Raw genomic sequence first — 57671 nt, forward strand, 5'->3', positions numbered from 1 at the left:
CCGGCATCCACCGGGCCATGAAACGCCGGTCCTGACAGATGGAATTGCCGCACATGGGCGACTTGCCCGGCGGGACATACTGGCCAAGGAATTCGCGGATTTGCCGCGCGGCTTCGGCTTCATCAACCGTTGACGCCCGCACGCGCTCCGTCAACCCCGACCGGCCGTGCGTGTTGCGGTTCCACTCGTCCATCTTGTCCAGCGCCGTTTCGTCCTGGTGGATCGCCAGAACCGGTCCTTCCACGAGTTTGTCGAGCGTCGAATTCGTCACCACCACCGCAATCTCGATAATGCGGTCAGTATCGGGTTCGAGACCCGTCATCTCCATGTCGAGCCATACGAGGTTCATGTCGCTGCGAACGAGGTCGGAGGAGCTGGCGGAAGCAGCGGGATCGAGCGAGGAATCGGCCATATGAGGGCAACCTGAGAGGGGTTAGACGCCTTGCCAGGCGCGGTTTCGGAATACAAACACAGACCGCGCGCGGCGACGGCCAAGAACCTATAATTCTCGCATAATTCAATCGCGCTTATTTCAATCGGGTTTCCGCTGATGTCCAATTTCAATCTCGCCTTCTCGGTCGTGTTCGTCGTGGCACTGGTCGGCATGGTCGGCACCAAGCTGTGGCTGGCATCGCGCCAGATCCGGCACGTCGCCGCGCATCGCAAGGATGTGCCGCCGCAGTTCCTGCAGACCATTCCGCTCGCCGCCCACCAGCGCGCCGCCGATTACACGGTCGAGCGCACGCGCCTGACCATGATCGAGGTCGTGGTGAGCGCTGCGCTCCTGATCGCGTTGACGCTGCTGGGCGGCGTCCAGCAAATCGAGCTGGCAGTCTCCGACTGGCTCGGCCGTGGTTATGTGGGGCAAATGGCGCTGGTCGCCATCGTGGTGGCGATCACCGGTGTGGTGGACCTGCCGTTCGACTACATCCGGCACTTTGTGATCGAAGAGAAATTCGGCTTCAACCGGATGACGAAAAAGCTCTTTTTCCTGGATCTGGTGAAAGGCATCGTGCTCGGCGCGGCAATCGGCTTGCCGGTGTTGTTCGTGACGTTGTGGCTGATGAACCAGGCCGGCGCGTTGTGGTGGCTGTGGGCGTGGGTGCTGCTGGTCGCGTTCCAGATGCTCGTGTTAATCCTGTACCCCACGTTTATCGCGCCGCTGTTCAACAAGTTCGAGCCGCTGAAAGATGAAGCGTTGCGGGCGCGCATCGAGAACCTGATGTCGCGTACGGGGTTCGCTGCAAAGGGTTTGTTCGTGATGGACGGCAGCCGCCGTTCAGCGCACGGCAACGCGTATTTCACGGGTTTTGGAGCCGCGAAGCGAATCGTTTTCTTCGATACCCTGCTCGCCCGGCTCTCCGGTAACGAGATCGAAGCGGTGCTCGCACACGAGCTCGGCCACTTCAAGCGGCGCCACGTCATCAAGCGCCTGATTGTCACGTTCGTGCTCAGCCTCGTGATGCTTGCGCTACTCGGCTGGCTCGCGCAATGCGTGTGGTTCTACGAAGGGCTGGGCGTGCGGCCATCGCTGCTGGGTAACAACAACGGCCTCGCGCTCGTGCTGTTCATGCTGGCATTGCCCGTCTTCATGTTCTTCGTGACGCCGTTGGGCAGCTTGAGCTCGCGCAAGCATGAATTCGAAGCCGACGCTTTCGCCGCAAGCCAGACCGACCCGCGCGACCTCGTCAACGCGCTGGTCAAGCTGTACGAGGACAACGCGTCCACGCTCACGCCAGACCCGCTCTACTCCGCGTTTTACGCATCGCATCCGCCTGCATCGCAGCGCATTGAGCGCTTGATGCGGTACGCCGCATGAGGCCGCGTACCGCGAAGAAAGCGACAAACGCGCGCATTGAAGGAAAGGTCATCGCCGCGCACGGCCGGCATTATCTGGTCGCCCCCGCCGATGGCAGCGCAATGCTCCAATGCTTCCCGCGTGGCAAGCGCAGCGAGATAGCAGTCGGCGACCGGGTGAGTTACGAGCAGTCATCGGCGGACCAAGGGGTGATAGTCGAGATTGGCGAGCGGCGCAACCTGCTTTATCGATCCGACCAGTTCAAGTCGAAGCTCTTCGCCGCCAACCTCGACCAATTGATGATCGTGCTCGGCACGGAGCCGCATTTCAGCGAGGACTTGCTCGGGCGCGCGCTGATTGCCGCCGAGGCACACGGGCTCGAACCATTGATCGTGCTGAACAAGATCGATATGGAAGGGCCGCTCGCGGTCGCTCGCAAGCGGCTGGCGTTGTACCGGGAGCTTGGGTACACGGTGGTGGAGTTATCGGCGAAAGCGGCGCCTGAGCACGTCCATGAAGAACTCGATGCGCGTCTGGCAAACCGTGCCACCTTGCTGCTTGGGCAATCGGGCATGGGTAAATCGACGCTGGTGAACATCCTCGTGCCAAACGCCGAGGTCGCGACGCGGGAGATATCGAAGGCATTGAACAGCGGTCGGCACACGACCACGTTCACGCGGCTGTATCCGTTGCCGGGAGGAGGATCGCTGATCGATTCTCCGGGGTTCCAGGAGTTTGGACTGCATCACTTGTCCGAGGGACAACTCGAGCGTTCGTTCGCGGACTTCCGGCCGTTCCTTGGCAAGTGCCGCTTCTACAACTGCCGGCATCTGCATGAACCGGGCTGCGCGATTCTCGAAGCCATGGCGGAAGGCAAGATCAGGCCGGCGCGACATCAGTTGTATGCGCAACTGGTGCATGAAGCCAGCCAGATTGTTCGATGATTTTATTGACCTGATCAGCATGTGCAACATCATCTAAAGCAGATTGCGACGGGATGAAGAAACTGACGCGGGCTCCGAATCTGATTACAGCGCATCACTGGGTGAATGTGCTGGTGACAGCGGGGATAGGGTGCGAGTTGCACAACCGTTATTTGAGCGGCGCGATGGGCGAGATTCCGGCGGAACAATGCGCGCCCGAGATATGGATACTGGATGACCGCGACGAAGTATTGGCGGCGGGGATCCTGGACCGCGCAAGAAACCCGACCACCAACGCCCGGGGATGGCGCTGCCAGCAATGCGGTGAACCACTGGAAGCGCAATTCACCGTGTGCTGGCAATGTGGGACCGAGAGAGACCCGCTGAACGACGAGTAAGGCTTCAGGACACGCTGAAGTCAGGCAGCCGTTCCGTCAGGCCAGCCACACCGCGATGCTGAGCATGAGCAACAACAGCATCCAGAGAATCACAGCACGCCAGACGAGGCCAACGGCAGACTGCAAAGTCCGCGGCGTGCAGTCGTCGCCAACGGGCAGCGGGCTGGCATCGCCAACCGCCAACGCCTCTACGCTTAGCGGCTCCGCTAACGGACCCGCCAGACGCGCTCCAAGCGCCCCGCTTCCGGCTGCGAGCAGAACCCCTTCGTTGGCATCGGGCCATTGCCGGGCATGATTGCGCCAGGCATAAATAGCGTCCTCGAAATTCCCGACAATGGCGAAGCCCAGCGAGGTCAGCCGCGCCGGCACCCAGTCGATGAAAAAGAACGCCCGCTGCGCGAACGTGGAAAACGCCGGCGTGCGTTCGTCAGTCGGCTGGACCCATGACCTCGCCAGATACTCCGCGATGCGATAAAACACCGCGCCCGCTGGTCCGATCGGAATCAAGAACCAGAAGAACACACCAAACACGTGCCGATGCGACGCCACGACCGCATGAACCAACGTATGCCGGACAATCTCGCTGACGGGCATATCAAGCGTGTCAATGCCAGTCCACTCGTTGAGAACCTCACGAGCGCGGGGTACATCGTCGTTGTTCAGGGCGAGATGGATGTCGGTGAAATAGTGGCTGAACTGGCGGAAGCCCAACGTGAAATACACGATCACGACATTCCACAGGAACGCCAGCGCGAAGTTGATGCGATAGAGCACGTAGTAGACAAGCCCGACGGCTAATGTCCATGGCACCACGACCACTAGCCAGGCGAGCACGCCGTGCCGCTGCTTGCCAGCATCGAAACCATGAGCCGCGGATTCCGCATGGTACTGAAGCAACGCCGAAATGGGGTTCTGCGGCGAGAGCGCGCGCAACTGCTCAATGATGAGAGCCAGCAATACAGAGAAAAAAGTCATGCGATGCGCCGAGACCTTCGAGTTTTACGAATTTCTTGTAAAGATAGCACAGCACTGTCCGCGCCAGAGGGACACATCGGCCCCATGGCTAGCCGAGTTTCGACACGTCGGCCGTCAAGCTGCGAGGAAACGATAGAAATTGCGTAACATACCCGCCGTTGCACCCCAAATGAAATACGGAGCCACATTCTCGGCGGGTGAAAAAGGCATCGCAAAAAAACGACGCTCGCCTCCTTCCCAACGAAACACGCGGACCTGGTGATTGGCCGGGTTCATGAGGAATGCGAGCGGGACTTCGAAGATATCGGCGACTTCGAGGGTATCGGCGTGGAGTTCGAACGGGGGATGCACTAACGCCACGACCGGCGTGACGCGAAAACCCGTGCCCGTCAGATAGTCCGGCAACTCACCCAGCACTTCCACATGCTTCGCATCCAGGCCCACTTCCTCTTGTGCTTCGCGAAGCGCGGTCGCAGCGGCGTCGATATCTTCCGGTTCGCGACGTCCGCCCGGAAAGCTGATCTGCCCCGCGTGATTCGAAAGATGATCGGCACGTTGCGTGAGCAACAGGCTCAGGCCGGTCTCCCGCAAGATCAGCGCGATCAGCACCGATGCCACCCGTGGATCGCCGCCCAGCGCCTTGATCCTGTCGTCGCGCGCATCCGGCGCCCAGTCGAGCGTCTGCTTGAAGCGTGCGCGCAGCCCCGCCGGCGTCAACACTTCGCCGCGCACAGGCGGCAGATCTGCGCCGGTCGATTCGATCGGCAAGATCTCAGGATCGAGGATTCGGGGAGTCGACAGCTTGGTCGGAGACACGAGGGGCTTTAAGTTCTTGGAGGTCTGGTTCTGATTCTGATTCTGAAAAATCGTTGCGGGCGGGACGCAAAAAAACTCGCGTGAAGCGCAAGACACAATTTGACCACACCAATGAAAAAAGCACCCGTGAAGGTGCTTTTCCCAGTGCAGCTTCGGTGCAGTTTATTACGCCTTGGCAGCAGCACGGTCTTTCGACACGAGCTTTTCTTTGATCCGAGCCGACTTGCCCGAACGCTCGCGCAGGTAGTACAGCTTCGCACGACGCACGTCACCACGACGCTTCACGACAATGCTCGCCAGCAGCGGCGAGTAGGTCTGGAACGTACGCTCGACGCCTTCGCCCGACGAAATCTTGCGGACGATGAAATTCGAGTTCAAACCACGGTTGCGCTTCGAGATCACAACGCCTTCGTAAGCCTGAACACGCTTGCGCGTACCTTCGACTACGTTGACGCTAACGATCACCGTATCGCCGGGGGCGAATTCGGGAATCGACTTCTCGCCGAGTGCGCGCGCGATTTCTTCTTTCTCAAGCTGTTCAATCAGATTCATTACTGACTCCTGGAGCCATCTTGCCGGAGTTGTTTGCCATATTAGTGGCCCCGGTAGAGGATGGATTCACATCTGGCGCCCGCTTGAATTCACAAGCCTGGCACCGCCCTTTCGTCTCGCCTTGTATTTGCCTTCCAAAGCCTACTGCGCTTTCGATCGTTCCTTGGCGAGACTTGCGAGCCATGCCTCATCGACACGGCTCAACATTTTAGCCCTGCGCGCCTTTTCTATCAGATCAGGCCGCTTTTCCTGCGTATTCTTGAGCGCCTCACGCCGGCGCCACGCCTCGATTTCCTTGTGATGGCCGCCAAGCAGCACATCCGGAACCCGCACACCGCCGTATTCTTCCGGGCGCGTGTAGTGCGGGCAATCGAGCAGCACGTCGACGAAACTGTCCTGCACAGCCGACTGCGAGTCGTTCAGCACACCGGGCAACTGGCGCACCACGGCGTCCATGAGCGCCATGGCCGGCAATTCGCCGCCCGACAACACGAAGTCGCCGAGACTCACTTCTTCGTCCACCACACGATCGATCAAGCGCTGGTCGATGGCTTCGTAACGGCCGCACAGCAACACGAGCCCCGGTTCCTGAGCGAATTGCATGACCCGCCCATGATCCAGCGTTTTCCCTTGCGGCGACATCATCACCACACGCGACCCGCTGATGCCCTGCTCCGCCTGCGCCGCTTTCGCGGCTGAAATCGCATCTTCCAGCGGCCGCGCCAGCATGACCATGCCGGGGCCACCGCCGTACGGGCGATCATCAATAGTTCGATAATTGTCCGTGGTGAAATCGCGAGGATTCCACGTGCGCAGACCAAACCGTTCCTGCTTGACTGCCCGGCTGGTAATACCCCAATCGCTCAGCGCGCGAAACATCTCGGGAAAGAGCGTCACGACGTCAAACTGCATCGCTCTCTCCTTGCAGTAATCGATGGATCAATAGTCAACGTCCCAGTCGACGACAATCCTGCGCGCCGCCTGATCCACTGTTTTGACGAATACGCCAACGAACGGAATCAACCGTTCGCCAGTCGCGGGCGAACCGTCCTTGCCCGTAGTCGGAAATTCCACGCGCATGATGGAATGCGCGCCGTTGTCGATCATGCCCGCGACCTGGCCTAAAGCCACGTCCGCGTCATTCACGACGTCGAGGCCGATCAGATCGACCCAGTAGAATTCGTCATCGCCAGTCAGCTTCGGAAAGTCGCTGCGCAACACATGAATACTGTGACCACGCAACGCATACGCCGTGTCGCGGTCGTCGCAGCCTGCAAAGTGCGCGACGACTGTGTCGCTATGCACTTTGGACTGTAAACACCGAACCGCCTTGCGTTCATTTCCCTTGACCAGCCACCAGCGCTTTGCCGCAAGCATTGCGTCGCCGCCATGACCCGCGTGCGCGTGCGGCGCAATCTTGACCCAGCCCTTCAGTCCGTAAGCGTCGACGATCGCACCCACTTCAATGGCGTCATCGGGCAAACTTTCTACGGGCTCGATCGAGCCTGCGCTATCTGAAGCGTCGACAGCCACGCGACGCGCTGCCGGCTTGCGGACAAACGCGCCAAACGTGGCTTCGTTTGGCTCAGGTTTTTCGCCACGCGTGGCTGTCAAACCTGAGTCTGAAGCAGAATCACGCGTTGACATGAGCCAATCTCCCGCGAACCTCGGCAGCTGGAATCGATCGGATCACAAGTACCCGAACGATCGACTGCAGCAAGCGCACTTAAGCAGCCGGCTGAGCTTGTTGCGATTGCTTGACCAGACGTGCAACTGTCGGCGACAACTGCGCGCCGTTGTCTTGCCAGTACGTCAGGCGATCTTGGGCGATACGCAGCGATTCGCCTTTGGTCGCGACCGGGTTGTAGAAACCCACGCGTTCAATGAAGCGGCCATCACGGCGGCTACGCGAATCAGTTGCAACGATGTTGTAAAACGGGCGCTTCTTGGAGCCGCCACGAGCCAAGCGGATGATAACCATGCTGAAATCCTTGAAAACCGGGGTTCGGAACTACCAAAACACGCGATTATAGCGGCAAAACGATGCCTTAACAAACACTTGCGTCGATTAATCAAGATGGAACGTGGTCCGCAGCGCGCCATTCGACCGACCATCGCCCGCGCTGACGCAGCGCAAGGCGGGTTTTTCAAGACTTCGCGGGGCAGCGCGCAGTGTCATTTTGGGGAGACAGATGTGGACTCGCTCATGACTTTGACCGGTAAAGATTTCTTCGGCGACGATTCGCGGCGGAGAAGGAGAATCCGTCTTGCCGGAGGCTGCGTCCGACGTTTCGCCCGATCCCTCGTGCATTCGGCCTGTTCTGCCTTTTTAGCGGCGAATGTGCTGACGAATGTACTAGTCGTAGCGGCGGCCGCGTTCGTCGCCGATGGCGCTTTCGCGGCGCTACCGATTGATGAGATCAAGCTGCCGCCGGGCTTCAGCATCGCCGTCCTCTCCGACGACGTCCCGAGCGCCCGCGCCATGGTTTTATCGCCTAAAGGCGTACTTTACGCCGGAAGCCTCGACGGGCACGTCTACGCGCTCGAGTTGAAAGACGGCCGCGTGGTGGCGAAACACGTGATCGCGTCAGGTCTGGACGAGCCTGCGGGCGTGGCGTTCCGCGACGGCGCCCTCTATGTCTCCGCGATCTCCCGCATCCTGCGCTTCGACGACATAGACAATCACCTCGATGCGCCGCCCAAACCCGTAGTGGTCACTGACAAACTGCCTTCCGACCGGCATCACGGCTGGAAATTCATCGCATTCGGCCCGGACGGCAAGCTGTATGTGCCAACCGGCGCGCCGTGCAACATTTGCAATCCGGATCGCAAGCGGTATGCGCTGATCGCCCGGATGAACCCGGACGGCACCGACTACGAAGTCTTTGCGAACGGCGTGCGCAACACGGTGGGTTTCGACTGGGATCCGCGCACGAAGGAACTTTGGTTCACCGACAACGGCCGTGACATGCTCGGCGACGATATCCCCGACGACAAGCTCAACCGCGCGCCGAAAGCCGGCATGGACTTCGGTTTCCCCTACTGCCACGGTGGCGATGTTGCCGACCCCGAATACGGCGCGGGCCATCCGTGTTCCGGGTTCACACCGCCCGTGGTCAAGCTTGGCGCGCACGTGGCGTCGCTCGGCATGCGCTTCTATACAGGCACGATGTTCCCCGCCGACTATAAGAACAACATATTCATCGCGGAACACGGGTCGTGGAACCGCAGCACGAAGGTGGGGTATCGGGTAGTACGGATCGTGGTGGGTGCGAATGGCGAGAAAGCGCGCATGGAGCCGTTCGCCCAAGGCTGGCTCCGTCCGCACGAACAAGTGTGGGGCCGTCCCGCCGATGTCCTGCCAATGTCCGACGGCTCGCTTCTCGTCAGCGACGACTACGCGGGTGCAATCTACCGGATTACGTACGCGCAACCTTGACGTTGCCGTGGTCTTGCAGTGACATTGCCTTGACCCGGTCGCCGCACGCCGAGCCGTTTAGCCGCGTGAGCGCCCACCCTTGCGAGCGTAGAATGCCGCGTCGGCACGAAAGTATTGTCTTTTGTGCCAATCCGCTCCTATCGCTCACTGCATTTTCCTTTTCGTTTCCCGATGAACCACTCGCCTTCAACTGCCACGCATCCATCGAAACCAACGTCAAACGGGCGTTTCCGCTCGAAAACGCTGACCGCCGCGCTCGCCTTCTTTTTGGGCAGTATCGGCGCGCATCGGTTTTATTTGTACGGTTTGCGCGACAAGTTCGGCTGGGCGCACATTGCTGGCATCCTGCTGGGCGTGGCCGGTTACCTGCTGCTCGCGGCAACGGAGCGGGCTTCGATTCTCGGCTGGGTCCTGGTCGTGCCCGGCGCCATTTCACTGCTGGCGGCGTTCTTGTCGGCGATCGTCTATGGCTTGCGCCCCGACGAAAAATGGGACGCTCAGTTCAATCCGCAAACCGCCCAACATAGCGAATCCGGCTGGGCAGTCATTTTCGTCGTGATCTTTGCTTTGTTGTTTGGCGCGTTCCTGCTGATGGCTGGTCTTGCCGTCACCTTCCAGACTTACTTCGAAGGCCAGGTTCAAGCAGCTAAAGAGTTGTCGCAGTAAGCGAAGCGCAAGTGTCGTAGCGACTCTGGCCAGGAGTCGCTACCTCCACGCTTCAAAACAACTTCATCTGCGCACTGTCTGCGACCGCCCGTGGATTTCGACGCACCGCCTTCTCAACGCGCCGAAACTCCGACATATCCAGAATTCCGCGCTGCCGTTGATTCAGGCCAAGCCGCTTCGTGGCGTTATGAAAACGCTGCTTGAGCATGTCGGCCCACAAACCTTCGCCTTTCATCCGCTTCGAAAAATCCGAGTCGTAGTCCTTGCCGCCGCGCATATCGCGCACACGCCCCATCACACGTTCAGCCCGATCCGGGAAATGTGCCGCGAGCCAGTCCTTGAACAATGGCGCCACCTCCCACGGCAAGCGCAAAACGATGTAACTCGCACTCGTTGCCCCCGCTTCCGCGCATGCCTCCAGCACCCGCTCCATGTCCGGTTCTGTGACGAATGGAATCATGGGAGCGACGCTGACGCCTACCGGAATGCCCGCTTCGGTCAACGCCCGAATAGTGCGCAGCCTTCTTGAAGGCGTGGCGGCGCGCGGCTCGAGCGTGCGGGCAATCTCTGCGTCGAGCGTGGTAATGGTGATGGCGGCCATGACCTGTCCCTTCTGCGCCATAGGTGCAAGCAGGTCGATGTCCCGCTCGATCAGCGACGACTTCGTGATTGCCGCAAACGGATGCCCGCGTTCACTCAGGATCTCGATAACCCGCCGCGTGATCCGTAAATTCCGTTCGACGGGCTGATACGCGTCGGTAATTACGCCCAGCGCGATTGGCTCCGGCTGATAGGACGGTTTGTCCAATTCCCGCTCGAGCAATTCGCCAGCATTGATCTTGGCGTAGATCCGGCTTTCGAAATCCAGTCCCGGCGATAATCCCAAATAACTATGCGTAGGCCGCGCGAAGCAATAGATACAGCCATGCTCGCAGCCACGGTACGGATTCAGCGACACTGAAAACGGGATATCAGGCGATGAATTGTGCGTCAGGATGCTCTTCGCACGTTCCTCGAACACTTGCGTGCGCAGGACCGGTGCGTCATCGGCTTCCCCGTCCTCGCTGACATGTGTCCAGCCGTCGTCTACCCGTTCGCGCTCATCCTTCTCGTAACGCCCCTGAAGGTTCGTGACCGCCCCTCGGCCCTTGAGCGGCGCGGGCGGAGCAACAGGATATTCGTGGTCGTGAGAAGCCATAGCCGCAGAATGAAAGCGAGAAAGTACTGTACAAATATACAGTAAATTTCCCCGACCGCAAGCTCATTTCAGGCGTCCACTGCAATGGTCAGCGTTTCCTTGATTTCCTCCATCACCACATAGCTTTTCGACTGCACGGCGCCCGGCAGTTGCAGCAGAATGTCGCCGAGCAGCTTGCGGTAATCGGCCATTTCACCAATACGCGCCTTGATCAGGTAGTCGAAATCACCGGAAACGAGATGGCATTCCAGCACCTCGGGAATACGCTGCACTTCGCGCCGGAACTGCTCGAACATATTGCCGCTTTTGTGATCGAGGGTGATCTCGACGAACACCAGCAGCGACGCCCCCAACTGATGCGGATTCACCCGCGCGAAATACCCCGCGATCACCTGGTCACGCTCCATGCGTTTGACGCGCTCAATGCAAGGCGTTACCGAGAGCCCGACCTGCTCGGCCAGATCTTTCATCGCGATGCGCCCGTCCTGTTGAAGGATCTTCAGGATGCGGCGATCGATCTTGTCGAGTTCTCGTACTGAATTTCGTTGCGTTCTCATTGCTTTCCACTGAAAAGTGAATAAATACAATAACAAAAACTGCCTCGGTATCAATACTATAGTCGATACCACTATGTAACCCGCTACTCACACGGCTTCAGTCAAAACGAAGCGAATGACCGGCGGACACACTTTGCACGGAGCAAGGAATGCGAGTCGTAATTCTGGGAAGCGGTGTTGTCGGCGTCACGAGCGCCTACTATCTGGCGCGCGCGGGGCACGAAGTAACCGTAATCGATCGTGAAGCGGGAGCGGCGCTCGAAACGAGTTTCGCGAACGCAGGTCAGATCTCGCCTGGTTACGCATCGCCGTGGGCCGCGCCCGGCGTGCCGCTCAAAGCAATCAAATGGATGTTTGAGAAACACGCACCACTCGCGATCCGTCTGGACGGAACGTCGTTTCAATTGAAGTGGATGTGGCAAATGCTGCAGAACTGCACGCAGGCTCGCTATTCGGTCAACAAGGGTCGCATGGTGCGCCTGGCCGAATACAGCCGCGATTGCCTGCAGGCACTGCGCGCGGACACCGGCATCAATTACGAAGGCCGAACCGGCGGCACGCTGCAGGTTTTCCGGACCCAGCAACAACTCGATGGCGCCGCGAAGGACATCGCCGTATTGCGCGACGCGAACGTGCCGTTCGAATTGCTCACACCGGCTCAATTGCAAAACGCTGAACCAGCGCTTGCCGCTGTGTCGCATAAGCTGACCGGCGGCTTGCGCCTGCCGAACGACGAAACCGGCGATTGCCAGAAATTCACGACCCGCCTCGCCGCCATGGCCGAGCAGCTTGGCGTGAAATTCCGCTACAACACGCCAATCGACGCGCTCGCGGTAAGCGGCGGACGGATCGCCGGCGTGCAGTGTGGTGGAGAGACCATTCGCGGTGACTCGTACGTTGTCGCGCTGGGTTCGTACTCCACGAAATTGCTGGGCAGTCTTGTCGACATCCCCGTGTATCCGCTGAAGGGTTATTCGATCACGGCACCCGTTGTGAACGAAAGTGCCGCGCCGGTTTCCACCGTTCTCGACGAAACGTACAAGATTGCGATCACCCGTTTCGATGACCGGATTCGCGTCGGCGGAATGGCGGAGATCGTTGGCTTCAATAAATCGCTGAGTCAGGCGCGTCGGGAAACGCTCGAAATGTGCGTGAACGACCTGTTCCCTGGCGGCGGCGATACCGCGCAGGCATCGTTCTGGACCGGCCTGCGTCCGATGACGCCGGACGGCACGCCTATCGTTGGCCGTACGCCGGTGCCGAACCTGTTCCTCAATACGGGTCACGGCACGCTGGGTTGGACCATGTCGTGCGGATCGGGCCAGATGCTGGCCGACCTGATGTCGGGGAAGCAACCGGCAATCCAGTCTGACGATTTGTCGGTGCATCGGTATTTCGGCGAAACGCGTACGAATACGCGGCCGTCGTATGCAGGTGCTTGAGTTGGATTTTCACGTCTAACCACGAACGAGCGCACGGTTCAAAGAAAATGCCGTCCCTGACTTTCGTCAGGGACGGCATTTTTCATGGCCCCGCTTAACGCAGCGAATCAGAACTGATCCTCGCTCAGCGCGAGATACCCTTCCTGCCCGTTGCCGCTGACTATCGATGCTTCAATGCCCGGTGCTTGCGACAAAATATGCTCCGCGAAGAACTGGGCGGTGGCGATCTTGGCGCCATAAAACGCTTCGTCTTCAGCGCGCTTGTCTGAGGCTGCCAGCAGTGCTCGCGCCATTTGCCACCCACCGAACACAATGCCCGCCAGCTTCAAATACGGCACGCTGCCGGCAAAGACCGCATTCGGGTCGCTTTTCACCTTGGCCACCATGAACTCGACCACGCGTGCCAGCGAGAGGCTTCCCGCGCTCAAATATCGATGCATCGAACTAAACGCCTGCCCGTCACGCCCGGCTAGTTGCGCGATGGTCTGATCGATCTGCGCGAAAATCGCCTGCGCCGTCGCTCCGGCGTCACGCACGGTCTTGCGGCCGATCAGATCATTAGCCTGGATCGCGGTCGTGCCTTCATAGATGGTGAGAATGCGCGCGTCGCGGTAATACTGCGCCGCGCCCGTTTCCTCGATGAACCCCATGCCGCCATGAACCTGCACGCCAAGGCTCGCGACGTCGATGGAAAGCTCCGTGCTCCAGCCCTTCACGATCGGCACAAGAAACTCGTAGATCGCCTGATGGCTGGCGCGCGCGGCCTCATCGGGATGATGATGCGCAAGGTCGCAATGCGCCGCCGCGACGTAAGCGAGCGCACGCGACGCTTCGGTCAGCGCGCGCATGGTGGAGAGCATGCGGCGCACGTCGGGGTGATGAATGATCGACACCGGCTGTTTGGCGGAGCCATCGACCGGCCGGCTCTGCACGCGATCCTTCGCGAACGCGACGGCCTTCTGATACGCCCGCTCCGACACCGCCACGCCCTGCAGCCCGACCGCGAAGCGCGCGGCGTTCATCATGATGAACATGTACTCCAGCCCGCGATTTTCCTCACCGATCAACTGGCCAATCGCGCCGCCGTGATCGCCGAATTGCAGCACGGCTGTCGGGCTCGCTTTGATCCCGAGCTTGTGTTCGATCGATACGCAATGCACGTCGTTGCGAGCACCGAGCGTGCCGTTTTCATTAACCAGGAACTTCGGCACGATAAAGAGCGAGATGCCCTTCACGCCGTCGGGCGCGTTGGGCGTACGCGCCAGCACAAGATGGGCGATATTCTTCGCCATGTCGTGCTCGCCATAAGTGATGAAAATCTTCGTGCCGAAGAGTTTGAACGTGCCGTCGCCATGCGGCTCGGCGCGTGTGCGGACCAGCGCAAGATCGGAACCGGCTTGCGGTTCGGTGAGGTTCATCGTGCCGGTCCATTCGCCGGAAATCAGCTTGGGCACGTAGAGCTGCTTCTGTTCCTCGGTCCCAGCGGTTAGCAATGCTTCGATAGCACCATCGGTAAGCAGCGGGCACAGCGCAAACGAGAGGTTCGCCGCGTTCAGCATTTCGATGCAGGGCGTTGCGATCAGCTTGGGCAAGCCCTGGCCTTCATACTCGACCGGATGCAGCACGCCTTGCCAGCCGCCCTCGCCGAACTGGCGGAATGCTTCCTTGAAACCGGGCGTGGTCGTGACTTCGCCGTCCTTCCAAAAGCTCGGGTTCTTGTCGCCTTCGAAGTTCAACGGCGCGACGACTTCGTTGTTAAAGCGCGCGGCTTCTTCGAGCACGGCCTGTGCGGTGTCGAGACTGGCGTCCTCGAAACCCGGCAACGCCGCGATGGATTCTATGTCGGCTAGTTCCTTCATCACGAACAGCATGTCCTTGACGGGTGCTCTATAGCTCATGTCTTGTCTCCCCCAACAGATGTGAAAAGGGGCGCACGTATGTCGCCCCTTTTTTGCGGTCTTGCTTTTCCCCAGCCGATGGCTCTAGGAACGATCAGCCAAGTTCTTTCACGAGTTCTGGCACCACCGTGAACAAATCACCCACGAGGCCATAGTCCGCCACACCGAAGATCGGTGCTTCCGCGTCCTTGTTGATCGCGACGATGACCTTTGAGTCCTTCATCCCGGCCAAGTGCTGGATCGCGCCCGAGATACCGACCGCGACGTACAAGTTAGGCGCCACGATCTTGCCGGTTTGCCCGACTTGATAATCGTTCGGCACGAACCCCGCATCGACTGCCGCACGCGATGCGCCCAGCGCCGCGCCAAGTTTGTCCGCCAGCGGTTCCAGCACTTTCGTGTAGTTCTCGCCGCTGCCCAAACCCCGTCCGCCCGACACAATGATCTTTGCCGACGTCAGCTCCGGCCGGTCCAGCTTCGTCAACTCGCGGCTCACGAACTTCGAGATACCCGTGTCGGCCGTTGCTTCGATCTTCTCTACCGATGCGCTGCCGCCTTCTGCCGCCACCGGATCGAAACCCGTGGTGCGGACCGTGATGACCTTGATCGCATCGCTCGATTGAACGGTAGCGATGGCGTTGCCCGCGTAGATGGGGCGTTCGAACGTATCAGGCGAATCCACTGCGGTGATGTCGCTGATCTGCGCCACATCCAGATGCGCCGCAATACGCGGTGCAATGTTCTTTCCGTACGGGGTCGCCGGTGCCAGGATATGCGAGTAGTTCTTCGCGATCTGCACCACCGTTCCGTCGATGTTTTCTGCCAGGCCATCGGCGAGTTGCGGGGCATCAGCAAGCAGCACTTTTGCTACTCCCACAATCTTCGCCGCTGCATCGGCCGCCGCTTGCGCGTTCGAACCGGCGATCAGCACGTGGATATCGCCGCCGATCTTCTGGGCCGCTGCGATGGTGTTCAACGTCGCTGGTTTGACCGACGTGTTGTCGTGTTCTGCAATTACAAGAATGGTCACTTTGGAAACTCCCTCACAGAACCTTGGCTTCGGTCTTCAACTTCTCGACCAGCGTCTTCACGTCCGGCACCTTCACGCCTGCGGAGCGCTGCGGCGGTTCAGCAACCTTGAGCGTCTTCAGGCGCGGCGTAACGTCGACACCCAGGTCTGCGGGCTTGAGCGTTTCCATCGGCTTCTTCTTGGCCTTCATGATATTGGGCAGCGTCACGTAACGCGGCTCATTCAGGCGCAAGTCCGTGGTAACCACGGCCGGCAACGTCAGGGACAGCGTTTCCGAGCCGCCATCGACTTCACGCGCAACGGTGGCTTTGCCGTCGGCGACTGTCACCTTCGAGGCGAACGTGGCTTGCGGCAAACCGGCCAGCGCAGCGAGCATCTGACCCGTCTGATTCGAGTCATCGTCAATGGCTTGCTTGCCGAGGATAATCAGTTGCGGCTGCTCTTTATCGACCAGCGCCTTCAAAATCTTCGCCACCGCCAACGGCTGCAATTCCTCAGTCGATTCGACCAGGATCGCGCGATCGGCACCAATCGCCAGCGCGGTACGCAGCGTTTCCTGACATTGCGTCACGCCGCACGACACCGCGATCACTTCGGTCGCCACGCCCGCTTCGCGCAAGCGCACGGCTTCTTCCACAGCGATTTCATCGAACGGATTCATCGACATCTTCACGTTCGCGATGTCCACTCCACTGCCATCCGGCTTCACCCGGACTTTCACGTTGTAGTCGACCACGCGTTTGACTGGCACCAAGATTTTCATGCACACGCTCCTAAGTTACGAATACATCATCCCAAGTCCATTATAACGAGTGACTCCCGCCGCCGAATGCTAACGGCGGACTACAAAGGACCCCCTCAGACTCTGCACAATCAGTAGACGTTTAATTTTTACAGCACGATCGTTCGATTTTACGGGTAGAACAGCATGGATGACAATCGGGGATTGCGCTCTAAACGGCACATTCGCGACTTTTCCGCTAGTCATTCTTATGACCCTTTTGCTCCAGACATGCTGCAAGGCGGGCAGGCGCATGAGGACTATCATCTGCGGCATCCCGATTTTGCCGACTGGCCATGCCAAAAACCCCGCACAGCACGTATTCGACCAGCAGTATTGCCACCGCCGATGGCATCGACCTTCATCTTCATCGATGGCAAGCCGCCGCCACGTTCCCCAAACCGCTGGCGCGAATCGCGCTGGTGCACGGGCTGGCCGAGCATGCACGCCGATACGACGCCTTCGCGCTGCGCCTGAACGCGGCGGGCATCGAATTGATTGCAGCGGATCTGCGTGGCCACGGCAAGTCTCCCGGCGAGCGTGTGTGGATCGAATCCTTCGACGACTATCTGCTCGACACCGATGCCCTGCTCAACGCCGCCGACACCACCGCGCCGCTCAAGATCCCGCTGTTCCTGATGGGGCATAGCATGGGTGGCGCAATTGCAGCGCTGTATGCCGCCGAGCGCCTGCCGGAAAGCGGCCGGGAGCTGGCCGGGCTGATCCTGTCGAGCGCCGCGCTCAAACCGCCGGCCGACGCGCCGCGCTGGAAGCTCAAGCTGGGCGGCCTGATCAGCCCGCTGATGCCGCGTTTTCCCGCGCTGACCATTGATCCAGCCGCGTTGTCCCGTGCGCACGGCGTGGTCGAGGCGAACCGGCGGGATCCGCTGGTGCATCATCGGGCTATACCGGCCCGAACGGCGTCGCAGATTGTCGCCGCCATGCGCCGTATCGCTGCAAAGCGCACGTCGATCAACCTGCCGCTGTTCGTGTTTCATGGCACGAAGGACGCGCTCACCAACCCCGACGGCAGTCGCGAGTTCGAAGCCAACACCGGTTCTACCGACAGCACCCTGCTGATCCTGGAAGGCAGTTATCACGAGACGCTCAACGATCTCGACCGCGATCGTGTGATCAAGGCGCTGATCGACTGGACGCTTGTACGTGCGGACCTTCAGCGTTCGCGCATGTAAGGTTACGGGCTCGCAGCGAGTCTCGCCATAAGCGCAGCGGCTTAGATGTCGGCCAGCGCGCGCACATGCGCGACCACGCTTCGCCCCAGCGCCGACAGGTTGTACCCGCCCTCCAGACTGCTCACTATCCTGCCCTTGGCGTGCCGCTTCGCCACCGCACGGATCTGCTCGGTCAGCCACGTGTAGTCGTCCTCGACCAGCCCCATATTGCCGAGATCATCCTCGCGATGCGCATCGAAACCTGCGGAGACGAAGATCATCTGCGGCTTGAATTCATCGAGTCTGGGCAGCCACATCATGTCAACGGCTTCGCGCACAGCCATGCCTTTCGTACGCGCGGGCATCGGCAGATTGACCATGTTCGATGCGTGATTATCAGCGCCGCTGTACGGATAGAACGGGTGCTGGAAAAAGCTGCACATCAGCACGCGCGGATCGCCCGAGAATGCGGCTTCCGTGCCGTTACCGTGATGTACGTCGAAATCGATGATAGCCACACGCTCTAGCCCATGCACCTCCAGCGCGTGTCGCGCGGCGATCGCGATGTTGTTGAAGAAGCAGAAGCCCATCGCGCGCGCTGGCTCCGCGTGATGTCCGGGCGGCCGCACGCTGCAAAACGCGTTGTCGTAGGTGCCGGCGATCACGGCGTCGGTGGCGGCGACCGCGGCGCCTGCGGCGCGCAATGCGGCGTGGTAAGAGCCCGGCGACATCAGCGTATCCGGGTCAATCTCCGCGCGGCCCACTGATGGCGCAGTCTCCTTCACGAAGTCGATATGCGCCTGCGTATGAACCCGCGCCAGGTCCTCTTCACTCGCGAGCGGTGCTTCTTCGCGCTCGATCAGGGTGTCGATACGGCTTGCGATCAACTGATCCTCGATCGCCTGAAGGCGCGCGGGACACTCGGGATGCCACGGACCCATATCGTGAAGAAGGCAATCTGGATGGGTATAAAAGCCGGTAGCCATGATGGGTTGCGCAGCCGGGCGTGCCGTACCGCGTGTCTCGTATGGTTCAGATGTTTTTGTCGGGCGCGGTGCGAGCCCCTTCCTGCCGTGCACCAGCTAGCGGCCGAACGCCGCACCGCGCGGGTTATTGTTAAGTTACCACACTGGAAATGGTGCGGCCGACCAGCAACGCTTTTGCAGCGTCCGCGCCCGCTCACAAGGCTTTCGGGATGGTCCCGAAAACGCGTCGGTTATACTGGTCCGACTCTCGTATGCCCTGCTCGTTTTCCAGCGCGCCTCGCGTTACATCGCCACAATTACGCACACTATGAACTTCAAGTTTGCTTCGACCGTCTTGCCTCTTTCGGTGCGAACCGCGCGCCTCGCCACCATCGCCGGCCTGGTTTGCGCACTTGGCACATTCAGTATCGGCCAGGCAGTTGCGCAATCGCAGCCGCAATCCGCACCCGTGCAAGGGCAGATGTTCGAAGAAGAGATCGTGCCGCAGCGTTACGCGAACAATCCGAATGTGGACGCGTTCATTAACGATATGGTTGCGCGTTACGACTTCGATTCCGCCGCCCTGCACGACCTGTTCAATCGCGTAAGTTATTCGGCAACCGCAGTGAAACTGGTCCTGCCGTCGCCCACGCCAGCCACCAAGAACTGGCGCGCGTATCAGGCGCGTTTTATTGAGCCAGTACGCATTGCCGCCGGCGTGAAATTCTGGCGCGCGAACCAGGCCGCTTTGCAGCGCGCATCGGATCAGTACGGCGTGCCGCCCGAGGCGATTGTCGGGATTATTGGCGTGGAGACAATCTATGGCCGGTACATGGGTAACTTCCGCGCGCTCGATGCGCTGACCACGCTCACCTTTGATTATCCCAACACGCCGAACCGCGCGGAACGGCAAGCGACCTTCCGCAAGAATCTCGAGGATCTGCTGGTGTGGACGCACGACCAGCAAATCGATCCAACCACCGTGCTCGGGTCGTACACCGGCGCAATCGGCATTCCGCAATTCCTGCCGAGCAGCATCGTGCAGTACGCGGTGGATTTCGACGGTAACGGCCACATCGATTTGCGGAACAGTCCCGCCGATGCCATCGGCAGTGTCGCGAACTATCTGAGCAAGCACGGCTGGGAATCGGGACGGCCGGTGGTCTGGAAGATTGCCGGCGACACGGGCAGCCAGGGTATTGCGCAAGCTGCCGCGGATGGTCAACCTGAGCCGCACTGGTCGCTCGCCCAGCTCACGAAAGCCGGCATGCTGATGAGCGAACCGGGGCTCAACATCGCGGCCGAAGCGGGCACGCCAGTGACGGTCGTCGACTTGCCGACGCCGGGCCGACCGACCGAATACACGCTCGGCTTGAAGAACTTCTACGTGCTTACGCGCTACAACCGCAGCTTCTTCTATGCACTCGCTGTGTATCAGCTTGGCGAAGCGGTGAAGGCGCAAATGGCAGCGGGAAATGGCGGCGGTTCAGCGTCGCAATGACGTAGCCGTCAAGCGTCTTTGACTCCCGCACTATGCAAAAAGCCCGGTCGACACCGGGCTTTTTGTTTGTGCTTCTGACTTTGCACTTGTGTCTCAGGCCGGAAACACGCCCGTCGACAGATAGCGGTCACCGCGATCGCAGACGACGAACACGATGGTTGCGTTCTCGACCTGGCGCGCCACACGCAACGCTACTTCGCACGCGCCGGCAGCGGAAATCCCGCAGAAAATGCCTTCCACCGATGCCAGCCGCCGCGCCATTGCTTCGGATGCAGCCTGACTGACGTTTTCCGTGCGGTCCACGCGGCTGCGATCGAAGATTTTTGGCAGATAGGCCTCGGGCCATTTGCGGATGCCAGGGATGCGCGAGCCTTCTTCCGGTTGCGCCCCAATGATCTCAATGTTCGCGTTCTGTTCTTTCAGATATTGCGACACGCCCATGATGGTGCCGGTCGTGCCCATGGCAGACACGAAATGCGTGATGCGGCCTTCGGTGTCGCGCCAGAGTTCCGGGCCGGTTGTCTCGTAGTGGGCGAGCGGATTATCCGGATTCGCGAACTGGTCGAGGATGATGCCTTTGCCGTCGCGCTGCATTTGCTCGGCGAGATCGCGGGCGTATTCCATGCCGCCGGTGACTGGCGTGAGCACGATTTGCGCGCCGTAGGCTGCCATGCTCTGGCGACGTTCGATCGACAGGTCTTCCGGCATGAGGAGCACCATTTTGTAGCCGCGAATGGCTGCGGCCATGGCGAGTGCAATACCGGTGTTGCCGCTTGTTGATTCGATCAGCGTATCGCCCGGTTTGATGCGACCGCGCTCTTCCGCCTTCTTGATCATCGAAAGTGCCGGACGGTCCTTCACCGAACCCGCCGGGTTGTTGCCCTCGAGCTTGCCGAGGATCACGTTGTTGCGGCTGCGGATTTCGTCGTCCGGGATGCGGACCAGTTGCACCAGCGGCGTGTTGCCAATGGTGTCTTCGATAGTCTTGTAAGCCATAGCGGTCGTGGGGTTGCTGCGGTCGATAAGCTGTTGATTGTAGCCCAGGGGTTTTCGTTCGCACTTTGGGGTTTTGGGCGGGGGTTTGGGGTTGGGAGCGGGGTCTATGCTGGGGTGCCAGGTTTCAGGTTAGCGGGCGGGGTCTATGCCGGGTTGCCAGGTTCCTGCGTTTGCGGTCGGATTCAGTGCCGGGTTGCTGCTTTCGGCCTTAGCGGCCTGCTTAGGTTACCTAATTTCTTTATCGCTATTAGCCACTGCGCGTGGCGGCGCGTCATTTCTTTGTCCAAAGCGACAAAGAAACGAAGCAAAGAAAACGCTTTCAAACCACGCTACCCTAAGTGTCCACAGCGTGCAGTTTCTGTTCATGGGTGCCCCAAAAGCACGGTGCTCGCCAGAGCCTCGGATGTGTGAACCCCTCCTTCTCGCGAATCCTGACACGAACACGCTTCGCCCCCAACGCTCTCGGGCAAGCACCATTGCCAAGGAACCCGCACGGCATCACGCGTATTTGTTGCTCCATGTCTTGGCGGGTTAGCGGCATGGCGAGCACGGTTGTTTTTTTTGGGGTACGGCCTGACACACCTTGCGGCTCCATTTCGAGGCCGGTTGGCGACTTGGTTCGGCATACATACAAATTTGGAGGATGGTTTTACGCGGATAGCGCGGGGTGTTCCTTGGGCAGGTTCAGTCACTGGTGGCGAAGCGTGTGGGTATCCGTGTTCGGAGAAAGAGGGGTTCACACACCCGCAGTTCTGGCGAGCACCGTGCTTTTGGGGCACCCATGAATGGGAACTGCACGCTGTGGACACTTAGGGTAGCGCGGTTTGAAAGCGTTTTCTTTGCTTCGTTTCTTTGTCGCTTTGGACAAAGAAATGACGTGCCGCCACGCACAGTGGCTAATAGTGATAAAGAGAATATCCGACTTATGCAGACCACTAAGGCCGAAAGCAGCAATCCGGCACTGAATCCGACCACGAACCCTGAACCCTGGCATCAACCCCACCCAACCCCCGCCAAACAGAACCCCGAGTGCGAACGAAACCCCCAGGGCGCATCAAGTCGACCGGCGCGCCGACCGATGCGCCATACCGCGTTACTTCTTGACGACGACTGCGCCAGCAACCGGCTTGGCACCGGCAACCGCCGCTGGCGTCCCGGCCGGTCCAATGGTCAGCCCTTCGGCCTGCAAGCGCTCAACCGTCTTGCCGCCCATGCCCTTGACGCGTTTGCTCAGCTCGGCCGCGTCTTTAAACGGACCGTGTGCTTCGCGTTCATCAAGGATGGCTTTCGCCTTGGCCGGCCCAATGCCCTTGATGCCGCGTAACGCATCGGAATTGGCGTTGTTGATATCTACGGCGGCGAACGCCGAACCAATCGATACAGCCAGCGTGAACGCCGCGAGAAGTTTCTTGATCATGTGAGTCTCCCTTGAAAACCGGCCCGCGATGATCGCTGACCGGGAGACCCAGTGTATGAAGATAGAGAATGCTTTTATAGCTGACCGAATAGCCAACGCACGTATCTGTCGACACCTTCCTGAACCGTCAGAAACGGTGCGTCATACCCAGCCTCGCGCAGCTTTGACTGATCAGCCTGCGTGAAGCACTGGTACTTGCCGCGCAACGCGTCAGGGAACGGAATGTACTCAATCAAGCCACGCTGCACCAATTCCGCCAGCGACAACGGCGCTTCGCCATCAATTGCCCGCAGCGAGTTCACCACCGTCGACGCAATGTCGTTGAACGGCTGTGCGCGTCCCGTGCCCAGGTTGAAAATACCCGACGTCTCCGGATGATCGAAGAAGTGCAGATTGACCTTCGTCACGTCTTCCACCGACACGAAATCGCGCGTCTGCTCGCCCGCGCCATACCCGTTGTACTCGCCGAAGAGCTTGACCTTGCCCTCGGCTCGGAACTGGTTGAAGTTGTGGAACGCAACAGACGCCATGCGGCCCTTGTGATTCTCGCGCTGCCCATACACGTTGAAGTAGCGGAAACCAGCAATCTGGGTACGTGCTTTCGGCAGGATCTGGCGCACGATCTGATCGAAGAGGAATTTCGAATAGCCGTACACGTTCAGCGGCTTCTCAACGTCGCGACGCTCCACGAATTCGCTCGATCCGCCATACACCGCCGCCGACGACGCATACAAGAACTGCACGCCCTGCTCCAGGCACGTATCCAGTACGTCACGGCTATAGCGGAAGTTGTTGTCCATCATGTAGCGGCCGTCGGTTTCCATTGTGTCCGAACACGCGCCTTCATGGAAAATCGCTCTGACCTTGCCGAAGTCACCGCGTTTAAAGCGCGCGACGAATTCGGTCTTGTCGAGGTAATCGTCGACTTCGCAATCGACCAGATTCTTGAATTTGTCGGCGCGCGTGAGGTTGTCGACGGCGATCACACGTTGCTCGCCACGCTCGTTGAGCGCCTTGACGATGTTGCTGCCGATAAACCCGGCGGCGCCGGTAACGATGATTGTCATGGTGGTTTTAGCCGCTAAGTCAGCCGAAATGTCAGGCGAAAAGTTCGTTGTAGTCGACGGTCGCCGTGCCCAGCTTCCCGACAACTATTCCCGCTGCACGGTTGGCATAAGCGATACAGTCGACCAGCGGCACACCCGCACCCAGCATGGTTGCAACGGTTGCAATAACCGTGTCGCCGGCACCCGAAACATCATACACTTCACGCGCATCGGCCTGCGTGTGGACCACTTGGCCAGCGGTGAAGAGGGTCATGCCTTCCTCCGACCGGGTAAGCAGTAGCGCGCCGAGATCGAGAGACTCGCGCAGCGCCGTTACGCGTGCGAGCAGATCTTCTTCCGAGCTCCAGCGCCCAACTACTTCGCGCAACTCCGCGCGGTTCGGCGTGATCAGCGTAGCGCCGCGATACCGGTCCCAGTCGTCACCTTTCGGGTCGACCAGCACCGGTTTGCCGGCCCGCTTCGCGTCCGCGATCATTTGCGTCACATGGGTCAGACCGCCTTTCGCGTAATCCGACATCAGGATCACATCGTGTTGCGGCAAGAGTGCCTCAAACCGGGCGAGACACGCGCTCAGGACTTCGTGAGTCGGCGTATTTTCGAAGTCGACTCGCAACAGTTGTTGCTGCCGCGACAGCACGCGAAGCTTGATGGTCGTGAGCAATTCGGGGTCGCGCTCAAGGAACGCCGTGACCCGGCTCTCGCCCAGCAATTCCACAATGCGTTCGCCCGGCTCATCATGCCCGACCACGCACAGCAAGCCCGCCTGCGCGCCCAAGGCAGCCGCGTTGCGCGCCACGTTTGCCGCACCGCCAAGCCGGTCTTCCTTACGCTGCACATGGACGACCGGCACGGGCGCTTCCGGGGAGATGCGGTTCACATCGCCGAACCAATAACGGTCGAGCATCACGTCGCCGACCACCAGCACACGCGCCGACGCTATGCGCGCACGCGGAACCGGCGCAACGGGAGCGTTTAAAGCGCCAACGGGCACCGCAGCATCAGGCGACAGGGAGTTCGACATGGGGACGTCCTATTGCAAAATAGTCGATGCCGAGTTCCGCCATCGTTTCGGGTTCGTACAGGTTGCGGCCATCGAAAATGACCGGCATCTTGAGCTCGCTCTTCAGATGCGCAAAGTCCGGGCTCTTGAACTCCTTCCACTCGGTCACGATCACGAGGGCGTCCGCGCCGGGCAACGCGTCCTTTTGTGAATCGACAAAATGCAGGCGTTCGAGTTGCTGCGGTTTATCGGCGAGATCGAGCGCGAACACGCGGCGGCTTTCCGCCAGCGCCACGGGGTCATACGCGCGCACCGTCGCGCCGCGCTCAAGCAGCGCGCCAATCAGCCGGCGGCTCGACGCCTCGCGCATATCGTCGGTATTAGGCTTGAACGCGAGGCCCCACACGGCGAACGTACGGCCGCGCAAGTCTTCGCCCATGCGCTTCGTGATCTTGCCGACAAGCACTTCCTTTTGCAGATCGTTCACTTCTTCCACGGCTTCGAGAATCCGCAACCGGTGCCCGTTCTCACGCGCCGTCTGCGCCAACGCCTGCACGTCCTTCGGGAAACACGAACCGCCGTAGCCGCAACCGGCGTACAGGAAGTGATACCCGATACGCGGGTCCGAACCAATACCACGACGCACCGCCTCGATATCCGCACCCACGGCATCAGCGAGATTCGACAAATCGTTCATGAACGAGATACGCGTGGCGAGCATGGCGTTCGCCGCGTACTTCGTGAACTCTGCCGAACGCACGTCCATATAGAGCGTACGCTCGTGATTGCGGTTGAACGGCGCGTAGAGGTGCTTGATCTTCTCGCGGGCAATCTCGCCAGCTTCGTCGTCGTCAACACCGAGCACGATGCGGTCGGGGCGCATGAAGTCGTCAACAGCCGCCCCTTCCTTCAGGAATTCCGGATTCGATAAAACCGAAAAACCGTTCCTCCCCGTCGACTCAATTCCGCGGGCCCTCAGTTCCTCTTCAACCACGTTGCGCACGTGCTGGGCTGTGCCGACCGGAACCGTCGATTTATCGACGATCACCTTGAAGCCGTTTGCATAACGCCCGATGTTGCGCGCAGCCTCGAGCACGTACTGCAAGTCGGCAGAACCGTCCTCGTCCGGCGGCGTTCCCACCGCGATGAACTGGATCTCGCCGTGCTCGACGCTTTCCTTGATATCAGTAGAAAAACGGATGCGACCGGCAGCGCGCGTCCGTTTCAGGATCTCGTGCAAGCCCGGTTCGTGGATCGGCACACCGCCGTTATTGAGGATGTCGATCTTGTGTGCATCGACGTCCAGGCACAGCACGTCGTTGCCAATTTCAGCGAGGCACGCGCCGGTCACTAGTCCGACGTAGCCCGTCCCGATGATGGATATTTTCATAAGCGTTCCGGAGAAACCGGTGATGGTCGTTGAATCAGGCCAAAACGGCCGCGGAGTCCGATCGTGTCAAACGTTGCTCGTCCTGGGTGGACCGGGTCACGAAGGACGCACGTGAGTCGGTGGTCACGCAATCCGCATTCAGACGGATGCGGTGATCGGCTCGACGCGGCGTGGCGCATAAGTTTCCCAGCCACTGCAGCCAGGACATTGCCAGTAAAAAAGACGCGCGCGGAAACCGCAATTCTGACACGTGTAGCGCGGCAGGTTCTTGGTCCGTTGCCTGACGAGCGTGCGCATCAGTTCGAGTTCGCTGCGACGCGGTTCCTCGGCCGTGGCCACTTGCGCTTCCAGCAGCCGCGTCATGCCCGCAACGTTCGGCGATGTCTGCATCTGTTGCCGCGCAAGCGCGTGGGCCGCGTCCATTCCGCGCAATTGGGAGACGTGCTTGAACGCCACGTCGAGCAGATCGTTCGACGGATAGCGATTCACGTAATCAACCAGCAAATCGACGCCTTCAGCCGTGCGGCCGAGTTGTTCGTAAGCCTGCACCAGCTTTTCCGCCACCAACGGCAGATAAGCCGCGTTCTGCTCTTCCACGCGACGCCAGCACGTGATGGCCGACTCCAGATCGCCCCCGGCGGCATCCACATCGCCAACCAGGATGGTCGCGCGCACGTTGTCGGGATTGGCCGCGAGCGCAAGCTTCAGTTCCGCGCGGGCGTCTGTCGGGTTCTTACGCTGCAGCGCCTCCTGCGCGAGTTCGCAATAGAAATGGGCGACTTCCTTTTCAAGCGTCGCCGCGCCCATTTCCTGGATACGGCCAGCGGTTGCAATCGACTTGTTCCAGTCTTTCTCGATCTCGTAGATGGTCAGCAAAGCCCGTTGCGCGCCGAGCGCATATTCGCCCGCTTCGAGCGACCGGAACGTTTCCTCGGCGCGATCCAGCAGACCCGCCTTCAGGAAATCCTGGCCGAGTTCGAACAGCGCGTGATCGCGTTCGGCGACGGGCAGATCAGCCCGGCTCAGCAGGTTCTGATGCACGCGAATGGCGCGATCCGTCTCACCACGGCGGCGAAAGAGATTACCGAGCGCAAAGTGCAATTCGATGGTTTCAGGATCGAGCTTCGCAACTTCGATAAAGGCGTCGATGGCCTTGTCGTGTTGCTCGTTCAGCAGGAAATTGAGGCCGCGAAAATACGAGCGCGGCAGATTCGCGTTTTCGGACAGCAGCGTTTTCAGGTCATAGCGCGATGCAATCCAGCCGAGAGCGAACGCGACCGGAATGACAAGCAGCCACCAGAAGTCTAAATCCATGCGAATTCTTGGAAAGGGTTAAGGGCCAGCGCGCGGTGCCAGAAGCGGGCACCCGGCCGCACTGGCGCTGGGCCAGTCAGATCAGATCAGATCAGCGGCGGCATAGGCGGTTCCATCGGCACGACGGGGGCATCGCGCGCCGTGCGCAGTTCGCGTTTGAGCCGGGCATTTTCCATCCGCAGGCGAAATAACGACGGCAGCGACGAGAGCAGTCCAGCCAGCAAACCGACGACAAAAAACGCCAGGCCGATCAGGATCAGCGGTGCTTGCCAGAAGTAGCCGGCGAGAAAATTGAGCGTCGCGCTTTGCGTATTGGCCAACGCCAGCACGAGCAGGAGCACGAAAACCAGTACACGGATCAGCCAGACAAAAAATTTCATAAGGGTCTCTTTGACGGCAATAGCGGAACGACGCAGGAGGCAACGCGGGCGGCGGGTATGACACCGATATTCCACGCGATATCCCCCGAGGGACGCAAAGCGTGGGCCACGCTGCCTTGGTCGTTGGCGTCCGGTATTGTAATTGAAGCGTATGAGGCAATGCGCAACGGCTTGGACGTTAGGCCGATCAGCAGGAGGTTTGCGGCAATTTACCGCCTTACGATGACACAAAAAATAATATAAACGAACGAACGTGCAGGGCGGCAATTCTATAAGCGTGCATCTGGTCGAGGCATAAAAAAAGCACCCTTGCGGGTGCTTTTTCCGGTCATTTGCCTCTGGCTGACAGCCGCTTGATGCGGGGTGAACTCGGACGCACGTCAAGCATCGTCGTCTTCGTCGCTGTCCGCTTCATTCGACTGCTTCAGCGGCTCGCCCGCGCGGCCGTCTACCCGTTCGCGCAACTCCTTGCCCGGCTTGAAGTGAGGTACGAATTTCTCCGGTACCAGCACCTTCTCCCCCGACTTGGGATTGCGTCCAACGCGCGACGGTCGACGATTGAGGCCGAAACTGCCGAAGCCGCGAATTTCGATGCGATGGCCGTTGGCCAAAGCGTCCGACATCGCATCGAGCATCGTCTTCACCGCGAAATCCGCATCTTTAAGAACAAGTTGCGGAAATCGCAGCGCCAGTTGGGCGACCAATTCCGATTTGGTCATGCTGCAGCAGTGCCTTGCGGCTTAGCCGTTCTGGCCGTCGAGCTTGGCTTTCAACAGCGCGCCAAGGTTCGTCGTGCCGGTTGCAGCCGTGCTCGAGTCAGCCGAAGCCAGACCACGGATAGCTTCCTGTTGCTCAGCCGAATCCTTGGCCTTGATCGACAGGTTGATGCCACGCGACTTGCGATCGATGTTGATGATCATCGCGTTGACCTTGTCGCCTTCCTTCAACACGTTGCGAGCATCTTCCACGCGGTCCTGAGCGATTTCCGACGCGCGGAGATAACCTTCCACGTCTGCCGTCAACGTCACGACTGCACCCTTCGCGTCAACCGACTTGACCACGCCGTCAACCGTCGCGCCCTTGTCGTTCATTGCCACGAAGTTGCTGAACGGATCGCCTTCGAGTTGCTTGATACCCAGCGAAATGCGTTCCTTCTCGACATCGATGCCCAGAACGATAGCCTGGACTTCGTCGCCCTTCTTGTACTTGCGAACAGCTTCTTCGCCCGTTTCGCTCCACGACAGGTCCGAGAGGTGAACCAGACCGTCGATGCCGCCCGGCAAACCGATGAACACGCCGAAGTCGGTGATCGACTTGATGGCGCCTTCCAGCTTGTCGCCCTTCTTGAAGTTGCGGCTGAAGTCGTCCCACGGGTTCGGCTTGCACTGCTTCATGCCGAGGCTGATACGGCGGCGGTCTTCGTCGATTTCGAGAACCATGACTTCGACTTCGTCGCCAAGTTGCACAACCTTCGACGGTGCAACGTTCTTGTTCGTCCAGTCCATTTCCGACACGTGGACCAGGCCTTCGATGCCCGATTCCACTTCGACGAATGCGCCGTAGTCGGTGATGTTCGTAACCTTACCGAACAGGCGCGTGCCCGACGGGTAACGGCGGGAAATGCCTTCCCACGGATCGTCGCCGAGTTGCTTGATACCCAGCGAAACGCGGTTCTTCTCTTGGTCGAACTTGAGGATCTTCGCGGTAACTTCCTGGCCAACCGACAGCACTTCGCTCGGGTGACGCACACGACGCCATGCGATGTCCGTGATGTGCAGCAAGCCGTCGATACCGCCGAGGTCCACGAATGCGCCGTAGTCCGTGATGTTCTTGACCACGCCTTCCACGATCGCGCCTTCCTTCAGCGTTTCGAGCAGCTTTGCGCGCTCTTCGCCTTGGGTAGCTTCGATCACAGCGCGGCGTGACAACACAACGTTGTTACGCTTGCGGTCGAGCTTGATCACGCGGAATTCAAGCGTCTTGCCTTCGTACGGGGTCGTGTCCTTGACCGGACGCGTATCAACCAGCGAACCCGGCAGGAACGCGCGGATGCCGTTGACCATGACGGTCATGCCGCCCTTGACCTTGCCCGTGATCGTGCCGGTCACGAGTTCGTTGTTGTCGAGCGCTTTTTCCAGCGACAGCCACGAAGCCAGACGCTTCGCCTTGTCACGCGACAGGATGGTGTCGCCATAACCGTTTTCCAGGGCGTCAATAGCCACGGAAACAAAGTCGCCCGCCTGCACTTCTACCTCGCCCGCGTCGTTCAGGAACTCTTCGAGCGGGATGTAGGCTTCGGACTTGAGACCAGCGTTGACGACCACGAAATTGTGGTCGACGCGCACGACTTCGGCGGAAATAACTTCACCCGCACGCATGTCCTGCTTGGTCAACGACTCTTCGAACAGAGCCGCAAAAGATTCGGTAATCGGGGTAGATGTTTGCAGGTCGGACATAAAAATCTATAGTTGCGCAGCTGCTTCGCGATGCCTGCCCGAACTGTTCGGGCCGATGACAAAAAAGGCGAGTGCCACACGGGGTTGAGGGGTTAAAACACGCTCCATGTTTCTCATGGAGCTCCAAAACAAAGCCGCCAAATGGTGGCTTTTTCCAGCAATTGCAACAAAATTGCAACGAACACCACGCGAATTGCATTAAATCAACTGAAACCAACCGATGATCTGATCGACCGCCTGGTCGATGGATAACCCGGAGGTGTCCAGCGTCTTCGCGTCCACTGCAGGCTTGAGCGGCGCGGCTACACGGTTACTGTCCCGTGCGTCCCGCTCGCGCAAATCTCTCAGCAAGTCCTCCATATTAGCAGAAAAGCCTTTTTGTATCAATTGCTTATGCCGCCGCGCAGCCCGCGCTTCAACGCTGGCCGTGAGAAACACCTTGAGCGTTGCATCGGGAAAAATAACGGTGCCCATGTCGCGGCCGTCGGCAACCAGCCCCGGAGGCTTGCGGAACGCACGCTGGCGCGCAATCAGCGCTGTCCTAACCTGGCCGTGGACGGCAATCGCCGATGCGCGGTTGCCGATTTCCTCGGCACGAATTTCCGTCGATACATCCACGCCGTCGAGCTGCGCGCAGCCTTCCCGGAACGTGATGTGGAGTGTTGCGACGAGTTCGGCGAGCGCGTCGCCGTCCTCGGGTTCAATGTTGTAGCGCGTGCTCGCGAGCGCGGTGAGCCGGTACAGCGCGCCGCTATCGAGTAAATGGAAGCCGAGCGTGGCGGCGACTGATGCGGCGACTGTGCCTTTGCCCGAAGCCGTCGGGCCGTCAATGGTGATAACCGGAGTCTGGTGAAAGGGACGAGTGGGTTTCATCGGAGACGTCCGGATCGGCGAGCGGCTGCGCGCGGGGTCGGGGCTTTCATCACGATATTTATATTAGTCATGGCCATCAGGCCTTCGCGAGCTTGGCGAACTGCTCGAAGTAATCGGGGAAGGTCTTGCCGACGCATTTCGGGTCGTTAATACGCACCGGCACGCCACCCAGGCTCACGAGCGAGAAACACATGGCCATGCGGTGATCGTCGTAGGTGTCGATAGCGGCATTCGGCGTCAACGCGGCCGGCGGCGTGACCACCAGGTAATCCGCGCCCTCCTCGATCGTCGCGCCGACCTTGCGCAGCTCCGTGGCCATGGCGGCAATCCGGTCCGTCTCCTTCACGCGCCAGCTCGCAATATTGCGCAGCGTGGTCGTGCCGGTGGCGAACAGCGCGGCCACCGCAATGGTCATGGCGGCGTCCGGGATCAGGTTGAAATCCATGTCGATGGCCATCAGCTTGCCGTCGTCGGATTCCACGCCGCGCACTTCAATCCAGTCATCGCCCAGCATGACGTTCGCGCCCATGCGGATCAGCGCATCCGCGAAATTCACGTCGCCCTGGATGCTCGCGCGGCCCACGCCTTCCACTCGCAGCGGACCGCCGCCCAGCGCGCCGGCCGCGAGGAAATACGACGCCGACGACGCATCGCCTTCCACCGCGATCGTGCCCGGCGACGCGTAGCGCGCGCCGGCCGGCAGCGTAAAACTCTTCCAGCCGTCGCGTTCGACGGTCATCCCGAAACGCTCCATCAGCTTGATCGTGATGTCGATATACGGCTTCGAAATCAGCTCGCCGTCCACTTCCACGACAATCGGGCCGCGTGTGTTCCGCGCCAGCGGCAAGCTCATCAGCAACGCGGTCAGGAACTGGCTGGAGACGTCGCCACGCACGCGGATCGGTTGATCGACGGCAATGTCAGCCGGGTGAATCCGCAGCGGCGGGAAACCCTCGTTCGCTTCGTAATCTATCTTTGCGCCAATCTGGCGCAGGCCGTCGACGAGATCGCCGATCGGCCGTTCGTGCATGCGCGGCACGCCATGCACGCGATACTCACCGCCGTTCAGCGCGAGCGCAGCCGTGAGCGGACGCACCGCGGTGCCTGCATTACCGAGAAAGAGCTCCGCCGATTTCACCGGAAAGCGACCGCCGGTGCCTTTCACGACACAGCGCTCGCCATCGTTTTTCACCTCGACGCCCAACGTATTGAGCGCCGCGAGCATCACGCGGGTGTCGTCGGAATCGAGCAGGTTCGTGATTACCGTCTCGCCCTCAGCCAGCGCGGCAAGCAGCAGGACGCGGTTAGAAATGCTCTTCGACCCGGGCAGTCGGACCGTGCCGGACGCACGCGAAAAAGGTCCGAGATCGAGGTGTTCCATGATTAAGTCCAGTTAGCTATTGCGCGAATTATTGCGCGGATTCGTCGGCGGCTTTGATCGCGCCGCCATGTTGCCATTCAGTTCGCGCCGTACGCGAGCGCTCGAAGGCAGCTTCGAGCGCGGCTCCGTTGGAGGTGTCGATGGCCTCGCGAAAACGCGCCAGCACGTTGGTATACGCGTCGATTTCGGTCAACAGCGCCGTCCGGTTCGCGATGCACACGTCGCGCCACATTTCCGGACTCGACGCCGCGATCCGCGTGAAATCGCGGAACCCGCCGGCGGCGAACGAAAACTTGAGCGCCGCGTCGGGCGCTTGCAGAATCATCTCGACCAGCGCGAACGACAACACGTGCGGCAAATGGCTCACCGACGCGAGCACGCTGTCGTGCTGCTCGGCAGTCATTCGATGCACGCTCGCGCCGGTCGCAAGCCACATCTCGGCGACGCGCTCCACTACATCCGGCGAATTCTCCGGCAACGGGCACAGCACGACATTGCGATCGACATAGAGATCAGGTATTGCGGCGTCCGGTCCACTTGATTCCCGGCCGGCGATCGGATGGCCGGGCACGAACTGCGCAGCGCGTTCGCCCAGCGCCGCACGCGCCGCCGCGACGACGTCATTTTTTGTGCTACCGACATCGGTGACGATGGTACTGACGCCCAGAAACGGCGCAATCCGCCGCAGCAGCGGCTCGGTTTGCGCAACCGGCGCGGCAACGAGCACGAAGTCGGCGTCGCGCAGCGCGAGTTCCAGCGCGCGGTCGTCGTCGAGAGACACAGCCGAATCGATCACACCGAGTTCCAGTGCGCGCTCGACAGTCTTTATCGAGCGCCCGACGCCTACGACTTCGCCCGTCGCGCCAGCACGTTCGCGCAAAGCGCGCGCGAGTGATCCGCCGATCAGGCCGACACCAAAAATGACGATTTTATTGAAAGAGAACGCGGCCACGAGACATCGATAAAAACGCGCCTTTCGGCGCGAGGGTGAACAATCGGAACAGCCCGTGCTTTTTCAGAAACGCACGGGCAAAACAATCAGGCAGTTTCCGCAAGCGACTTTTCGAGCGCCGCGATAAACGCGTCGTTCTCTTCCGGTAAGCCGATCGTGACACGCAGCCACGGCAACAAACCGTAGTTGGCGACCGGGCGCACGATCACGCCTTGCTTGAGCAACGAGAGATTCACGCGTTGCCCGGCGGCGTCGTCATTACCCACGCGCACCATCACGAAGTTGCCGTCAGACGGGACATATTCCAGGCCGAGTTTGTCGAAGGCTTCAGTCAGCCGGCGATAACCCGCCGCGTTGATCTCAGCGCTCTTTGCCAGGAATGCGGTGTCCTTCAACGCGGCGATTGCGGCGGCTTGCGCCATCGAATTCACGTTGAACGGTTGGCGCAGGCGATTCAGCAGATCGGTTTGCTCTGGTTGCGCAATGGCGAAACCCACGCGCAATCCAGCCAGCCCGAACGCCTTGGAAAACGTCCGCGACACGAGCAGATTCGGATAACGACGCACCCATTCGATGGAATCGTAGCGCTTCTCCTTCGACAGATATTCCGTGTACGCCTCGTCCAGCACGATCGCCACGTGACGCGGCACGCGTGCGATGAACGCCTCGAGCGTCCGGCCATCGATAAACGTGCCCGTCGGGTTATTCGGATTAGCGACGAACACGAGACGCGTGTCGTCTTCGATGGCAGCGAGCATCGCCTCAAGATCGTGACCGTACTTCACGGCCGGCACGACGATCGCACGCGCGCCCAGACCCTGCGTGGCAAGTGCGTAGACCGCGAACGAGTATTGCGCATAGACAATCGATTGCCCCTTCTCGACGAACGCATGCGCGGCGATTTCGAGGATGTCGTTGCTGCCGTTGCCCAGCGTGATCCATTCCGGCGGCACGCCATAACGCTCGCTCAACGCGGCCTTCAGGTCGAAACCGTTCGAGTCCGGATAACGGCCGAGTTCCTCCATGGCTTTCGCCATCGCGAGCTTCGCCGACTCAGGCATGCCGAGCGGATTTTCATTCGACGCGAGCTTCACGATGTCCGCTTCGTTCAGTCCAAATTCACGCGCCACTTCCGAGATCGGCTTGCCGGCAATATAAGGCGCGATCGCGCGCACGTAGGAAGGGCCGAATTGCGATGTCATGTTTTCTCCAGCGGTTTTTAAAGGGCTTAACGAGCGCGCGGGTACGAGCCGAGGATCTTGAGGAACTCGGCCTTTTCGCCCAGCTCCTTGAGCGCAGCGGCGACCGCTGCGTCCTCGCGATGTCCTTCCACGTCGATATAAAAGTAGTATTCCCACGTGCCGACGCGCGCGGGGCGCGACTCGAAACGGGTCATGGACACGCCATGACGTGCCAGCGGTTCCAGCAATTTCAGCAACGCGCCCGGTTCGTTCGCCACCGACACGATCAGCGACGTCTGGTCATACCCGCTCACGCCCGTGCGTTCCTTGCCGATCATCACGAAGCGCGTGCGATTGTGCGGGTCGTCCTGGATCATCGCGCTGACCACGCCGAGTCCGTAATGCGTGGCCGCCCGATCACCCGCGATAGCCGCAATGGTCGGGTCGCCCACCGCCAGCCGCGCCGCTTCAGCATTGCTCGATACCGCCTGACGCGCGAGCGTGGGCGCATTCGCCGTCAGCCAGTGTTGGCATTGCGCGAGCGCTTGCGGATGCGCGAACACGCGCGTCACGCCATTGAGCGTGCCGGACGCCGTCAACAGATTGTGGTGAATCGGCAAAGCCAGTTCGCCGCTGATCACCAGCGACGTTTGCAGCAACAGATCCAGCGTGCGCGAGACCGCGCCTTCCGCGGAGTTCTCAACCGGCACCACGCCAAACTCAGCCGCACCGGCTTCAACCGAACGAAACACTTCGTCGATGGAAGGACACGGCACGCCTTCAATGGAATGTCCGAAATACTCGAACATTGCCTGCTCGCTGTAGGTCCCGACCGGACCGAGATACGCGGCGCGCAGCGTCTGCTCAAGCGCGCGGCTCGCGGCCATGATCTCGCGCCAGATCGAGCTGATGTGATCGTCGGCGAGTGGCCCTTCGCTCATTTCCTGAAGCCGCGCGATCACCTGCAACTCGCGCTCGGGGCGAAACACCGGCGCGTTGAAATGCTTCTTCACCTCGCCCACTTCGAGCGCCACGGCGGCGCGCTGGTTCAGGAGCGCGATCAGCTGCGCGTCGAGTGCGTCGATGCGTTCGCGCAGCGGTATGAGTCGTGAATTAAGGTCGTCGTCCATGCGTTGTATGAGATGAGTCGATCCGGCTTGGGTACCCAAGCATCGGATGGGAGGCCAGGCCCGATTTCAGGCGCTGGCCTGCTCGAATTCCTTCATATATTCAACGAGCGTCTTCACCGCTTCGAGCGGCACCGCGTTATAGATGGACGCGCGCATGCCGCCGACCGACTTGTGGCCTTTCAGCTGCAGCAGGCCACGCGCTTTCGCGCCGGCCAGGAATGCTTCGTTACGGGATTCGTCGGCGAGAAAGAACGGTACGTTCATCCTCGAGCGCGACTGACGCTCGACTTTGTTCAGATAGAAACTGCTGGCGTCGATGGCGTCGTACAGCAGCGTCGACTTTTCGATACTGCGTGCTTCCATGGCTTCCAGGCCGCCCTGCTTTTTCAGCCACTGGAACACCAGGCCCGCAATGTAGATGGCGTAGGTAGGCGGCGTGTTGTACATGGAATTGTTCGCGGCGACCGTCTTCCATTCGAACGCCGACGGGCAGATCCCCAACGCGCGGTCGAGCAGATCCTCGCGCACGATCACGACCGTCACGCCTGCCATGCCAATGTTTTTCTGCGCGCCGCCGAACAGCACGCCATATTTCGCGATGTCCATGGGGCGGGAAAGAATGTGCGACGACGCGTCGGCGACCAGCGGCACCGAACCGAGATCGGGAATCTCAAAGGTCTCGACACCGTCAATTGTTTCGTTCGTGCAGATGTGGACGTAGGCCGGATCGTCGGAAAGATGCCATTCGGCGATCCTCGGCACATGCGTGAAACCCTGCTCCGTCTTGCCGTTTGCAGCAATGTGGGGCGTGCCGTACTTCTGCGCTTCCTTGAACGATTTCTGCGACCACGAGCCGGTCACAACGAAGTCCGCGGTTTTACGCGCACCCAGCATGTTCAGCGGGACGATCGCGTTCTCGCCTATGCCGCCGCCCTGCAGGAACAGAATCCTGTGCGACGCGGGCACTTTCAGCAGATCGCGAAGATCAGTGAGCGCGGCTTCATGGATCGACATGAACTCAGCGCCGCGATGGCTCATTTCCATCACACTCATGCCGCTACCGTGCCAATCGAGCATTTCGTCGGCGGCTTGACGGAGTACTTCTTCGGGCATTGCTGCAGGACCAGCGGAGAAATTGAACACGCGCATCTGATAAACACCCCGAAAAGCCGGACGCGGTAAAGAGGACGCTAGCAGACAACGCCAGCGCGAACGGAACGCTGAATAACGCCTGAACCACGCCACGAAAAAGAAATGGCTGTTTGCGTCTGAACGCAAACAGCCATTATCGCACCGTCCCAAAAACCCGCCAAACTACAACCGCGTGAGCGGCGGCGGGCGGCGGGTTCTGGCAGCCTTAGCTTACTTCGGCTTGACAGCAGCCACTTCCTTGTCCGCTTGCGCGCGGGTGGCCTTGATCGATTGCGGCATGTACTTCTGCATCAGACCGTTCACCACGTCACGACCAACCTGGTCTTGAACCTGGATGAACTTGCGACCCGTCGGGCTCTTGTAGAACGTCGTCAGGTCTTTGATTTCAGACGTCGTGTAGTACTTCGCGTACGCGTCGTACTGAGCCTGCATGGCGTCCTGACGGAACGAGTCGGTCGCGAAGACCTGACCTGCCGAATCAACCAGCTTCGGTACCGTGTCCTTCTGGAGCTGAGGAACGGCGGCCTGCTTCTGCTTGTCGTTCATCGTCTTGTTTTCGCTCAACGCGTCGGACAGGATGGCCGGAACCAGTTGCTTCGACTGCATTTGTGCGCTGTTACCAATGGCGCCGACGAGCTTTTGCGCGTCGATTGCGTCCAGCAGGTCCTTGATCGCAGCTTGCTTCGCCGGATCCGGTGCCGCTGTGGCTGCGTCTGCAGCCGGCGTCGTAGCTTGGCTCTGGAGCGATTGAGCCGATGCGAAAGCCGGTACCAAAGCAGCCAGCAACATCCATTGTTTAAACTGTTTTTGCATCATTACTCCCTTAAAAAATTTTTTCTTCCATCGCTGCGCGACTCGGCATTTGCTCAAGTCGCGCAGCTTATCCATTCAAGCTTTCAGAAACAGAACGGGCGCTGGACGCGGACATTCGGTCAGGACGTGCCGTCCTCATCACCTTCCGGCGTGTCGTCCGGCGTGTCGCCTGCGTCAACGTCATCAGCCGCAGTGCTGGCCGATGGTTCGCCAGCGTCGTTTGCCTCGCCCGCTTCACCTTCCAGATCGGCGTCGAGTTCGACTGCCACTTCCGCCTCGGCGATATGCTGCAAGCCGGACAGCTTCGTGCCGTCATCAAGACTGATGAGTGTAACACCTTGGGTTGCACGGCCCATTTCACGGATCTCCGACACCCGCGTGCGAATCAGCACGCCAGTATTGGTGATCAGCATGATCTCGCTTTCCGGCTCGACGAGCGTTGCGGCGACTACCTTGCCGTTACGTTCTGACGTCTGGATAGCGATCATGCCCTTCGTGCCACGGCCGTGACGCGTGTATTCGTCAATCGGCGTGCGCTTGCCGAAGCCGTTCTCGGTCGCGGTCAGCACTGACTGGTTTTCACCGCCCGCCACGAGCAACGCAATAACCTGCTGCCCTTCTTCCAGTTGCATGCCGCGCACGCCACGGGCTTCGCGGCCCATTGCGCGCACGTCGTTTTCGTCGAAACGCACCGCCTTACCCGAATCCGAGAACAGCATCACGTCATGCTGGCCGTCGGTAATCGCTGCACCGATCAGGAAATCGCCGTCGTCCAGGCCAACTGCAATGATGCCCTTGCGCAGCGGCCGGCTGAAGGCTTCCAGTGGCGTTTTCTTGACCGTACCCAATGAAGTCGCCATAAAGACGTATTTATCGGCGGAGAATTCCTTGATCGGCAGCACGACGTTGATCTTCTCGCCGTCTTGCAGCGGGAACATGTTCACGATCGGCCGGCCGCGCGAATTCCGCGAACCCTGCGGCACTTCGTAGACCTTGATCCAGTAAACACGGCCACGGTTCGAGAAACACAGCATGTGGTCATGCGTATTCGCGATGAACAGCGTGTCGATCCAGTCGTCTTCCTTCATCTGCGTGGCCTGCTTGCCGCGCCCGCCACGCTTTTGCGCGCGATACTCGGACAGCGGCTGCGACTTCACGTAGCCGGTATGCGACATGGTCACGACCATTTCCTGCGGCGTGATCAGATCTTCGGTGTTCAGCTCGGTGGCATTCAGTTCGATGCGCGAACGGCGGTCGTCGCCGAATTCCGCACGAATGGACGCCAGTTCTTCCACGATGATCGCGCGAATCCGCTCCGGCCGCGCCAGGATGTCGAGCAAGTCGGCGATTTGCGCCATCACTTCCTTGTACTCGCCAACAATCTTGTCCTGCTCGAGCCCGGTCAGGCGTTGCAGACGCATTTGCAGAATTTCCTGCGCCTGGACGTCGGACAGCTTGTACAAGCCGTCGGCCTGCATGCCGTACGCCGGATTCAGCCCTTCCGGCCGATATGCCTGACGCCCGCCCGATTCCTCGGTTTCGGCGCGCGACAGCATTTCGCGCACGATTTCCGAGTCCCAGGCGTTGTTCATCAAGTCCTGCTTCGCGATCGGCGGAGTCGGCGCGGCCTTGATGATGCGGATGAATTCGTCGATATTCGCCAGCGCCACCGCCAGGCCTTCCAGCACGTGGCCACGATCCCGCGCCTTGCGCAGTTCGTATACTGTGCGCCGCGTCAGCACTTCCCGCCGATGCGACAGGAAACACTCCAGCATTTGCTTCAGGTTCAAGAGGCGCGGCTGGCCGTCGACCAGCGCGACCATGTTGATGCCGAACGTGTCCTGAAGCTGCGTCATCTTGTACAGATTGTTCAGCACCACTTCCGGCACTTCGCCGCGCTTCAGTTCGACCACCACGCGCATGCCGCTCTTGTCGGATTCGTCGCGGATGTCCGAGATGCCTTCGATCTTCTTCTCGTTCACCAGCTCGGCAATGCGCTCAAGCAACGTGCGCTTGTTCACCTGATACGGAATTTCGTCGACGATGATCGCCATCCGCTGGCCGCGGTCGATCTCTTCGAAGTGCGTGGTCGCGCGCATCACGACGCGGCCGCGACCGGTGCGATACCCGTCCCGTACGCCCGAGACGCCATAAATCACGCCGGCCGTCGGGAAATCCGGGGCCGGAACGATCTCGATCAGCTCGTCGATGGTCGTGTCGGGGTTGTTCAGCAGATGCATGCAGGCATCGACGATTTCGCGCAGGTTGTGCGGCGGAATATTCGTCGCCATACCCACGGCAATGCCGGCCGAGCCATTGATCAGCAGATTGGGAATACGCGCAGGCAGAACCAGCGGCTCACTTTCGCTGCCGTCGTAGTTCGGGCCGAAGTCGACCGTTTCCTTGTCAATGTCCGCGAGCAACTCATGGCCGATCTTCGCCATGCGGATTTCGGTGTATCGCATGGCGGCGGCGTTGTCGCCGTCGACCGAACCGAAATTGCCTTGTCCGTCGACCAGCATGTAGCGCAGCGAGAACGGTTGCGCCATCCGCACGATGGTGTCGTAGACCGACTGGTCGCCGTGCGGGTGATATTTACCGATGACGTCGCCCACAATACGCGCCGACTTCTTATAGGCGCGATTCCAGTCGTTGTTCAGTTCGTGCATGGAATACAGCGCGCGACGGTGGACTGGCTTGAGGCCGTCGCGGACATCCGGGAGCGCTCGCCCCACGATCACGCTCATCGCGTAATCGAGATATGAGCGGCGCATTTCCTCCTCAAGGGAGATTGGCAGGGTCTCTTTGGCGAATTGATCCATTTATCCGTGTCTTGAACTGTGCGGCGCCGGCGCGGAATAAAAGCCTCTTTTGCGGCGTTTTACCCGGATTCACCGTCGTTTAGCATCGGCATTGCGAACGCAACGCATCACGCGATTCTAACATGCGCGACATCCGCTCCCGGGGCCGGCGCGTATACATAGAGTCGGCAGGGTGCGGATTGCCAAATTAGGGGACAAAGCAGCAGGATCTGGACGGAGCCCGAACGCGAGCCCGGACGATGAGCAGCATGACTCGGACCACAAAAGCAAATCGTTGCGAAAGCTTACAATTTGCCGCACGGAACAAAGTGAAAACGTCAGACTAACCCGCTATCATTCGCCCTCACGGATTTTGACGCCGCCAATTAACGCGCGAAAAACCGTCGAAAAGAATGTATTGAGGTTTTTGGAAAAAGTTCCGGGGTGGCACGCATTGTGCGCAGGTTCGGCACCTATCAAACCCTGCTTTTCCCACGCCCCGTCTTGTTGCGCATGCACCACATAAGGTTGCGGGCGTTGGGGCCCCGGGGATATTTTTATCGTTGCAAGGGAACGATATGGCAAAATGCGAACGCACAAAGTTAGACACTGCTCGAAGTCTACACACAGCGTTTTGTTCCGCGGTAATGTTATACTTCGAGCAATGTATGACTTGTCTTTGTCAACAAGGCTCGCAGTAAACCTGCGGTAATCTCAATTTCGAGAGGAGAAATATGAATAAACTTTCAAAGCTCGCGTTCATTGCAGCTACCGCAGTTATGGCTGCATCGGCTATGGCGCAATCGGTCCCGGCTTCGCGTCAGGCAGTTAATGACAACTGGGTGAACGGCACGGGCGAATACGTGTGGATGAACGGCACGAACGAGCTTTGCTGGCGTGACGCGTTCTGGACCCCGGCAACGGCCAACGCAAAGTGCGATGGCGCGCTGGTAGCCCAGGCACCGCAACCGCCGGTCGCTCCGCCGGTTGCTCCGGTCATCCAGAGCCAGAAGATTACGTACCAAGCTGACGCTCTGTTCGACTTCGACAAGGCTATCCTGAAGCCGGCTGGCAAGGAAAAGCTTGACGATCTCGCATCGAAGATTGGCGACCTGAACCTGGAAGTCGTGGTCGCAACGGGTTACACGGACCGTATCGGTTCGGACAAGTACAACGATCGCCTGTCCCTGCGTCGTGCACAAGCTGTCAAGGCATACTTGGTCAGCAAGGGCATCGAAGCCAACCGTATCTATACGGAAGGCAAGGGCAAGCGTAACCCGGTTACCACGGGTTGCAACCAGAAGAACCGCAAGCAACTTATCGCCTGCCTCGCACCGGATCGTCGCGTGGAAGTCGAAGTTGTTGGAACCTCGCGTCAGCCGCAGTAATTCGCGACAGATTGCCGCAGGATCAAAGCCCCGCTTCGGCGGGGCTTTTTTTATGCCCTACGCGTCTTGCTGCATGCCTGGCGCGGCCGACTGCTCGCCCGGGCTGGTCCCTTGCCTCGTTTCACCGGCTCTCGCCACCGCCTATATACTTGGTGCTTGACCGTTTCCGACCTTATGTTTCAAGGCTATGCGCACATGATCAATGCCGATCCCCACGAGCTTCAAAAATTCAGCGAGCTGGCTCACCGCTGGTGGGACCCGAATGCGGAGTTCAAGCCGCTGCACGAACTCAATCCGGTACGACTCGACTGGATCGACGCTCATGCACATCTGCCGGGCAAACGCGCGCTGGATATCGGTTGTGGCGGCGGCATCCTGTCTGAATCGATGGCCGTGCGTGGCGCCAAGGTGAAAGGCGTGGATTTGTCGTCGAGCGCGCTGGGCGTGGCTGACCTGCATAGCCTGGAAAGCGGCGTTGAGGTGGAATACGAGGAGATTGCTGCCGAGACGCTGGCGGCGCGGGAACCCGGCACCTATGACGTGGTGACCTGCATGGAGATGCTTGAGCATGTGCCGGACCCCGCGGGGATCGTGCAGGCGTGCGCAACGCTCGTCAAACCCGGTGGCTGGGTGTTTTTCTCCACGCTCAACCGTAATGCCAAGGCGTATTTGTTCGCGGTGATCGGCGCGGAATACATTGCCCGTATGCTGCCGCGCGGCACGCACGATTACTCGCGTTTCATCAAGCCGTCAGAACTTGCGCAATACGTGCGTTCCGCGCAACTTGATATCGTCGAGATCAAGGGGATTACCTACCGGCCGCTCAGCAAGCACTTCGGCCTCTCTAACGACTCCAGCATCAACTATCTGATGGCTTGCCGCCGTGTTGCCTGACGGGAACAGACATGACCGATCGCCCAAGTGACGCCGACCCCACGCCTCCGAGCGTCATCGAACCTGTACGGACTTTCATGAGCGACGACCCGACGCCGCTGCCCCAGCATCAGATTGACAAGAGGCGGCTCAAGCTTTGCCACGCGGTGCTGTTCGACCTCGATGGAACCATCGCCGACACCGCGCCCGACCTCGTTGCAGCGGTCAACAAGATGCGGCACGACCGCGGGCTTGAAATGCGACCGCTGGAAATTTTACGGCCGCTGGCGTCGGCGGGCGCGCGCGGCCTGTTGGGCGGCGCGTTCGAGATCGGTCCGGAGCATCCGGATTACGCGTCCATGCGCGAGGAGTTTCTCGCCAACTACGAAGCGGATTTGTGTATCGAGACGACGCTGTTTCCGGGTATCGACGAATTGCTCAATCAACTCGATGCACGCGGCGTGCGCTGGGGCATTGTGACCAATAAGGCGACGCGGCTGGCTGAACCGCTAGTGGCGCTGCTGGGACTGGCTGAGCGCTCGGCCTGTCTTGTTTGCGGCGATACCACCCCGCATTCGAAGCCGCATCCCGCGCCGTTGCTTCATGCCGCAGAATTAATGGAAGAGGCGCCAGAGCGTGTGGTGTACGTAGGTGACGACCTGCGCGACGTCCAGGCCGGTTTCGCGGCCGGCATGGTCACGGTGGCGGCCGCCTACGGTTACTGCGGGACGGACTTGCCGCCCAACCGGTGGCATGCGGATCACGTGGTGGAAACGACAATTGAGTTGCAACATCTGCTACGCGACGTGCAATAACGCGTATCGATGCATAGTGACGGCTGCGGCTTTCTGATGGGCTCTCCGGCGAAAATGCGGACGAAACTGTGAGATAATAATTAATGCTTCGGGGGCGACCTGGTTTCGACAGGGGTTGCGAAGCGGCTAGGGCATACCGAGGACCCGTCACCTCGTAAATCAATGGGAAAAACGTAACTGCAAACGACGAAACGTTCGCACTGGCAGCCTAAGGGCCGCCTGCCTCTCCCTAGTTTACTGACGGACTAGAGTCGCAAGACCGGTAGCAATACCGCGAGAGGTCATATACGTCAGATAAGCCTTGTCGGTGTCACGACGCCAAGGTCGAAAATTTAGTGAATCGCCGAAGCGAAGCGTGTTCGTCCGCGTCGCCAGGTTAAATTAAATGATAGAACTAAGTATGTAGAACTGGTCGTAGAGCGCTACTGGACGCGGGTTCGATTCCCGCCGCCTCCACCAAATAGCCTTCTGGTATCACTAAAGTTTGACCGAAGCCCCCGCGCAGCTTGAGTTGCGCGGGGGTTTTTTGTCTGTTGGCGACGGCTGCTTGTTGCCGTTGACTGGCGCCACGTTTGAATACGGCACCGTCCCGTAGCCGCATACGAGCGCGTCTCACCGCGCCCACAGATCCGGACCACGCCTCCCTAACGCAAAAACGCGCCGCCGAAAATCCGGCGACGCGTTTCACATCTAATCCACTCGATTCAACTGAATCAACTCAGCCCTACTCGCGGATTAAGCACATCGCAGGCAATCGCCAGGTAGCGGTCGGCCGTGCTCTGCAACGTCAAACCATTAAGCGGCCGCGTGGCTCTCGGCTGCGACAAAGCATCGAGCAACGCACGGCCGTAGGCATCGGCGTCGCTGGTATCGAGTAGTTCAACGCCCGGGAACTCATTGGCGAACGCGAACGAGGGAATCTCATTGCCCACGACAGGAATTCCCGACGCCAGCGCCTCCAGGAATCCGATGCTGTGCGCCTCGAAACTCGACGGCATGGCGAACGCGTGCGACCCGCGCAAAATCTCCGCGACATTCGATTGCGGCCCGATCACCTTCACGCGATCGCTCAACCCCAGGTCCTTCACCAGTTTCAGGATGGCCGCGTGATATTCGAGGTTTTCAATCACACCGCACAGGAGCAAACGCGCGTCGGGATCGGCCGCGGCAACGCGCGAAAACGCTTGCACCGTTTGCAACTGATTTTTCTCCGGGATATACCGGCCGATCTGGACGATCTGCCTGAAACCGGTCGATGGCAACGGCTCGCTCACTTGTTCGAAACGCGAAATATCAACGCCGTTCGGCACCACAATCATGGAGGGATGCGAACCCACTTCCTTGACGTAATCGTCGATATTTTTCTGCGACACACCAATCACCGCTTTCGCCCGTCCCGACAGCAAACGTTCGGCAAATAGCAGCGCGTTGTTCGCGAAGTCGTTGGCGCCGGAATGCATGACCCAGACGATCGGCACGCGCGTAGGCAGCGCGCGCACGTACAAGGCCGGAATCGTCGCGTGCGCAAAAATGATGTCGGGTTTGAACCGTCGAATAGCGCGATGCAGGAACAGCAGCCGCCCCACCCTGCCAAGCGAGCGCTGCGGGAAAAAACAGACGACATTGTTCGTGCGCAATTCGGCGCTGATGTGCTGGAAATCGTCGTGCTCAGGCATCAGCGAAGTAATGCAAACGTCGTGACCGCCCCGCTGATGCCCAATGGCCACGCCCTTTGCAAGCACCTCTGCACCAGATAATCGGGGTGCAAGAATGACCTGAAGAATTCTCATTTGTTGTCTTCCCCTCGGCGATCCGAATGTCCCATTGCGGCCATGCCGTCATACGGATAAGTACTTATCCGCATCCCCGCGACCACGCTTCTCTGACGTGGACGTCGGCCGGCTCGCTTGATTTTTTTAATGAAATTATTAAATACGCATGTCATTGAACTCCGCTCAATGCACACACCATTAAGATACCCGAGCGCATCCAGCGCACACCGCCATCAGGTAGCATTAATCGGTCGGTAATGAGGGGTAACAAACGTTAAGCCGGCGAAGACGTTTCGTAGACGCCGGCACGGCGGAAAGTCGGGGGTAAAAGGCAGGGTTAACGCCGTTTGGCAGAATTAAACCGTGAAATTAAGCCGCAGCAAAAAACGGCATTTTTAGCCGGTTATCTCGGACTCCGGCGTTGTGACGGTTTTAAGCTGGCGGCACACAGAAAGCCAGCGGCTTTAATACCAGCCGCCGCATGCGGGCCTAAAATCACTCAGCCGTCCTGCAGGCTTATTGGTCCGGCGGGCACTGCAAGTTACAGCCATTCGGATCGCCCAGGTCGCCGCGCTTGCGCTTTGCCGACACGCCGTTCTGATACTTGTCCGACGGTGCGGAAGCAGCGAACGGCATCTGTGGGTGTTCTTTCAGGCGAAACTGATCCTGCAGGATGCCACCGGGAATACCAGGGGAATTCTGGGCAAAAGCGACGGGCACAAAGGCAACGGCGCTAACAACGAACGCGGTCAACGCGGCAACGCTCAAAAGCAATTTCATGGCAGCAGTAACGGTGAGTAAAACGGTCGTCGGTTAAACGTTTGGTCAGCGGCATTTCCGGCGTGGTGAACCGCGACGCAACGTCGCACGCAACCCCACCAGCCAGCCTCGCCAACCATCAGGTTAGCGTAATTCTAAGCGTAAGGCTCCGGATCGGCCTGACAGACCGCGGCCAAATGGTTACCGCGCGTTTCCGGTCGCTCCGCTGAGCGCCGCCTCGAGTTCCAGCAGTTGCCCGCAAAAAGCCGGGTCATAGCCCTCCAAATGCGCCACGCTGTCACGGAACGCGTCGCTGCGCAGCACCTCCAGCAGGCCGCTGAGTCCGGCGTCGTTGAGTTTGTCGCGGTCGCACGCGAACAAGTAGTCCTCTTCGATAATCGGGATGAAGTCCAGCGCGAACTGCTGTGCGGCCGGCTGTACCCCGAAGCCAAGATCGGCCATGCCGCTCGCGACGAACGCAGCAATGGCCGAATGCGTCAGTTCGGCGGTGGCGTAGCCGTTGATGCTCGCAGGATCGACGCCAATCTGGCGCAGCGCCAGATCCAGCAGCATGCGCGTGCCCGAGCCGGGTTGACGGTTGACGAAGCGGATGTCGTCGCGGGCGAGATCGTGCAAGCCGCGTATGCCTTTGGGATTGCCCTTCGGCAGAAACAAGCCCTGCGTGCGCCGTGTCAGATGAATCAGCCGATGCCGCCCCGCGTCCAGCCAAGGGCGGTAGATCTCGGCGCAACTCGCGCGGAATTCGCCGATAGGCAAGTGGAAACCCGCCAGCTCGCACTCGCCGCGCGCGAGCGCGCTGACGGCTTCAGCACTCTCGCGATACTTGATGTCGGCGGGAATTTGCTTCGCGGCCAGCGCGCCCACCAGCGCCGCGACGGCGTACCCGTGCGAGGCGTGAATCCGTATCTCGCTCACCGTGCGCGACAGCCGTCGGTTCAGTTCGCCGGCCACTTCGCTGGCCAACGCCTGAAGGGGCCCGTCGAGCCGCTCGTTCGACAGACGCTGCGCCCGCAACACGGCTTCGCCGAGCTCCGACAGCACCGACCCGCGTCCACGTGACTTCGTTATCAGCGCGCCGCCCAACCGTGTCTCTATGTCGCGCAAAAGGCCCCACGCGTGCCGATAGGATAAACCCTTAGCCGACGCGGCTTGCGCAATGCTGCCGGTCTGTGAAACGAGCAGCAGAAGCGGCACGGCCGCGCTGAGACTGGCTTCGCGGCCGGCGGCGTCGCGCAGGACGAGCTCCGTACGGCATTCGACATCGATCATATGTAGTCCCAGTTCCTATTGCCTTCGACCCGATAGCCTCGTATCTTGCATATCACGGGCTCGGTGCAGCAAATTATAAGACCGATATATGCATTTATAAAACATATACCGAGCAATGGAGACTCCCCACATGGTCCAGATGCCTCATAACCACCAGAATCAGCCGGCCGGTACGCCCGATGAGCGCGTCGCGCGCCATCTGAAAAAGGGTGCGTCGCTGCTCGCCGTACTGCACGCCATCCAGGACGAAGCCGGCTACATTCCCGCCGATGTCATCGCCCCGCTCGCTCAGGCCATGTCGCTGTCGCGCGCGGAAGTGCACGGCGTGATCACCTATTACCACCATTTCCGCTCCGAACCGCCCGCGCGCGTGACCGTGCAGCTGTGTCGTGCCGAGGCCTGCCGGAGCATGGGCACGGAGGCGCTGGCGGCGCATATTGAAGGGCATACGGGGTGCAAGTTCGATTCCGGTCATCAAACTGATACGGAGCTCGAGACCGTGTATTGCCTCGGGCAATGCGCGCTGTCGCCGGCCATGACCATCAACGGCGAGTTGCATGCCCGCGTCACACCCCAGAAGTTCGAGCGGCTGTATGAAGCGGCGCGCGCAAGCGCGGAGGACCTGGTATGACGCGCATCTACGTCCCTTGCGATTCGTCGGCACTGGCGCTCGGCGCTGACCGTGTCGCGCTCGCAGTTGCGGCTGAAGCTCAGAAACGCGGTATTGAAGTTGAAGTCGTGCGCAACGGTTCGCGCGGCATGCTGTGGCTGGAACCGCTGGTGGAAGTGGAGACGGGGGAAGGCCGCATCGGTTATTCGAATGTCGATGAAGACGATGTCCCCGCCCTCTTCGATGCCGATCTGGCAAATGGCGGCGCGCATGAAAAGCGCGTCGGCGTGGTGGATACGCTACCGTGGCTTGCCAAGCAGCAACGCCTGACGTTCGCGCGCATTGGCATCACGGACCCGCTTTCCACCGATGACTACGTGAAGCACGGTGGCCTCGAAGGTTTGCGTAAGGCGCTTGAAACCGATGGCGACGCCGCCTGCGAAGCGCTGCTCGAATCGGGCCTGCGCGGACGCGGCGGTGCAGCGTTCCCGGCCGGTATCAAATGGCGCACGGTGCGGGCTGCATTGGCGCCGCAAAAGTACATCGTCTGCAACGCCGACGAAGGAGATTCCGGCACGTTCTCGGACCGGCTGGTCATGGAAAGCGATCCGTACATGTTGATCGAAGGGATGATCATCGCGGGGATCGTGACCAAGGCGACGAAGGGTTATATCTATGTGCGCAGCGAATATCCGCACGCTATTGCGACGCTGAACCGCGCTATAGATAAAGCCCGCGATGCAGGCTGGCTTGGCACAAACGTGCTCGGCAGCGACAAGGCATTCGAACTGGAAGTGGCCAAGGGCGCCGGTTCGTATGTCTGCGGTGAAGAAACGGCGTTGCTGGAATCGCTGGAAGGCAAGCGCGGCGTAGTCCGCGCGAAGCCGCCGGTGCCTGCGCTCGTGGGTTTGTTCGGCCAGCCGACGGTCATCAACAACGTGATCACGCTGGCCACCGTACCCATCATCTTCGCCAAGGGCGCGGCGTTTTATCGCGACTTCGGCATGGGTCGTTCGCGCGGCACGCTGCCGTTCCAGATTGCAGGCAATGTGAAGCAAGGCGGCCTCGTGGAACTGGCTTTTGGCGTGACGTTGCGCGAACTAATCTATGAATATGGCGGCGGCACGGCAAGTGGCCGGCCGGCGCGCGCTGCGCAAGTCGGTGGTCCGCTCGGAACGTATCTGCCCGAAAGCCAATGGGATATTCCCATGGACTACGAAGCTTATGCGGCAGTTGGCGCGGTGGTCGGACACGGCGGCATCGTGATTCATGACGATACGTCGAATCTCGCCGACCTCGCCCAGTACGCCATGCACTTTTGCGCTGTCGAATCATGTGGCAAATGCACACCCTGCCGGATCGGGTCGACTCGTGGCGTTGAAGTCATCGCGAAGATCCGTGCCGGCGATACCTCGCCGAAACAAGTGACGCTGCTGCGCGATCTCTGCGACACCATGGTTTCCGGCTCACTCTGCGCAATGGGCGGCATGACGCCGTATCCGGTGCTGTCGGCACTCGACCATTTCCCCGAAGACTTCGGTCTTTCCAAAAAGCCGTCGCAGAAAGCGGCTTAAAAGAAGGAACATAACCATGTCCAACTCATCCTGCGGTTCCGGCAATTGCGCGTGCAAGACGAAACTGCGCGACCCCTTCGACGATACCGACTACGGCACGCCGCTGCGCCATGCGGATATCGACGTGACGCTCGATATCGACGGTACCTCGGTGACGGTGCCGGCGGGAACGTCGGTGATGCGTGCGGCGATCGAAGCCGGCGTCAACGTTCCTAAACTCTGCGCGACGGATTCGCTTGAGCCGTTCGGTTCGTGCCGTCTGTGCCTGGTTGAAATTGAAGGCAAGCGCGGTTATCCGGCGTCGTGCACCACGCCCGTGGAAGCCGGGATGAAAGTGCGAACGCAGACGAACAAGCTGCAATCGCTGCGCAAGAACGTGATGGAGTTGTATATCTCCGATCACCCGCTCGACTGCCTCACCTGCCCCGCCAACGGCGACTGCGAGTTGCAGGACATGGCGGGCGTGGTCGGCTTGCGCGAAGTGCGCTACGGCTACGAAGGCGCGAATCACCTGAAGGACAAGAAGGACGAATCGAATCCGTATTTCACGTACGACGCGTCGAAGTGCATTGTCTGCAATCGTTGCGTACGCGCGTGCGAGGAAACGCAGGGGACGTTCGCGCTGACCATCGCGGGACGTGGTTTCGAATCGCGCGTAGCCGCGAGCGAAAACCAGCCGTTCATGGAATCGGAGTGCGTGTCGTGCGGCGCGTGCGTGGCGGCTTGTCCGACCGCGACGCTGCAGGAAAAGACCGTGATCATGCTCGGCCAGCCCGAGCATTCGGTCGTGACGACGTGCGCGTATTGCGGCGTCGGCTGCTCGTTAAAAGCCGAGATGAAAGGCAGCGAAGTCGTACGCATGGTGCCGAACAAGAACGGCCAGGCAAACGATGGTCACGCGTGCGTAAAAGGCCGCTTTGCATGGGGCTACGCCAGGCACAAGGACCGCATCACCAAGCCGATGATCCGCGCCAAGATTACTGATCCATGGCGAGAGGTGAGCTGGGAAGAAGCGCTCTCGTACGCTGCCAGCGAATTCCGTCGCATCCAGGACAAGCATGGCGTGGATTCGATTGGCGGGATTACATCGTCGAGATGCACGAACGAGGAAACCTACCTCGTGCAGAAACTCGTGCGCGCGGCGTTCGGCAATAACAATGTCGATACCTGTGCCCGTGTTTGTCACTCGCCGACCGGTTATGGCCTGAAGGCTACGCTCGGTGAATCGGCGGGAACGCAGACCTTCGCGTCCGTCGAAAAGGCCGATGTGATTGTTGTAATCGGCGCGAATCCGACCGATGGCCACCCCGTGTTTGCATCGCGGCTCAAGCGCCGGGTGCGTGAAGGCGCGCAGCTGATTGTGGTGGACCCGCGCCGTATCGATATCGTGAATACGCCGCACGTGAAGGCATCGCATCATCTGGCATTGCGGCCGGGCACGAACGTCGCCATGATCAACGCGCTCGCGCACACGATCGTGACCGAAGGACTGGTGAAGGAAGATTTCGTCGCCGAGCGCTGCGAGGCGCGTGCGTTCCAGCAATGGCGCGACTTCATCGCCCTCGAAGAGAACTCGCCCGAAGCAATGGAAGCCATCACCGGCGTGCCCGCGCAATCGGTACGTGAAGCCGCGCGCATCTATGCGAATGCCGGCAACGGTGCGATCTACTACGGCCTGGGCGTGACGGAACATGCGCAAGGCTCGACGATGGTCATGGGTATCGCGAATCTCGCGATGGCAACGGGCAACGTGGGCCGTGAAGGTGTGGGCGTGAATCCGCTGCGTGGCCAGAACAACGTGCAGGGTTCGTGCGACATGGGTTCGTTCCCGCACGAGCTGCCGGGTTATCGCCATATCGGCGACGCGGCAGTGCGCTCATTGTTCGAAGAAGCATGGAACGTGAAGCTGCAATCGGAGCCGGGCCTGCGGATTCCGAACATGTTCGATGCCGCGGTTCATGGCAGCTTCCTTGGCCTTTACTGCCAGGGCGAGGACATTGTTCAATCCGATCCGAATACGCAGCACGTGGCGAAGGCGTTGTCGTCGATGGAATGCATCGTTGTGCAGGACATCTTCCTGAACGAGACGGCCAAGTACGCGCATGTGTTCCTGCCGGGTTCGTCATTCCTCGAAAAGGATGGCACGTTCACGAATGCAGAGCGCCGGATCTCGCGTGTTCGCAAGGTCATGCCGCCACTGCCAGGTCTGGCCGACTGGGAAGTGACGATCAAGCTCGCCCGCGCGCTCGGTTATGAAATGAACTACACGCATCCGTCGCAGATCATGGACGAGATCGCAAGGCTCACACCCACGTTCACCGGCGTGTCGTACAAGCGTCTCGATGAACTCGGCAGCATTCAGTGGCCGTGCAACGAGCAAGCGCCGGACGGCACGCCGACGATGCACATCGACGAATTCGTGCGCGGCAAGGGCCACTTCGTAATTACGAAGTTCATCGCGACGCCGGAGAAGGTGACGCGCAAGTTCCCGCTGCTGCTCACCACGGGCCGCATCCTGTCGCAGTACAACGTGGGCGCCCAGACGCGGCGCACGGAGAATTCGCGCTGGCATGAAGAGGATCGGCTGGAGATTCATCCGCATGACGCCGAAGACCGCGGCATCAAGGCGGACGATTGGGTCGGGATCGAATCGCGTGCCGGGCAGACTGTGCTGCGCGCGAAGATCACCGAGCGGATGCAGCCGGGCGTGGTGTACACGACGTTCCACTTCCCGGAGTCCGGCGCAAACGTGATCACGACCGACTCCTCCGATTGGGCCACGAATTGTCCCGAGTACAAAGTGACGGCGGTGCAGGTCATGCCAGTGGAACAGCCGTCGCAATGGCAAAAGGATTATTCGCGCTTCAATACGCAGCAGTTGGAGTTTCTTGAGTTGCGTGATTCAACGGTGGCGACAGAAGCGACGGTGACGTCGTCGGGGAAATAATCATGGATGTGAACAGCCTGGTCGAGATGGCGAACCAGATCGGTGAATTCTTCGATTCAATGCCGGATCATGCGGAAGCGGTGGATGGCGTAGCCAATCACATTCACAAGTTCTGGGCGCCGCGGATGAGGATCGCGCTGCTCAACGGACTGGATGATCCGGGCATTGCATCGGCGCTTGAACCTATTGTGCTGGAAGCGCTGACGAAACATCGGGCGGCGTTGACGCCGGCGGGGGCGGTGGTCGCTTAACCCCTCACCCCTCCCCTCGCGGCTGCGTCGAACCGAACCATGTTTCGCAATGACGCAGCAACGCCTGTGTATCCGAGGGCGCTCGCCCTCTGGCCGCAATATATCCATCCGGGCGCACGAGATAAAAGCACGGCCGCGTGCGACCGTAGGCGTCGGTCAGAGAGTTCGCGCTATCGCTTTGGTTATCGGTGATACGCCACACGCGCACCGCATTCGGCAACACCTCTTCCACCAATACCGCCAGCTCGTCCAGATCCTTGTCGCGGATAGCGTGCGCGACGGTGAGTGTCGCAGGCGCCATCGCAATGTCATTGTCCGACGACGGGTTCACCAGCAAGAACAACGAGAAACACGCGGGATCGTGGAGATCGAACAGACAGCCCACGCCCGGCGCCCGCCCGAGCGGACCGTCCAATACATGCACCCACGCGTCCGGCGCGCGTTCACCCGCTCGCGGACCACCATCGAGCGAGCGATCCAGCGTGAGCGGACTGCGCCGGTATTGAATCGACAACTCGCTGACCGTGCGCCGCGCGGCATCGCGCAGCGGGCCGATCGCCGATAACGCGGGCATCACGTGATCGCGAATCAGCTTCATCGGCCCATGCTCAGCAGCGGCCATTTGCGTCATGAAACTGGACTGCCGCAGCACTTCTCGTTCGATCGGATGACGCTCGTCGTGGTAGGTATCGAGCAAACGGTCCGGCGCGACCCCGGCCAGCATCCGCGCAATCTTCCAGCCAAGATTAAACGCCTCCTGAATGCCCGTGTTCATGCCCTGCGCGCCGGCCGGACTATGGACATGCGCGGCATCGCCGGCGAGAAAAATGCGGCCCGAACGCAGCCGGTCAGCCATGCGGTTATTCAGATGAAAATATGACGACCACTGAAGATTAGTCGCCGTCACACGATGATGAATACGCGCTTCGATAATCGCCCGGCATTCGTCAAGCGTCGGCGCGGTGTTTTTATCCAGACTGTCCGCCGCTTTACCGGTGGCCATGCCGGCTGCCATGCCGGATACCACCCCGGATGTCACGCGCTTGTCCGCGATCAGGCGCGTGCGGCCACCGCCCATCGGAAACAGGGTCGCGATTCCCTCGCCGGACGCGAAGATATGGAATTCGTCGTCGGGCCATTCGGTATCGGCTTGCAGGTCGGCAAGCAGGAAGGTTTGCTCGAACGTCTTGCCCGCGAACTCGATGTCCAACCCGTGGCGCACCGTGCTATGCGCGCCGTCCGCTCCAATCAGGTAGGACGGGCGAATCGATTCCTCAGCGCCGTTCGAATGCCGCAAAGCCGCCTCCAGCCCCGCCGATCCTTCCCGGAAACGCATCAATTCCACGCCGCGTTCAACGCGCACGCCGAACGACGCAAGATGCTCCGTCATCAGGCGTTCGGTGACGGATTGATCGAGGAACAGCAGATACGGATACCGCGTTTGCAAGGGATCGAAGTCGAGCCGCGCGAGGCGCTGGCCATTCGAATAGAGATTCGCAACCCGCGCCCGATGACCGAGTTCGAGAAACGGCTCAACCAGCCGATGCTGCTCGAAGAGTTCCAGCGTACGTGCCTGGATGCCGATGGCGCGTGACCACGGCGACGGCTCGCGGGCTTTGTCGATGAGACGCACCGGAATACCGGCGCGCGACAAGCTCATGGCCGCGGCGAGGCCCGTCGGACCGGCACCGGCGATCAGAACCGGCGGCACGTCGAGGACTTTGTGTCGATTCGGCTTCTGCGCGAGCATGCGCTTCTCCCTCAAACTTCACAGTCCCAAGTGTACGCCGGTCGCCTCGCGCGAACGACCGCTCACTCAGTGTGCGTGAGCCTGAGGCTGCGCCGGCGAACGTTCGTGCAGCGCGCAGTGATGTTCCGTCGTGCCCCTTTCTACCTGCAGCGTGGCGTGGTTCATTGCGTGGTCACGGCGCAAGGCCGCCACAATGCCGTCCACGAATACATCGCCGGGATGCCCGTCCGGCATCACGAGGTGCGCGGTCATTGCGTTTTCCGTGGTGGACAGCGCCCAGACGTGGAGATCGTGGACGTCGGTGACGCCCGGCACACCCGCCAGATACCGTTCAATACCCGGCTTGTCCACGCCCGGCGGGACGGCGCCCATGGCAAGGCGCATGGCGTCGCGGCCAAGGCCCCACGTGCCGACCACAATGACCCCGACCACGATAATGCTCATCACCGGATCGATCCAGCTCGCGCCGGTGAACAGGATCACGAGGCCGCTGATGGCAACCGCCGCGGAGATCCCGGCGTCGGCAGCCATATGCAGGAAAGCACCCCGCACGTTCAGGTCCTCCTTGCTGCCGCGCATGAAGAGCCATGCTGAGAAACCGTTCACGACCATGCCAAGCGTTGCAACAATAAACACGTCGAGGCCCGCGACCGGCGCTGGATTGAGCAGGCGCTGAACGGCTTCAAGCACGATCGCGCCGCACGCGAAGAGCAGCAGCGCGGCGTTGGCGAGCGAAGCAAGTATCGACGAACTGCCCAGCCCGAACGTGTAGCGCTCGGACGGTTTGCGCGTGCCGAGCCAAACGGCGCCCCAGGCGAGCAGCAGGCCGAGGACATCGGAGAGATTGTGGCCCGCGTCGGCAAGCAGCGCGGTGGAATGGGCGAGAAAACCGTACACCGCTTGCACCACCACGATCAGCATGTTCAGCCCGACTGCGATCGCAAATGTGCGGCCCTGCCCCGCTTGCGGCGCGTGATGGTGATGGTGGCCACCGGCACCGTGGTTATGCGCGTGACCCGGCTCATGCTTGTGGCCGTGATCGTGGCCGTGCTCATGGTCGTGGTCATGTCCATGAGCATCGCCGTGCTCGTGCTGATGTTTCGATTCAGGTTCCATTTATTCGTTATCCGGTCGGAAGTCGGCCTGCGGCTCGGCAACGTGCTCGAGCAATTCGGCCAACATGCCACTGATGTGGTTATCGGCGGCGAGATAGAAAACCTGCTTGCCTTCACGCTCGGCGCGTACGATCCGCGCCGCCCGCAGCAAACGCAGGTGATGGCTGACGAGCGAAGCCGACAATCCCAGCGATTCCGCGATTGCTCCCACCGCGCAGCGCCGCTCGACGCACGTCAGCACGATTCGCAAGCGCGTGGGATCGCCCAACAGGCGAAACAGGTCAGCGAGCGGAACAACACGCTCATCGGTTGCTACAAAGGGAGAAGACAAAATAAATCAGCCAACAATTGAACAGGTGTTCATATGTTACAGAAATGAATCCGGGTACGTCAACGCAAAATTCGGGATCGGCGGCGAACGTGTGTAAAAATGAGGCGTTTGCATTCGATTTTCCTCAATGGATACAGTTTTTGCGCGTGGCTTCGCGGCGCATCGCGATGGCCGCCTCACCGAAGCGGAACGCGACTATCAGGCCGCGCTTGCCGCAGAACCCTCCCACGTCGACGCACTTCATCTGCTCGGCGTGCTGCGCCATCAACAGGGCCAGCACGCGGAAGCAGCCGAACTGGTGCGTCGCGCGGTGGACCTGCGTCCCGCCGACGCCGGTCTGCAGCTCAATCTTGGCAACGCGCTGAAGGCGCTGGGCCGGATTGACGACGCTATCGAGCGGTTTCGCAACGCGCTGCACCTGCAACCCGGTTTTTCGCTTGCGCAGTACAACCTCGGCAATGCGTACGCGGCGGCGGGCCGTCACGAAGACGCCGCCGATGCCTTCGAAAAAGCGCTGCGCCTGCAACCGCTGGACGCCGCGACCTGGAACAACTTCGGCAATGCGCTGCTCGGCATGCGTCGTTACGAAGAAGGCGCGAAGGCATTTCGCCGCGCGCTGCAGATCCGTCCCGGCCACGCGGGCGCGCACAACAATCTCGGCATGGCGCTCAATTCGCTTGGAGATACTCACGGTGCGATCGAGCAATTTCGCGCCGCCATTGCGGCCGAGCCGAACTATGTCGCGGCGCATTTCAACCTGGGCAATCTCCTCGATGCCGCCGGCCACCCACACGAAGCCGTGCCAGTGCTTCAGAAAGTACTGCGTATGCAGCCGCAATTCGCGCCGGCGCACTTCGGCCTGGGCCACGCGCTCTCGGCTATCGGCTCGTACGAGGCGGCGTTGCCGCAATTCGAGCGTGCGGTCGGACTCGATCCGAAGTACGGCGTTGCGTGGCTTGGCCTCGGCAACGCCCATCTGGCGCTCGGTGCGCACAAACCGGCATTGCGCGCATTCGATCAAGCGTTGCGGCTCGATCCCGGCCTCGTCGCCGCGAATCTGAACCGGGCGCTGACGTTGCTGGCATTGGGCGATTACACGCGCGGCCTGGTCGCCTACGAATGGCGTCTGCGCACGCCGGGCAGCATTACGCTGCCCTCGACGCCGAGGTGGAACGGCGAGCCGCTGCCGCGCCAGACGCTGCAGATTCGCGCGGAACAGGGTTTCGGCGATACCTTGCAGTTCGTCCGTTTCGTCCCCTTCGCGGCGAAGCTCGTCGGGCAGATCGTGCTTGAAGTGCAGCCGGAACTGGTCGCGTTGCTGGAGCCGGCGGCGCACGCGGCCGGCGTTTCGCTGAAAAGCACGGCCGATGGTTTGGCCAACGCCACCACGCTCGCCGATGCAGACGCTTTCTTGCCGTTGTTGAGCTTGCCCCTGGCGCTGGGTGTATCGAACCCCGACACGGTGCCCGCGCGCACGCCGTATCTCGTGGTGCCAGCGGCGTACAGGAAGAAGTGGCGTGGCTCGCTCGGCGGTCAGTCGAAACGCAAGCTGGGCATTGCATGGTCCGGGCGCATTCAGGCGGGCGAGACTCGCTCGGCGCCGCTTGGCATGCTCGAACCGTTGTTCAGGCTGGAAGGCATCGACTGGATCGTGTTGCAGCCTACGTTGACCGACGAAGAGCGCTCGTGGCTGGACACTCATCCGCGCGCCCGCTTCATCCAGCGACTGGAAGGCAAGCTCGAAGATTTCGCGGATACCGCCGCGATCGTGGATCGGCTGGA

At 60.3% G+C, this 57671-nt stretch carries 52 protein-coding genes and 1 other RNA gene (2 of these 53 only partly in view); 17 read left to right on the plus strand and 36 right to left on the minus strand.

The features are described 5' to 3' along the window. On the minus strand, positions 1-412 hold the 5' portion of the coding sequence (orn, locus tag SBC1_RS12430) for an oligoribonuclease (protein ID WP_165987815.1). 245 nt of this gene lie to the left of the window's left edge; the window shows 412 of its 657 coding nt (coding positions 1-412); it begins with the start codon at positions 410-412; its stop codon lies off the left edge, out of view. 138 nt (positions 413-550) lie between these two features. Here orn and SBC1_RS12435 point away from each other — a divergent pair, with 138 nt between their 5' ends. The 3 genes from SBC1_RS12435 to SBC1_RS12445 are packed head-to-tail and all read left to right on the plus strand — an operon-like array spanning position 551 to position 3119. Next, on the plus strand, positions 551-1819 hold the full coding sequence (locus SBC1_RS12435) for a M48 family metallopeptidase (RefSeq protein WP_165092225.1): 1269 nt from the start codon (positions 551-553) through the stop codon (positions 1817-1819). Beyond that, positions 1816-2742: a ribosome small subunit-dependent GTPase A gene (rsgA, locus tag SBC1_RS12440; protein ID WP_165092226.1), complete on the plus strand. Its 927-nt coding sequence runs from the start codon at positions 1816-1818 to the stop codon at positions 2740-2742. The genes SBC1_RS12435 and rsgA overlap by 4 nt, the downstream gene beginning before the upstream one ends. A gap of 53 nt (positions 2743-2795) precedes the next feature. Beyond that, positions 2796-3119 carry a DUF2007 domain-containing protein gene (locus SBC1_RS12445; RefSeq protein ID WP_165987817.1) on the plus strand — a complete coding sequence of 108 codons (324 nt, stop codon included), beginning with the start codon at positions 2796-2798 and terminating at the stop codon, positions 3117-3119. A gap of 36 nt (positions 3120-3155) precedes the next feature. Here SBC1_RS12445 and SBC1_RS12450 read toward each other — a convergent pair whose 3' ends face one another. From SBC1_RS12450 to rpsP, 6 genes are all read right to left on the minus strand, one after another. Then, the gene (locus tag SBC1_RS12450) at positions 3156-4094 is read right to left on the minus strand and encodes a CobD/CbiB family protein (RefSeq protein ID WP_165092228.1); all 939 of its coding nucleotides are present in this window, start codon (positions 4092-4094) and stop codon (positions 3156-3158) included. Positions 4095-4208: 114 nt separating this feature from the next. Beyond that, positions 4209-4910 carry a CoA pyrophosphatase gene (locus SBC1_RS12455; protein ID WP_370469563.1) on the minus strand — a complete coding sequence of 234 codons (702 nt, stop codon included), beginning with the start codon at positions 4908-4910 and terminating at the stop codon, positions 4209-4211. 165 nt (positions 4911-5075) lie between these two features. Next, positions 5076-5462: a 50S ribosomal protein L19 gene (rplS, locus tag SBC1_RS12460; protein WP_056354506.1), complete on the minus strand. Its 387-nt coding sequence runs from the start codon at positions 5460-5462 to the stop codon at positions 5076-5078. 141 nt (positions 5463-5603) lie between these two features. Further along, on the minus strand, positions 5604-6374 hold the full coding sequence (gene trmD, locus SBC1_RS12465) for a tRNA (guanosine(37)-N1)-methyltransferase TrmD (protein ID WP_165987821.1): 771 nt from the start codon (positions 6372-6374) through the stop codon (positions 5604-5606). 27 nt (positions 6375-6401) lie between these two features. Next, a complete protein-coding gene (gene rimM / locus SBC1_RS12470) occupies positions 6402-7109 on the minus strand; it encodes a ribosome maturation factor RimM (RefSeq protein ID WP_165092230.1) in 708 nt (235 codons plus the stop codon). A 79-nt stretch (positions 7110-7188) separates the two neighbouring features. Then, complete coding sequence (rpsP, locus tag SBC1_RS12475) at positions 7189-7443, minus strand: 30S ribosomal protein S16 (protein ID WP_031361027.1); 255 nt, start codon at positions 7441-7443, stop codon at positions 7189-7191. Between the two features lie 360 nt (positions 7444-7803). Between rpsP and SBC1_RS12480 the strand changes: the two genes are divergently transcribed. Both SBC1_RS12480 and SBC1_RS12485 read left to right on the plus strand, forming a co-directional pair. Continuing rightward, a complete protein-coding gene (locus SBC1_RS12480) occupies positions 7804-8901 on the plus strand; it encodes a sorbosone dehydrogenase family protein (RefSeq protein WP_241201938.1) in 1098 nt (365 codons plus the stop codon). 171 nt (positions 8902-9072) lie between these two features. Next, positions 9073-9567, plus strand: a complete 495-nt coding sequence (locus tag SBC1_RS12485) for an NINE protein (protein ID WP_165092232.1) — start codon at positions 9073-9075, stop codon at positions 9565-9567. 52 nt (positions 9568-9619) lie between these two features. Here SBC1_RS12485 and SBC1_RS12490 read toward each other — a convergent pair whose 3' ends face one another. After that, positions 9620-10765 carry a PA0069 family radical SAM protein gene (locus SBC1_RS12490; protein WP_165987825.1) on the minus strand — a complete coding sequence of 382 codons (1146 nt, stop codon included), beginning with the start codon at positions 10763-10765 and terminating at the stop codon, positions 9620-9622. 68 nt (positions 10766-10833) lie between these two features. Beyond that, positions 10834-11322 carry an Lrp/AsnC ligand binding domain-containing protein gene (locus tag SBC1_RS12495; RefSeq protein ID WP_165092234.1) on the minus strand — a complete coding sequence of 163 codons (489 nt, stop codon included), beginning with the start codon at positions 11320-11322 and terminating at the stop codon, positions 10834-10836. 149 nt (positions 11323-11471) lie between these two features. On the opposite strand from SBC1_RS12495, the gene SBC1_RS12500 reads away from it, so the two are divergent. Continuing rightward, a complete protein-coding gene (locus tag SBC1_RS12500) occupies positions 11472-12764 on the plus strand; it encodes a D-amino acid dehydrogenase (protein ID WP_165092235.1) in 1293 nt (430 codons plus the stop codon). Between the two features lie 107 nt (positions 12765-12871). Here SBC1_RS12500 and SBC1_RS12505 read toward each other — a convergent pair whose 3' ends face one another. The 3 genes from SBC1_RS12505 to SBC1_RS12515 all read right to left on the minus strand — a co-directional run bounded on the left by SBC1_RS12505 (position 12872) and on the right by SBC1_RS12515 (position 16455). Beyond that, positions 12872-14662: an acyl-CoA dehydrogenase gene (locus SBC1_RS12505; protein ID WP_165987827.1), complete on the minus strand. Its 1791-nt coding sequence runs from the start codon at positions 14660-14662 to the stop codon at positions 12872-12874. A gap of 94 nt (positions 14663-14756) precedes the next feature. Continuing rightward, the gene (locus tag SBC1_RS12510) at positions 14757-15692 is read right to left on the minus strand and encodes an electron transfer flavoprotein subunit alpha/FixB family protein (protein ID WP_165092237.1); all 936 of its coding nucleotides are present in this window, start codon (positions 15690-15692) and stop codon (positions 14757-14759) included. A gap of 13 nt (positions 15693-15705) precedes the next feature. Then, complete coding sequence (locus SBC1_RS12515) at positions 15706-16455, minus strand: electron transfer flavoprotein subunit beta/FixA family protein (RefSeq protein ID WP_165092238.1); 750 nt, start codon at positions 16453-16455, stop codon at positions 15706-15708. Between the two features lie 314 nt (positions 16456-16769). Between SBC1_RS12515 and SBC1_RS12520 the strand changes: the two genes are divergently transcribed. Beyond that, positions 16770-17666: an alpha/beta hydrolase gene (locus SBC1_RS12520; RefSeq protein ID WP_165987829.1), complete on the plus strand. Its 897-nt coding sequence runs from the start codon at positions 16770-16772 to the stop codon at positions 17664-17666. A 41-nt stretch (positions 17667-17707) separates the two neighbouring features. On the opposite strand, the gene SBC1_RS12525 is transcribed toward SBC1_RS12520, so the two are convergent. Then, a complete protein-coding gene (locus SBC1_RS12525) occupies positions 17708-18631 on the minus strand; it encodes a histone deacetylase family protein (protein ID WP_165092240.1) in 924 nt (307 codons plus the stop codon). A gap of 307 nt (positions 18632-18938) precedes the next feature. On the opposite strand from SBC1_RS12525, the gene mltB reads away from it, so the two are divergent. After that, entirely contained in the window at positions 18939-20111 is a 1173-nt protein-coding gene (gene mltB / locus SBC1_RS12530) for a lytic murein transglycosylase B (protein WP_165092241.1), read from the plus strand. 93 nt (positions 20112-20204) lie between these two features. On the opposite strand, the gene cysM is transcribed toward mltB, so the two are convergent. From cysM to gyrA, 17 genes are all read right to left on the minus strand, one after another. After that, positions 20205-21107: a cysteine synthase CysM gene (gene cysM / locus SBC1_RS12535; protein WP_165092242.1), complete on the minus strand. Its 903-nt coding sequence runs from the start codon at positions 21105-21107 to the stop codon at positions 20205-20207. A 1093-nt stretch (positions 21108-22200) separates the two neighbouring features. Continuing rightward, the gene (locus SBC1_RS12540) at positions 22201-22524 is read right to left on the minus strand and encodes a helix-hairpin-helix domain-containing protein (RefSeq protein ID WP_165092243.1); all 324 of its coding nucleotides are present in this window, start codon (positions 22522-22524) and stop codon (positions 22201-22203) included. 74 nt (positions 22525-22598) lie between these two features. Beyond that, on the minus strand, positions 22599-23591 hold the full coding sequence (rfaD, locus tag SBC1_RS12545) for an ADP-glyceromanno-heptose 6-epimerase (protein ID WP_165092244.1): 993 nt from the start codon (positions 23589-23591) through the stop codon (positions 22599-22601). Between the two features lie 31 nt (positions 23592-23622). Beyond that, complete coding sequence (gene rfaE1 / locus SBC1_RS12550; protein ID WP_241201939.1) at positions 23623-24612, minus strand: D-glycero-beta-D-manno-heptose-7-phosphate kinase; 990 nt, start codon at positions 24610-24612, stop codon at positions 23623-23625. Beyond that, a complete protein-coding gene (locus SBC1_RS12555) occupies positions 24590-25981 on the minus strand; it encodes a UDP-glucose/GDP-mannose dehydrogenase family protein (RefSeq protein WP_165092245.1) in 1392 nt (463 codons plus the stop codon). Before SBC1_RS12555 ends, rfaE1 begins: the two co-directional genes overlap by 23 nt. 138 nt (positions 25982-26119) lie before the next feature. Further along, a complete protein-coding gene (gene lapB / locus SBC1_RS12560; RefSeq protein ID WP_165987831.1) occupies positions 26120-27295 on the minus strand; it encodes a lipopolysaccharide assembly protein LapB in 1176 nt (391 codons plus the stop codon). Positions 27296-27381: 86 nt separating this feature from the next. Then, positions 27382-27675: a lipopolysaccharide assembly protein LapA domain-containing protein gene (locus tag SBC1_RS12565; RefSeq protein WP_165987833.1), complete on the minus strand. Its 294-nt coding sequence runs from the start codon at positions 27673-27675 to the stop codon at positions 27382-27384. A 380-nt stretch (positions 27676-28055) separates the two neighbouring features. Beyond that, complete coding sequence (locus SBC1_RS12570; RefSeq protein ID WP_165092248.1) at positions 28056-28394, minus strand: integration host factor subunit beta; 339 nt, start codon at positions 28392-28394, stop codon at positions 28056-28058. Positions 28395-28415: 21 nt separating this feature from the next. Then, positions 28416-30131, minus strand: a complete 1716-nt coding sequence (gene rpsA / locus SBC1_RS12575; protein WP_031361047.1) for a 30S ribosomal protein S1 — start codon at positions 30129-30131, stop codon at positions 28416-28418. A 198-nt stretch (positions 30132-30329) separates the two neighbouring features. Next, complete coding sequence (cmk, locus tag SBC1_RS12580; protein WP_165987835.1) at positions 30330-31004, minus strand: (d)CMP kinase; 675 nt, start codon at positions 31002-31004, stop codon at positions 30330-30332. Between the two features lie 76 nt (positions 31005-31080). After that, positions 31081-32385, minus strand: a complete 1305-nt coding sequence (gene aroA, locus SBC1_RS12585; protein WP_165092250.1) for a 3-phosphoshikimate 1-carboxyvinyltransferase — start codon at positions 32383-32385, stop codon at positions 31081-31083. Between the two features lie 28 nt (positions 32386-32413). Next, on the minus strand, positions 32414-33337 hold the full coding sequence (locus SBC1_RS12590; RefSeq protein ID WP_165092251.1) for a prephenate dehydrogenase/arogenate dehydrogenase family protein: 924 nt from the start codon (positions 33335-33337) through the stop codon (positions 32414-32416). A gap of 86 nt (positions 33338-33423) precedes the next feature. Continuing rightward, the gene (gene hisC / locus SBC1_RS12595) at positions 33424-34539 is read right to left on the minus strand and encodes a histidinol-phosphate transaminase (RefSeq protein WP_165092252.1); all 1116 of its coding nucleotides are present in this window, start codon (positions 34537-34539) and stop codon (positions 33424-33426) included. Between the two features lie 26 nt (positions 34540-34565). Next, positions 34566-35648 carry a prephenate dehydratase gene (gene pheA / locus SBC1_RS12600; RefSeq protein WP_165987837.1) on the minus strand — a complete coding sequence of 361 codons (1083 nt, stop codon included), beginning with the start codon at positions 35646-35648 and terminating at the stop codon, positions 34566-34568. Between the two features lie 66 nt (positions 35649-35714). Then, the gene (serC, locus tag SBC1_RS12605; RefSeq protein WP_165092254.1) at positions 35715-36797 is read right to left on the minus strand and encodes a 3-phosphoserine/phosphohydroxythreonine transaminase; all 1083 of its coding nucleotides are present in this window, start codon (positions 36795-36797) and stop codon (positions 35715-35717) included. A gap of 213 nt (positions 36798-37010) precedes the next feature. Then, the gene (locus SBC1_RS12610) at positions 37011-37613 is read right to left on the minus strand and encodes a DUF2059 domain-containing protein (protein WP_165093321.1); all 603 of its coding nucleotides are present in this window, start codon (positions 37611-37613) and stop codon (positions 37011-37013) included. A gap of 119 nt (positions 37614-37732) precedes the next feature. Then, positions 37733-40435: a DNA gyrase subunit A gene (gyrA, locus tag SBC1_RS12615; RefSeq protein WP_165092255.1), complete on the minus strand. Its 2703-nt coding sequence runs from the start codon at positions 40433-40435 to the stop codon at positions 37733-37735. Between the two features lie 713 nt (positions 40436-41148). Here gyrA and ompA point away from each other — a divergent pair. From ompA to ssrA, 4 genes are all read left to right on the plus strand, one after another. Then, the gene (ompA, locus tag SBC1_RS12620) at positions 41149-41802 is read left to right on the plus strand and encodes an outer membrane protein OmpA (protein ID WP_165092256.1); all 654 of its coding nucleotides are present in this window, start codon (positions 41149-41151) and stop codon (positions 41800-41802) included. 195 nt (positions 41803-41997) lie between these two features. Beyond that, positions 41998-42696 carry a bifunctional 2-polyprenyl-6-hydroxyphenol methylase/3-demethylubiquinol 3-O-methyltransferase UbiG gene (gene ubiG, locus SBC1_RS12625; protein WP_165092257.1) on the plus strand — a complete coding sequence of 233 codons (699 nt, stop codon included), beginning with the start codon at positions 41998-42000 and terminating at the stop codon, positions 42694-42696. A gap of 77 nt (positions 42697-42773) precedes the next feature. Continuing rightward, entirely contained in the window at positions 42774-43490 is a 717-nt protein-coding gene (gene gph, locus SBC1_RS12630) for a phosphoglycolate phosphatase (RefSeq protein WP_165093324.1), read from the plus strand. 90 nt (positions 43491-43580) lie between these two features. Next, positions 43581-43949: a transfer-messenger RNA gene (ssrA, locus tag SBC1_RS12635) on the plus strand. A gap of 254 nt (positions 43950-44203) precedes the next feature. Here ssrA and SBC1_RS12640 read toward each other — a convergent pair. The 3 genes from SBC1_RS12640 to SBC1_RS12650 form a co-directional block, all read right to left on the minus strand. Next, positions 44204-45280, minus strand: coding sequence for a glycosyltransferase family 4 protein (locus SBC1_RS12640; protein ID WP_165987839.1), 1077 nt, complete (start codon positions 45278-45280; stop codon positions 44204-44206). Between the two features lie 498 nt (positions 45281-45778). Next, positions 45779-46042, minus strand: coding sequence for a hypothetical protein (locus SBC1_RS12645; protein ID WP_165092259.1), 264 nt, complete (start codon positions 46040-46042; stop codon positions 45779-45781). Positions 46043-46222: 180 nt separating this feature from the next. After that, positions 46223-47311, minus strand: coding sequence for a substrate-binding domain-containing protein (locus SBC1_RS12650; RefSeq protein ID WP_165987841.1), 1089 nt, complete (start codon positions 47309-47311; stop codon positions 46223-46225). A gap of 139 nt (positions 47312-47450) precedes the next feature. On the opposite strand from SBC1_RS12650, the gene SBC1_RS12655 reads away from it, so the two are divergent. The 4 genes from SBC1_RS12655 to SBC1_RS12670 are packed head-to-tail and all read left to right on the plus strand — an operon-like array spanning position 47451 to position 52693. Then, positions 47451-47942 carry an NAD(P)H-dependent oxidoreductase subunit E gene (locus SBC1_RS12655; protein ID WP_165093329.1) on the plus strand — a complete coding sequence of 164 codons (492 nt, stop codon included), beginning with the start codon at positions 47451-47453 and terminating at the stop codon, positions 47940-47942. After that, on the plus strand, positions 47939-49495 hold the full coding sequence (locus SBC1_RS12660) for an NADH-quinone oxidoreductase subunit NuoF (RefSeq protein ID WP_165987843.1): 1557 nt from the start codon (positions 47939-47941) through the stop codon (positions 49493-49495). Before SBC1_RS12655 ends, SBC1_RS12660 begins: the two co-directional genes overlap by 4 nt. 16 nt (positions 49496-49511) lie before the next feature. Next, positions 49512-52442 (plus strand): formate dehydrogenase subunit alpha, encoded by a 2931-nt coding sequence (fdhF, locus tag SBC1_RS12665; RefSeq protein WP_165987845.1) that lies wholly within the window; start codon positions 49512-49514, stop codon positions 52440-52442. Positions 52443-52444: 2 nt separating this feature from the next. Next, a complete protein-coding gene (locus tag SBC1_RS12670) occupies positions 52445-52693 on the plus strand; it encodes a formate dehydrogenase subunit delta (protein ID WP_165092263.1) in 249 nt (82 codons plus the stop codon). 4 nt (positions 52694-52697) lie between these two features. Here the strand turns inward: SBC1_RS12670 and SBC1_RS12675 are convergent, their stop codons facing one another. From SBC1_RS12675 to SBC1_RS12685, 3 genes are all read right to left on the minus strand, one after another. After that, on the minus strand, positions 52698-54443 hold the full coding sequence (locus tag SBC1_RS12675; protein WP_165092264.1) for an FAD-dependent monooxygenase: 1746 nt from the start codon (positions 54441-54443) through the stop codon (positions 52698-52700). Positions 54444-54509: 66 nt separating this feature from the next. Next, a complete protein-coding gene (locus SBC1_RS12680) occupies positions 54510-55559 on the minus strand; it encodes a cation diffusion facilitator family transporter (RefSeq protein ID WP_165987847.1) in 1050 nt (349 codons plus the stop codon). Further along, entirely contained in the window at positions 55560-55889 is a 330-nt protein-coding gene (locus SBC1_RS12685) for a helix-turn-helix transcriptional regulator (RefSeq protein WP_165987849.1), read from the minus strand. Positions 55890-56016: 127 nt separating this feature from the next. Between SBC1_RS12685 and SBC1_RS12690 the strand changes: the two genes are divergently transcribed. After that, positions 56017-57671, plus strand: the 5' portion of a protein-coding gene (locus SBC1_RS12690; protein ID WP_165987852.1) for a tetratricopeptide repeat protein. It continues 214 nt past the right edge of the window; the window shows 1655 of its 1869 coding nt (coding positions 1-1655); the start codon lies at positions 56017-56019; the stop codon falls past the right edge of the window.

This window comes from Caballeronia sp. SBC1, assembly GCF_011493005.1.
GTDB lineage: Bacteria > Pseudomonadota > Gammaproteobacteria > Burkholderiales > Burkholderiaceae > Caballeronia.

Coding starts and splice junctions, on each gene's coding strand:
- SBC1_RS12435 (WP_165092225.1), top strand. CDS start 551: ATGTCCAATTTCAATCTCGCCTTCTCGGTCGTGTTCGTCGTGGCACTG.
- rsgA (WP_165092226.1), top strand. CDS start 1,816: ATGAGGCCGCGTACCGCGAAGAAAGCGACAAACGCGCGCATTGAAGGA.
- SBC1_RS12445 (WP_165987817.1), top strand. CDS start 2,796: ATGAAGAAACTGACGCGGGCTCCGAATCTGATTACAGCGCATCACTGG.
- SBC1_RS12450 (WP_165092228.1), bottom strand. CDS start 4,094: ATGACTTTTTTCTCTGTATTGCTGGCTCTCATCATTGAGCAGTTGCGC.
- rplS (WP_056354506.1), bottom strand. CDS start 5,462: ATGAATCTGATTGAACAGCTTGAGAAAGAAGAAATCGCGCGCGCACTC.
- trmD (WP_165987821.1), bottom strand. CDS start 6,374: ATGCAGTTTGACGTCGTGACGCTCTTTCCCGAGATGTTTCGCGCGCTG.
- rimM (WP_165092230.1), bottom strand. CDS start 7,109: ATGTCAACGCGTGATTCTGCTTCAGACTCAGGTTTGACAGCCACGCGT.
- rpsP (WP_031361027.1), bottom strand. CDS start 7,443: ATGGTTATCATCCGCTTGGCTCGTGGCGGCTCCAAGAAGCGCCCGTTT.
- SBC1_RS12485 (WP_165092232.1), top strand. CDS start 9,073: ATGAACCACTCGCCTTCAACTGCCACGCATCCATCGAAACCAACGTCA.
- SBC1_RS12490 (WP_165987825.1), bottom strand. CDS start 10,765: ATGGCTTCTCACGACCACGAATATCCTGTTGCTCCGCCCGCGCCGCTC.
- SBC1_RS12495 (WP_165092234.1), bottom strand. CDS start 11,322: ATGAGAACGCAACGAAATTCAGTACGAGAACTCGACAAGATCGATCGC.
- SBC1_RS12500 (WP_165092235.1), top strand. CDS start 11,472: ATGCGAGTCGTAATTCTGGGAAGCGGTGTTGTCGGCGTCACGAGCGCC.
- SBC1_RS12505 (WP_165987827.1), bottom strand. CDS start 14,662: ATGAGCTATAGAGCACCCGTCAAGGACATGCTGTTCGTGATGAAGGAA.
- SBC1_RS12515 (WP_165092238.1), bottom strand. CDS start 16,455: ATGAAAATCTTGGTGCCAGTCAAACGCGTGGTCGACTACAACGTGAAA.
- SBC1_RS12520 (WP_165987829.1), top strand. CDS start 16,770: ATGCCAAAAACCCCGCACAGCACGTATTCGACCAGCAGTATTGCCACC.
- SBC1_RS12525 (WP_165092240.1), bottom strand. CDS start 18,631: ATGGCTACCGGCTTTTATACCCATCCAGATTGCCTTCTTCACGATATG.
- mltB (WP_165092241.1), top strand. CDS start 18,939: ATGAACTTCAAGTTTGCTTCGACCGTCTTGCCTCTTTCGGTGCGAACC.
- cysM (WP_165092242.1), bottom strand. CDS start 21,107: ATGGCTTACAAGACTATCGAAGACACCATTGGCAACACGCCGCTGGTG.
- SBC1_RS12540 (WP_165092243.1), bottom strand. CDS start 22,524: ATGATCAAGAAACTTCTCGCGGCGTTCACGCTGGCTGTATCGATTGGT.
- rfaD (WP_165092244.1), bottom strand. CDS start 23,591: ATGACAATCATCGTTACCGGCGCCGCCGGGTTTATCGGCAGCAACATC.
- rfaE1 (WP_241201939.1), bottom strand. CDS start 24,612: ATGTCGAACTCCCTGTCGCCTGATGCTGCGGTGCCCGTTGGCGCTTTA.
- SBC1_RS12555 (WP_165092245.1), bottom strand. CDS start 25,981: ATGAAAATATCCATCATCGGGACGGGCTACGTCGGACTAGTGACCGGC.
- lapB (WP_165987831.1), bottom strand. CDS start 27,295: ATGGATTTAGACTTCTGGTGGCTGCTTGTCATTCCGGTCGCGTTCGCT.
- SBC1_RS12565 (WP_165987833.1), bottom strand. CDS start 27,675: ATGAAATTTTTTGTCTGGCTGATCCGTGTACTGGTTTTCGTGCTCCTG.
- SBC1_RS12570 (WP_165092248.1), bottom strand. CDS start 28,394: ATGACCAAATCGGAATTGGTCGCCCAACTGGCGCTGCGATTTCCGCAA.
- rpsA (WP_031361047.1), bottom strand. CDS start 30,131: ATGTCCGACCTGCAAACATCTACCCCGATTACCGAATCTTTTGCGGCT.
- cmk (WP_165987835.1), bottom strand. CDS start 31,004: ATGAAACCCACTCGTCCCTTTCACCAGACTCCGGTTATCACCATTGAC.
- aroA (WP_165092250.1), bottom strand. CDS start 32,385: ATGGAACACCTCGATCTCGGACCTTTTTCGCGTGCGTCCGGCACGGTC.
- hisC (WP_165092252.1), bottom strand. CDS start 34,539: ATGACATCGCAATTCGGCCCTTCCTACGTGCGCGCGATCGCGCCTTAT.
- pheA (WP_165987837.1), bottom strand. CDS start 35,648: ATGGACGACGACCTTAATTCACGACTCATACCGCTGCGCGAACGCATC.
- serC (WP_165092254.1), bottom strand. CDS start 36,797: ATGCGCGTGTTCAATTTCTCCGCTGGTCCTGCAGCAATGCCCGAAGAA.
- SBC1_RS12610 (WP_165093321.1), bottom strand. CDS start 37,613: ATGCAAAAACAGTTTAAACAATGGATGTTGCTGGCTGCTTTGGTACCG.
- gyrA (WP_165092255.1), bottom strand. CDS start 40,435: ATGGATCAATTCGCCAAAGAGACCCTGCCAATCTCCCTTGAGGAGGAA.
- ompA (WP_165092256.1), top strand. CDS start 41,149: ATGAATAAACTTTCAAAGCTCGCGTTCATTGCAGCTACCGCAGTTATG.
- ubiG (WP_165092257.1), top strand. CDS start 41,998: ATGATCAATGCCGATCCCCACGAGCTTCAAAAATTCAGCGAGCTGGCT.
- gph (WP_165093324.1), top strand. CDS start 42,774: ATGAGCGACGACCCGACGCCGCTGCCCCAGCATCAGATTGACAAGAGG.
- SBC1_RS12640 (WP_165987839.1), bottom strand. CDS start 45,280: ATGAGAATTCTTCAGGTCATTCTTGCACCCCGATTATCTGGTGCAGAG.
- SBC1_RS12645 (WP_165092259.1), bottom strand. CDS start 46,042: ATGAAATTGCTTTTGAGCGTTGCCGCGTTGACCGCGTTCGTTGTTAGC.
- SBC1_RS12650 (WP_165987841.1), bottom strand. CDS start 47,311: ATGATCGATGTCGAATGCCGTACGGAGCTCGTCCTGCGCGACGCCGCC.
- SBC1_RS12655 (WP_165093329.1), top strand. CDS start 47,451: ATGCCTCATAACCACCAGAATCAGCCGGCCGGTACGCCCGATGAGCGC.
- SBC1_RS12660 (WP_165987843.1), top strand. CDS start 47,939: ATGACGCGCATCTACGTCCCTTGCGATTCGTCGGCACTGGCGCTCGGC.
- fdhF (WP_165987845.1), top strand. CDS start 49,512: ATGTCCAACTCATCCTGCGGTTCCGGCAATTGCGCGTGCAAGACGAAA.
- SBC1_RS12670 (WP_165092263.1), top strand. CDS start 52,445: ATGGATGTGAACAGCCTGGTCGAGATGGCGAACCAGATCGGTGAATTC.
- SBC1_RS12675 (WP_165092264.1), bottom strand. CDS start 54,443: ATGCTCGCGCAGAAGCCGAATCGACACAAAGTCCTCGACGTGCCGCCG.
- SBC1_RS12680 (WP_165987847.1), bottom strand. CDS start 55,559: ATGGAACCTGAATCGAAACATCAGCACGAGCACGGCGATGCTCATGGA.